At 62.5% G+C, this 48,923-nt stretch carries 37 protein-coding genes and 2 pseudogenes; 15 read left to right on the forward strand and 24 right to left on the reverse strand.

Annotated features, from left to right (window positions below):
* Nucleotides 1-286: 286 nt before the first annotated feature.
* The gene (locus U873_RS0115320) at nucleotides 287-2,068 is read right to left on the reverse strand and encodes a hypothetical protein (RefSeq protein WP_025129098.1); all 1,782 of its coding nucleotides are present in this window, start codon (nucleotides 2,066-2,068) and stop codon (nucleotides 287-289) included.
* A gap of 345 nt (nucleotides 2,069-2,413) precedes the next feature.
* Between U873_RS0115320 and U873_RS34385 the strand changes: the two are divergent.
* From U873_RS34385 to U873_RS0115350, 5 genes and pseudogenes are all read left to right on the forward strand, one after another.
* Nucleotides 2,414-2,730, forward strand: a pseudogene (locus tag U873_RS34385) (type II toxin-antitoxin system PrlF family antitoxin).
* Nucleotides 2,730-2,933: pseudogene (locus U873_RS35250) on the forward strand (type II toxin-antitoxin system YhaV family toxin); the annotation flags it as partial. The pseudogenes U873_RS34385 and U873_RS35250, both read left to right, overlap by 1 nt.
* Before the next feature lie 795 nt (nucleotides 2,934-3,728).
* Nucleotides 3,729-5,282: a hypothetical protein gene (locus U873_RS0115340; RefSeq protein ID WP_025129101.1), complete on the forward strand. Its 1,554-nt coding sequence runs from the start codon at nucleotides 3,729-3,731 to the stop codon at nucleotides 5,280-5,282.
* 2 nt (nucleotides 5,283-5,284) lie between these two features.
* A complete protein-coding gene (locus tag U873_RS0115345; RefSeq protein ID WP_029978421.1) occupies nucleotides 5,285-5,893 on the forward strand; it encodes a hypothetical protein in 609 nt (202 codons plus the stop codon).
* A 20-nt stretch (nucleotides 5,894-5,913) separates the two neighbouring features.
* On the forward strand, nucleotides 5,914-6,291 hold the full coding sequence (locus tag U873_RS0115350; RefSeq protein ID WP_157838088.1) for a hypothetical protein: 378 nt from the start codon (nucleotides 5,914-5,916) through the stop codon (nucleotides 6,289-6,291).
* 245 nt (nucleotides 6,292-6,536) lie between these two features.
* Here the strand turns inward: U873_RS0115350 and U873_RS0115355 are convergent, their stop codons facing one another.
* Nucleotides 6,537-6,914 carry a hypothetical protein gene (locus U873_RS0115355; protein ID WP_025129104.1) on the reverse strand — a complete coding sequence of 126 codons (378 nt, stop codon included), beginning with the start codon at nucleotides 6,912-6,914 and terminating at the stop codon, nucleotides 6,537-6,539.
* Nucleotides 6,915-6,983: 69 nt separating this feature from the next.
* Nucleotides 6,984-9,224, reverse strand: a complete 2,241-nt coding sequence (locus U873_RS0115360) for a TonB-dependent siderophore receptor (RefSeq protein WP_025129105.1) — start codon at nucleotides 9,222-9,224, stop codon at nucleotides 6,984-6,986.
* 553 nt (nucleotides 9,225-9,777) lie between these two features.
* Between U873_RS0115360 and U873_RS0115370 the strand changes: the two genes are divergently transcribed.
* The 7 genes from U873_RS0115370 to U873_RS0115400 all read left to right on the forward strand — a co-directional run bounded on the left by U873_RS0115370 (nucleotide 9,778) and on the right by U873_RS0115400 (nucleotide 18,400).
* Nucleotides 9,778-11,022, forward strand: coding sequence for an MFS transporter (locus U873_RS0115370; protein ID WP_025129107.1), 1,245 nt, complete (start codon nucleotides 9,778-9,780; stop codon nucleotides 11,020-11,022).
* A gap of 321 nt (nucleotides 11,023-11,343) precedes the next feature.
* Nucleotides 11,344-11,859: a sigma-70 family RNA polymerase sigma factor gene (locus U873_RS0115375; RefSeq protein ID WP_025129108.1), complete on the forward strand. Its 516-nt coding sequence runs from the start codon at nucleotides 11,344-11,346 to the stop codon at nucleotides 11,857-11,859.
* On the forward strand, nucleotides 11,860-12,837 hold the full coding sequence (locus U873_RS0115380) for a FecR domain-containing protein (RefSeq protein ID WP_025129109.1): 978 nt from the start codon (nucleotides 11,860-11,862) through the stop codon (nucleotides 12,835-12,837).
* 98 nt (nucleotides 12,838-12,935) lie between these two features.
* Nucleotides 12,936-15,350, forward strand: a complete 2,415-nt coding sequence (locus tag U873_RS0115385) for a TonB-dependent receptor (RefSeq protein ID WP_025129110.1) — start codon at nucleotides 12,936-12,938, stop codon at nucleotides 15,348-15,350.
* A gap of 61 nt (nucleotides 15,351-15,411) precedes the next feature.
* Entirely contained in the window at nucleotides 15,412-16,593 is a 1,182-nt protein-coding gene (locus tag U873_RS0115390) for an ABC transporter substrate-binding protein (RefSeq protein ID WP_025129111.1), read from the forward strand.
* The gene (locus tag U873_RS0115395) at nucleotides 16,590-17,651 is read left to right on the forward strand and encodes an iron ABC transporter permease (RefSeq protein WP_025129112.1); all 1,062 of its coding nucleotides are present in this window, start codon (nucleotides 16,590-16,592) and stop codon (nucleotides 17,649-17,651) included. The genes U873_RS0115390 and U873_RS0115395 overlap by 4 nt, the downstream gene beginning before the upstream one ends.
* On the forward strand, nucleotides 17,645-18,400 hold the full coding sequence (locus U873_RS0115400) for an ABC transporter ATP-binding protein (RefSeq protein WP_025129113.1): 756 nt from the start codon (nucleotides 17,645-17,647) through the stop codon (nucleotides 18,398-18,400). Before U873_RS0115395 ends, U873_RS0115400 begins: the two co-directional genes overlap by 7 nt.
* Before the next feature lie 334 nt (nucleotides 18,401-18,734).
* Here the strand turns inward: U873_RS0115400 and U873_RS0115405 are convergent, their stop codons facing one another.
* The 7 genes from U873_RS0115405 to U873_RS0115435 form a co-directional block, all read right to left on the reverse strand.
* On the reverse strand, nucleotides 18,735-20,954 hold the full coding sequence (locus U873_RS0115405) for a TonB-dependent siderophore receptor (RefSeq protein ID WP_025129114.1): 2,220 nt from the start codon (nucleotides 20,952-20,954) through the stop codon (nucleotides 18,735-18,737).
* Between the two features lie 121 nt (nucleotides 20,955-21,075).
* Complete coding sequence (locus U873_RS0115410; RefSeq protein WP_025129115.1) at nucleotides 21,076-22,071, reverse strand: siderophore ABC transporter substrate-binding protein; 996 nt, start codon at nucleotides 22,069-22,071, stop codon at nucleotides 21,076-21,078.
* Between the two features lie 10 nt (nucleotides 22,072-22,081).
* A complete protein-coding gene (locus U873_RS0115415) occupies nucleotides 22,082-22,843 on the reverse strand; it encodes an ABC transporter ATP-binding protein (RefSeq protein WP_025129116.1) in 762 nt (253 codons plus the stop codon).
* Nucleotides 22,840-23,790: an iron chelate uptake ABC transporter family permease subunit gene (locus U873_RS0115420; RefSeq protein ID WP_029978424.1), complete on the reverse strand. Its 951-nt coding sequence runs from the start codon at nucleotides 23,788-23,790 to the stop codon at nucleotides 22,840-22,842. Before U873_RS0115420 ends, U873_RS0115415 begins: the two co-directional genes overlap by 4 nt.
* Nucleotides 23,787-24,728 carry an ABC transporter permease gene (locus U873_RS0115425; protein WP_025129118.1) on the reverse strand — a complete coding sequence of 314 codons (942 nt, stop codon included), beginning with the start codon at nucleotides 24,726-24,728 and terminating at the stop codon, nucleotides 23,787-23,789. Before U873_RS0115425 ends, U873_RS0115420 begins: the two co-directional genes overlap by 4 nt.
* Nucleotides 24,728-26,494, reverse strand: a complete 1,767-nt coding sequence (locus U873_RS0115430) for an ABC transporter ATP-binding protein (RefSeq protein WP_025129119.1) — start codon at nucleotides 26,492-26,494, stop codon at nucleotides 24,728-24,730. Before U873_RS0115430 ends, U873_RS0115425 begins: the two co-directional genes overlap by 1 nt.
* Complete coding sequence (locus U873_RS0115435; RefSeq protein ID WP_025129120.1) at nucleotides 26,488-28,275, reverse strand: ABC transporter ATP-binding protein; 1,788 nt, start codon at nucleotides 28,273-28,275, stop codon at nucleotides 26,488-26,490. Before U873_RS0115435 ends, U873_RS0115430 begins: the two co-directional genes overlap by 7 nt.
* A gap of 279 nt (nucleotides 28,276-28,554) precedes the next feature.
* Here U873_RS0115435 and U873_RS0115440 point away from each other — a divergent pair, with 279 nt between their 5' ends.
* On the forward strand, nucleotides 28,555-29,187 hold the full coding sequence (locus tag U873_RS0115440) for a TetR/AcrR family transcriptional regulator (protein ID WP_025129121.1): 633 nt from the start codon (nucleotides 28,555-28,557) through the stop codon (nucleotides 29,185-29,187).
* A 292-nt stretch (nucleotides 29,188-29,479) separates the two neighbouring features.
* Here U873_RS0115440 and U873_RS0115445 read toward each other — a convergent pair whose 3' ends face one another.
* From U873_RS0115445 to U873_RS0115500, 12 genes are all read right to left on the reverse strand, one after another.
* Nucleotides 29,480-30,109: a LysE family translocator gene (locus tag U873_RS0115445; protein WP_025129122.1), complete on the reverse strand. Its 630-nt coding sequence runs from the start codon at nucleotides 30,107-30,109 to the stop codon at nucleotides 29,480-29,482.
* Nucleotides 30,110-30,383: 274 nt separating this feature from the next.
* Nucleotides 30,384-31,079 carry an anaerobic ribonucleoside-triphosphate reductase activating protein gene (locus U873_RS0115450; RefSeq protein WP_029978425.1) on the reverse strand — a complete coding sequence of 232 codons (696 nt, stop codon included), beginning with the start codon at nucleotides 31,077-31,079 and terminating at the stop codon, nucleotides 30,384-30,386.
* On the reverse strand, nucleotides 31,076-31,243 hold the full coding sequence (nrdD, locus tag U873_RS0115455; RefSeq protein ID WP_025129124.1) for an anaerobic ribonucleoside-triphosphate reductase: 168 nt from the start codon (nucleotides 31,241-31,243) through the stop codon (nucleotides 31,076-31,078). The genes U873_RS0115450 and nrdD overlap by 4 nt, the downstream gene beginning before the upstream one ends.
* Before the next feature lie 32 nt (nucleotides 31,244-31,275).
* Nucleotides 31,276-33,288 carry a ribonucleoside triphosphate reductase gene (locus U873_RS0115460; protein ID WP_025129125.1) on the reverse strand — a complete coding sequence of 671 codons (2,013 nt, stop codon included), beginning with the start codon at nucleotides 33,286-33,288 and terminating at the stop codon, nucleotides 31,276-31,278.
* 143 nt (nucleotides 33,289-33,431) lie between these two features.
* Complete coding sequence (gene moaA / locus U873_RS0115465; protein WP_043274573.1) at nucleotides 33,432-34,424, reverse strand: GTP 3',8-cyclase MoaA; 993 nt, start codon at nucleotides 34,422-34,424, stop codon at nucleotides 33,432-33,434.
* Between the two features lie 10 nt (nucleotides 34,425-34,434).
* Nucleotides 34,435-35,352 (reverse strand): peptidylprolyl isomerase, encoded by a 918-nt coding sequence (locus U873_RS0115470; protein WP_025129127.1) that lies wholly within the window; start codon nucleotides 35,350-35,352, stop codon nucleotides 34,435-34,437.
* Nucleotides 35,353-35,362: 10 nt separating this feature from the next.
* Nucleotides 35,363-36,043 carry a respiratory nitrate reductase subunit gamma gene (narI, locus tag U873_RS0115475; RefSeq protein WP_025129128.1) on the reverse strand — a complete coding sequence of 227 codons (681 nt, stop codon included), beginning with the start codon at nucleotides 36,041-36,043 and terminating at the stop codon, nucleotides 35,363-35,365.
* Between the two features lie 34 nt (nucleotides 36,044-36,077).
* A complete protein-coding gene (gene narJ / locus U873_RS0115480) occupies nucleotides 36,078-36,791 on the reverse strand; it encodes a nitrate reductase molybdenum cofactor assembly chaperone (protein WP_029978426.1) in 714 nt (237 codons plus the stop codon).
* 2 nt (nucleotides 36,792-36,793) lie between these two features.
* A complete protein-coding gene (narH, locus tag U873_RS0115485) occupies nucleotides 36,794-38,332 on the reverse strand; it encodes a nitrate reductase subunit beta (RefSeq protein ID WP_025129129.1) in 1,539 nt (512 codons plus the stop codon).
* Between the two features lie 11 nt (nucleotides 38,333-38,343).
* Nucleotides 38,344-42,111, reverse strand: coding sequence for a nitrate reductase subunit alpha (locus U873_RS0115490; RefSeq protein WP_025129130.1), 3,768 nt, complete (start codon nucleotides 42,109-42,111; stop codon nucleotides 38,344-38,346).
* Nucleotides 42,112-42,180: 69 nt separating this feature from the next.
* The gene (locus tag U873_RS0115495) at nucleotides 42,181-43,578 is read right to left on the reverse strand and encodes a NarK family nitrate/nitrite MFS transporter (RefSeq protein WP_025129131.1); all 1,398 of its coding nucleotides are present in this window, start codon (nucleotides 43,576-43,578) and stop codon (nucleotides 42,181-42,183) included.
* Nucleotides 43,565-44,860 (reverse strand): nitrate/nitrite transporter, encoded by a 1,296-nt coding sequence (locus tag U873_RS0115500; RefSeq protein WP_025129132.1) that lies wholly within the window; start codon nucleotides 44,858-44,860, stop codon nucleotides 43,565-43,567. Before U873_RS0115500 ends, U873_RS0115495 begins: the two co-directional genes overlap by 14 nt.
* A gap of 314 nt (nucleotides 44,861-45,174) precedes the next feature.
* Here U873_RS0115500 and U873_RS0115505 point away from each other — a divergent pair, with 314 nt between their 5' ends.
* Together U873_RS0115505 and narL are read left to right on the forward strand one after the other, a co-directional pair.
* A complete protein-coding gene (locus U873_RS0115505; RefSeq protein ID WP_025129133.1) occupies nucleotides 45,175-46,977 on the forward strand; it encodes a HAMP domain-containing protein in 1,803 nt (600 codons plus the stop codon).
* A complete protein-coding gene (gene narL, locus U873_RS0115510; protein ID WP_025129134.1) occupies nucleotides 46,974-47,621 on the forward strand; it encodes a two-component system response regulator NarL in 648 nt (215 codons plus the stop codon). Before U873_RS0115505 ends, narL begins: the two co-directional genes overlap by 4 nt.
* A gap of 41 nt (nucleotides 47,622-47,662) precedes the next feature.
* On the opposite strand, the gene U873_RS0115515 is transcribed toward narL, so the two are convergent.
* The gene (locus tag U873_RS0115515) at nucleotides 47,663-48,151 is read right to left on the reverse strand and encodes an SCP2 domain-containing protein (protein ID WP_025129135.1); all 489 of its coding nucleotides are present in this window, start codon (nucleotides 48,149-48,151) and stop codon (nucleotides 47,663-47,665) included.
* The coding region (locus U873_RS0115520) for a U32 family peptidase (RefSeq protein ID WP_025129136.1) at nucleotides 48,145-48,923 on the reverse strand (779 nt) is incomplete at its 5' end. The genes U873_RS0115520 and U873_RS0115515, both read right to left, overlap by 7 nt.

The raw sequence follows: 48,923 nt of genomic DNA on the forward strand, positions 1-48,923 counted from the left end.
GCAGGTCGAGCCGACCCTACGCCTGACCGACCTGCAATCCTCACCTCGGTGCCCCTTTCGGAACCGTGCTTGCCACTACGATGCGACCGCCCAGCAGGCGCGGAATGACGGCTTCCATGTAGTAGCTAGTCTATAGCGCCAGCTGGTGCGTCTGAAGTTGCCGTGGTAACGCTCCACGATCATCCGCGGCGCTGACTGAGCTTGCCTCCTTCGCACCGACTGAAGAAGTGATGATCCTGTCGCCGCCTGCGGGCCATCATGTGCAGCGGCCCTTGAGGGGGTCCGCCTAAACCCGTTGGTGCGGACGTCTACCGCCTCGGTCCCGAGCCAGGATCCGGCAGAGCGGAGTATTGATCGCTGCGAATGAGGTGATGACGCCGTCCAGCACAAAATCAAGTGCACGACCGTATCCCTGGTGCAAGGACGCACTATCGAACCCTTGATCCTGGAGTTTTTGCAAGGACTCGCCCACAGAGTCGTGGGCATCGGCAATACGCAGGTCGTTAGCCACGAACAGCATCGCCAGATCAGCATTGCGATCATCCCAGCCTTCGGGCGGCTCAGCGCGCTTGAAGGCGTCAAGCGCCTCTTCGTCCCCCTCCAGACGCTGCAGGACATTGAGTAGCGTTTGCAGCAATTTCAAGCTGGCCCTGTTGGCGATTTGGGCGCGGGGTATACCTGCAGCGTGTAGGAGCTGTTTGAGGAAACCGTTGGGGAGTCGCTGCCAGAGCTCATGGATAGACTTGCATCGCGCTAAAAACGCCTGCTGTGTCATCGCTAACGGGGCAACTTGGGCGAGCTTTTCCAACTGAGGGTAATGTAACCATCCATTGTCTTTGATTTCGTTGCGCTGAAAACCGATCACGTCTTCAGCGGCCTTCGCGATGCCTAGGTGGCTCGCAAGTGCTGACAGGTTGTCGGCTAAGGTCAGCAACTGAGCCAATAGCCGGTCGACCTTGGCGACGATATGTTCTACGCCTAGGTCAAGGGCGTTAATCTGGTTGGGCGTTAGCGCATGGACATGCGCATGCAGAATTTCTCGGTCAGGCACCCCCTTGTACAGGTCGCGCAGTTGTACCCTGATCAAATTACGACCGACGCGTTCGCAGCCGGTGAACGCCCACTGCCCCAAATAGGACGGACTACAGTGCCAGAAACCGTGGAGGTTGACCGGTGTTGTGTCGTAGAAGTGGTTCTGTTCATAGCGCTCCAAGAATTGGTCATCCAGATAGACCGTGGCGGCATTGAAGATGTCGTTGGCTCGGGCGTGCGTGACAGCGCCTTGGATGCCCGGCCAATGCAGACCTTCGGCGGTCTGTTCCAGCGACAGCTGACAGGACACCGCCTCGACTGTGGCCCACACCTGCAAGAGCAGACCGCCACCGTTCGCACGGACATCCCCGTCCAGCCAGCTTCCAGGCCCACCTAGGTCAACGAATGAGCGTCCGTTCATCCAGGCTCGCAATTCTGCCCCGTCCTCAAGCTGCGCTTTGAAATAAAATTGACGAACTCCTAGTCCCCCACACAGCCACAGGTAGCGGCGCAAGTAGTCATTGGACATACGCCATTGCACATGCCGGGAAGCCTTGAAGTAGTACTGTGCGGAGATCTCGCCTTCGGCGACGTTAAACTCGGGCAGTCCCAGGTCGTCATAGGCTAGACGCTGTTGTTCATTGCCGAAACAGCGCGGGGTCAGTCCTAACGCCATCCAGACCTTTTCCGCCAGGTGATAAGTGTAGAACGATCCATTGCTCCAGGACGCGACGATGTAGTCGTGGCCGCTCACGCTGGGCGAAAACCCTTTCTCGCTACCCTTGTCGCGCAGGATCGGGGTCGAAAAAGCCACCTGACCTTGATCCATGTGCAGGATCGGCACGGGTTGCCCGTCGTCAGGAACGACAGCCATAAGCATGTACACCTCCTCCTGCGGTCCGTGGAGGTCATTTTCCGTGAAACAACTGACCTCGCCCCGCAGTTCGGGATCGGTGCCGATGGGCAGCAGCAGATCGCGTAATCGCGCCGGCAGCAGGTGTTCTGGAAGCGGAAAGGCGGCAAGATAATCCATCATGGGCGGGTCCTTTGTCGCGCTAAGCACGGTGCTCGGCCAGCATCTCGGTTAAAGTTGGTCGCTTGGCTTTTGGCCATCACGGGGGGTTGCCATTCACTCAGCGCTACTAAGGCGTCTTGCTCGGTCGGAACGAACCACCGTAGCAGGGGGAGCGATCAGTTGTTCGCCCTAGTTGTGGGCTCGGACGTGGACCGATGCCGCTGATCGTGTCCCGGGAGGTGGTGTAACTCATCTTGCGGCGCTACTGAGCGTCCGCCCCGCATATGCTTGATCAGCAAAAAAACCAAAATTGACCACCCAAGGATTATTCTTTACCACTCAATCAATACATCCGGGAGAACGCTCATGCCTGCCATCCACGAAATCGCCACATTGACCTCGGAGGGCAGGTCACTCTGCCCAAATCCGTTCGCCAGCTTTTGGGCATTGACACTGGTGGCAAGATCGCATTCGACGTACGCGCCGGGGAAGTCGTGGTCGCCCGGGTAGACGCTATCCGTGAAGACCCTGCCATCGGTGCGTTCCTTGGTTTGCTGGAGGCTGATATCCGAAGCGGACGCAACATCACCTCACTGCCAGAGGACCTGGCGCAAACCATGCTCGCCAATGCGAACCACAGGGTAGATCTGGAAGAAGATATCGACGGAGAGGTCGCGATCTGATGCTGCGACATGGCTGGACATTAGGTGTAACTTTACAGCTACGCAAATGACAAGAAGCCGCCGCCCCGGCCGAGCAGAACGACCCGCAAGGTTTTGAAAACAACGCCAACGTGAAGCTATTTCGGGCATTGGGCCATCTGATCATGGAGGCTGTACCGACCAACCCGAGCCGTGATGAGTTCTGCCAAGGCAACACGCTGGGCACCCACAGCCCCACCCTCGGTGTTTCCACTGTAATCCACTCGTAGCTGCTGTAAAAAGGGGTACATCTGGGGATACAAAACCAATTTTCCATCCGTAACCATCTGATTTATATGAATTTCCTAATGTTCCTTGGTGATCCGGATAGTCTTTAGGCATCGTCGAGTAAGCTGCGAATCTGACTTCTTCAGGATCTTGCCCAAGTGCGATATCGCAAACGCACTGGGGTATTTCGCCAAGTACGAGCGCCCCGACCTAGCTACCCAGCGCAGGCTGACGCTGGCCAAGCAGCTCAAGACCGTGCCTGCCAAAGGGCATGATTCTCCCTGTTGGGCCGACAATTTCGTCTGGCCGTTTTACGGTGATGGTTCGTCGCTGAAGGCAACGAGGCTTCGCGTCCTTGCTGAGGTTATCGATCTGTAGGGAAGATCTCTTCTCATCGCCAACAGAACGAGCTCTACGATGCTTTCCTGGCTTGGGCCGACGACGCTGCTGATGGCAAAGCCGTACCTGAATTCCGCCTGCGTGCGAGCGAAATCGCCAATGTCCAGGAACACCACAGGCCAACGGCATTGGCGCGCGCCATCAGCACTCTGAGCCCGACCGTGGTACCTGGCTTTCCTGCTACTTCCCTCCTTGCAAACCCAAAGCCCCCGACTATAGTTCGCAATAATGGCTATTAGCCTCCCCTCCCCCTAACCACACGGCTCCAAACAAACCCCGAACAACACTGCGATTCAAACTGAACCCGGTGCGTACCCGCGCCCTCGTGAACTGGCCCCTGGCAGGAGCATGACTTGAAGATCGACCCCGCGAGCGCTCGTCTTGTTGCCATGGTGAGCCTGTTGCTTAGCACGACAGGTTGCGGCTCCCTCTATCTGCATAACGAACTCAGGGAGAAACAGGCTACTGAGGCCAAGACAGCCTGGGCCCAGGTAGACACCGCAGCGGTAATTGCCAGCGAACGCACCAATCTGGCCCAGTTGCTGAATGCTGAACTTGATACCCAGGACAAACTCGCAATGGCCATTCGCGACCAGCAGCTGCGATCCCTGGTCGACAGCGCGTCGATCACCCAGACGCTTTATGACGGCCTGGACAGGCAGATGGGGCGGCTGGGCGCAACCGACTCGGCTGCGACCACACGGGCCATGCAAGATGCGCAATACCAAAAGCAGACGTGGACCAAACGGTTGGCCAGTGCCAACGAGACGTGGTCCCAGGTCAGCCTGCTCAAGCCTGCGCCCCAATGCGCGGATCTGACGGCCGATGGCGCCGCTCAATCTACACCGCGCAGCGTCGCAATCACCGCAGAAGTGACGGTCCTGCCGACAGACACCCCAGAAACCAAAGGCCGTAAAGCCCTTGCCAAAGAAACGTTGAAGCAAATCCAGGCACTGTGTTCAGCTCAGCCAACCTCCATTCCCTATAGCAAGGTCGGTGGTGCAGTAAGTACGGCTTACCAGCGGCTTGAGCAAGACAAAGCCCAAGCAGCATCAGCCCAAGCCACGTTGGCCATTCAGGCGAGCAACTACGAAGCGGCGAGCAAAGCCTATACCGAAGCGCTTGCCAGCAAAGCGCCCAATGCTCAGGAAAAGGTCAAGGCGGCCTTTGCAGATCTTGAAACAGCGATTCAACTCCTTGAGAGCTCTCCCGACGCGTTGTCGCGACAGTTCATTTCCAAGAAACGGCTCGAGTCACTCGACAGCTTCGTCGATGCGGTCACCCAGGCCAACAAGGACGGCAAGCTTCCCGAGGGGGCGAACAAGGCGACCGTGGCGTTCGTCATGTTCCCCAAGTTGGCAGACGATGCGCAGAAATCACTGAACGACGCGAAAGCCCCGCTGGCCTTGCCCCTGCTGATTCGACGCAATCAGGAGCAACTGCAGCTCGAAGCGGTGAACCGTGAAGTAGCGGCTCGGAAGGCCATGCTCAGGATTGGAGAAGCGTCGCTGCAGGCGACGGTAGAGCAGTTGCACCAGTTGGACCAGGCAAGAAAAGCCCTGGATCAGGTGGCTGACAACGCTCATGTCAAAGGAGCCACAACCGCCAATGCCTTCAAGAACACCACGCCACAGGAGCGGGAATATCTCTACAGGGCTGTCGTCCTGTACCTGGATGCCCTCAACCGTCTGGAGGGCCGGCGCATGAAACTGGAGTACCAGTACATCGCTGCCCACCACGAGCTGCAGCTAGCCTATGCGGAGGTCAACGCCAAGCAATGGTCATCGTTGATCGGCTCGACGGTGGAACAGGTATCCGCCGCCAGCGCCGGCGGAATCAAGTCGGACAACGTGGTGGCGTTACTTGGGCTGCTGGGGATCTTCTACATCGGCAACGGGGTGAACTAGCCATGCCAGGTCGAACCGCCACTCACTTGCCGTGCGCCCTTGGGTTCCTGCTGCTTATCGCGGGCATCACCACGCTGCAAGGCTGTAACACCCCGCAAGCGCTGCTGGACCAGGCAAACCAGGGCGCCTCGCTGTCCCTCTCGCTGCAAACGGAAATGGCCAACTTTCGCGCAGTGCAGGCGGCCATCGCGCAGCAAAGGCTGGACTCGATACGCACACAATTGAGCAGCATCGCCACCTTGCAGAGCGAGACCGACTTCGAGGAACGCCTGCGCAAAGCTGCCGGCACCGCAACAACGGCCGCCCTCTACAGCGAACTGCACACCCTCACCGACAGCCGTATGGCTGACGAGAAACAGCTCCAGCAGCAACTGCTACAGATCGATACCGACCTGGCCAAACTGACCTCGCCTTTGCCCGACACCGCACAAGCGCTGGGCAATACGCAAAAGGCACTGGCGGTGATGGGCGATGAGCTACCCGTCAAGAGCCGCCTCGACGCCGTTGCGCAGTTTGCCGGGGATATAAAAAAGAGCATCGAAGACAACAAGGAAAAGATTGAAGCGGCCAAGGGAAACTCACCCAAACCGCCCAGCGTGGCCACTGAGTAAGCCTGTTTATTGGAGCGCACATGAATACGATGAGTCACTGCACGCCAGAGCAACAGTTGAGCTTTCTCCAACTGTATTTCGCCACCGTCGACTTGCTCACGGAGGCCCAGGAGAAATACCGCCGCCTGATCGATCAAGTCGCGGACATCAGCCAGCGCAGCCATTACCGAGCACTGCTGCTCGAATCCGAACGTGACCTGGAGCTGATGAAAAACCAACGCCGCGCGTTTCTGACAGACCAACTGGCCATCAGGCCGCCAAGCCTCAGTACCGTACAGAACACCATCATCAATGCGGAAAAACTCGCGCAGACGATTGCCGATGTGGCGAATGCCAACGCCATCATCAACCTGGCGAGCATGGGGCTAATGGCTTTCAACGCGGTCCTCACCGCCTAGGGCGTCCCCGCGTCCACTGCATGGGAGAAAACCCATGAAAAACATAGGCTCTCGATGAGTTGTCATGGAGCATTGGCCATGGCTTCTCCCCCCCTAAGGCCAAGTCAAAATGGCCTTCGGCGATTTGCGAGAGTCTTTTAGGGAATGGAGCCTGAGTCTTTCAGGCCGCATCAGCTCGGCTCAGCGCCATCCAGAATCCACAGCCAGATCTACATCTGCTCTGCTCCATCGTCTTCCAGGAGATTTCAGCCACCCCGGTGCTGCTTCAGGATGCTCCAGGCTTCCTCGTTAATCCGGTAGTTCTTATCAGCCTGAAGCAGGATGACGCCCTCGGCGCACAGGCGTTTCAGCACTTCGCGCACACGGGCAGATGTCATCCCGGCCGATACCGTCCCTAGATAGGCATGCACTCCCCGGACGCTTACCGCACGCCCCTCCAACGCGGCGGCGATCAGCGCGTTGAGAACCTTGAAGCGGATAAGGCTGGTACGCAGGCCATAGACTCGAAGCAACTCGCGGATGTGCCCATTCGGGCTGCGATCACATTCGATTGCCAACCGCTGGGTCAATGTCCGCAAGGGTGAAGGCATGCCTGCTGCCGCAGAGCCCGAGCTGTTCAACACGCGAAACTCCCTTTTCGATTGGACCAGATGAGGTTGCAACTCTTGCTGTGGCAACCCCTCCCGCAGCGGTCAGAAGTCAACGGTGGCCGACAGTTGCAACGTGCGCGGATAACCTTGGGAGAATGCGCCATACGAGGCAACGCCGGACCAGTACTCACGATCAAAGACGTTTTGCACCGTGGCGCGGAACGTCGTCGGCCGGCCTTCGATCTTGGTGGCATAACGCGCGCCGGCATCGAAGCGTGTCCAGGCATCCAGCTCCTGGGTATTGGCCTGGTTAACGTATTGGCTGTCGGTGTAAATCGCGCCGCCGGTCAGGGTGAAACCTTCAAGCCAGGGTGTATCCCATTCAGCCCAGAGGTTGGCTTGTACGTCAGGCACACCGACCGGCTTGTTGCCACGGTTGGCCACGGTCGCCGAATCGGTCAATTCGCCATCAAGCAGCGTCACGCCCCCCATCAGGCGCGTGCCGGGTGCAACTTCGCCGAACATGCTCAACTCGATGCCGCGGTTGCGTTGTTCAGCCTGCACAGAGAACAGGTTACCGGCGCCGACTTCGCCACTGGGTTTCTCGATCTGGAACAGCGCCACGGTGGTCATGAGGGTGCCGTGTTCATACTTGACCCCCAGTTCGTGCTGCTTCGATTTGTACGGGGCGAATGTCTCACCGGCATTACTAGCCGTGCCGGGGGCAATGTCTCCTTTGCTCAACCCTTCGACATAGTTGTAGTAGAGCGAGACCTCCTCCCAAGGCTTGATCACCACGCCAACCAGCGGGGTTGTGGCGCTGTCGTTGTATTTCGAACTGACCGAACCCGCTGGGTTGTAGTTACGAGACTCGATGTCCTGCCGACGCACACCCAGGGTCAACTGGAAGCGCTCATCGAACATCAATAGTGTGTCGGTCAATGCGACGCCCGACAGCTGCGATTCGGAAATGCGCAGCACTTTAGGCGAATTGATGTATTGCTGCGGCACCTCGACCGGATGGTAAATGTTCGAGCGAATTTCAGTGCCGTTGTTGATTCCGCGGGACAACTCGTCCTGGTACCGGGTTGCCATCAAGGTGGTCATGTGGCTGACCGCACCAGTAACGAACTCACCGCGCAGACCCACATCGACGGTCGATCGATCAACGTTGAATTTGTAGTAGCCGGGAATATTGCTGGTATCACCGGCCTCGTTGAGGATTCTCGGTACCTGGTCAGACATCCGCTTGACATCCGATTTGCCGCCACCGGCATGGGCAAACAGGCTGAGCGTATCGCTCAGGTCATATTCACCACCGAGCAATGCCGACTGCTCCTTGGTGTCCGACCAGCCCCACTTCTGCGGCAGACTGGTACGGCCATTCGGCGCGGAAGGAACCTCAACGCCTGGCGCTATGGTGAACGGCCGCGAGGCGCCCTCATAGCTCTCTTTCTGGCTGATGAAGTCCAGATTCAAGCGCAAGCGCTCGCCACGATAATCGAGGGCAATGGCACCGATGCCCAAATCTCGGTGCTGGTCATTGACGGCCGTATCTCCACCTTGCAGGTTGCCGTTGAAGCGCACCCCGAACTGATTCTCCGAACCGAAGCGGCGGCTGATGTCCAGATGACCTCCCACCTGGGAATCGGAGGCGTAACTGCTGGTCACCCGGGTCAAGTCCTCGTCCAGCGGGCGCTTGGGAACGATGTTGATCACTCCACCGACACCGCTGTTCGGCGAGATGCCGTACATCAGTGCACCCGGCCCCTTCAGCACTTCGACACGCTCGGCGTATTCGGTAAATACCCGGTAGTTGGGCGCTACCCCGTACACACCGTCGTAGGCCAGCTCTCCGAGGTTGCCTTCGCCGACGGGAAAACCACGGATGAAAAACGAGTCGACGATGCCTCCCGTCTGACCGGTCGAACGCACCGACGGATCACGCTCCAGCGCATCGGCAACGGTGACTGTTTGCAGATCGGCCAGGGTCTGGGCGGTGTAGCTGGTGACACTGAAGGGGGTGTCCATCACATCCTTGTTGCCCATCATGCCCAGCCTGGCACCGCGGGCGACCTGGCCGCCGGCGAGCACCTCCGGCAGCGACGTCGGGCCGCTGTAATAGCCATTGATCGTGGTGGAGTCGAGCATCAACCCAGGGTTGCTGGAGTCGGTCGGCGTCGCCGCTGGAGTGTTTGCAGTCTTGTCGGCGGCAACCTCTTGTTGCTCGGGGCCCGCGGCCCAGGCACTGGCGCTTCCGGCGACCAACACAAAATTCAGCATGGCGGTACGAATGGCGAGTGCTAGCACCCGCTCACCACAAGGACGACTGACAACAGGCATGACGTGAGGATCCTATTCAGCATGGGTAATGGTTATTACTCCTATTGCCAGTCGACCCGCGAAAAAGTATCACCCGCGGTAAAGTTTTTTGACTTGAGCGGGTCGAGTCACGCCATGCGGCTGTTCCAGCAAGATCAGGGTCACCGGCAATGGGGGCCAAACCCATAACGAGGGGGATATGGAAATATCTTTGCGCACCGGGTGCTGTTTTCACCCAAGGTCAAGACGGGTAGTCTGCTGTCCCGCGGTCTCATCGAAACGCTGTACATCTTCGTATTCGGCACGGTGTTCCTCACTCGTCAACACCAAACAAACCTGTGACTGACCAAGGAACAGGGTGTGATCAACTCTTGGTTGTGGGAGGTCCTGTGGGACGAGAGCGACCTTGTCTTCAAGGCCATGCGCGAGCGTGTCGCGCTGGCATCGCGGGAACCGCAACCTCAGACAGCTCCATGGCCGTGCCCCTTGCTGCCCAGGCGGTTGGTGCAGTGCAGCCACTGTCGCCAACCCTCTCCGGCCTGCCCGCTCGCTAGCCTTTGATCGAGGTCGATTCATGTCCCATGCAGGTGTCATTCAGGGTTCGCGAGTCTGGGTCCTGATTTATCTTCTCTTTGCCATCCAGCTGGTTTCCATGGGCGCGATGGAAATGAGCGGGCCATTCTGGCCTCTCCACCTGCGAGGACTCACCACCTCGGAATCGCTTTTCAGCTTCGCCAGCATCGCCGTGTACGTCGGGCCGATGCTCGGCATCATGCTGAGCAGCGCATTCTGGGGCCGCATAGGGGACCGCTATGGCCACAAGCTGATGATGATCCGCGCGCTCGCCGGTTTGTCGCTGACCCAACTGGGGCTGGCTCTCTTCAGTGATATCTGGGCCATTCTGATCCTGCGGTTCCTGCAAGGCGCCTTCGCCGGCTACATCGCTCCGGCACAGGCGTATGGCGTCAGCATCGAGGCCCCGTCGCGGCGGGCGCGGCTGTTCGCCATCCTGCAGATTTCAACCAACGTCGGCTCGTTGCTCGGTGCAGTCGTCGGTGGCTTGATCCTCGATTACGCAACGTTCTTCTGGATCAACATCACGGCCTCGGCGCTGTGTGCGGTGTGCACGCTAATCGCGGCAGTCACCTTGCCGAATGTGCCACCGGTGAAGCGAGCGCCGGTCATCGACAAGGCCTCGCCGGCCGCTCGCTGCGCCAGTCTCTGGCAAGGTTCAGCGCTGCTGCCGCTGCTCAGTGTGATGGGCATTCTGCTGCTGGCGCGGATGCTACCCCAGAGCGTTTTCTCACTGTATGTCAGCTCGATATTCGAGGTGAGCCACTCAGTGGTCGGCTTGTGCTACGGCTTGCTGGCGTTGGGCTTTATCCTTTCTGCCACGGCATGGTCGCGGTATTTCGAACACCGCAGCCAGCAGGACACACTGCATCGGATCAGCTACATCGTCATGGGCTGTATCGCCCTGACCGCCGTGGCGGGCATCACCCGTAATCCCCTGGTGTTTGTCATCGCCTACTTCATCTGGGGTGTATTACTGGGTGCCACGACCCCCGTGCTGATGGCGCTGATCTCGAAAACTGCCGACAACTCGCGACAGGGCCAGGTACTGGGGATCGCCCAGGGCACTGCCCAATTCGCCTCGATCGCCGGCATTTCTGCGGGCGGCTTGCTCAGCCAGGCCTATGGCTTGCAGTACACCTATCTGTTCGTGTGCCTGGCCTACCTGGTGGCACTGATTCCGTTGATGACGCTGCGCTACCGCCCTGCAGCAGGGCAGCCGAACCCTGCCTCGCCAGAGGATTGATCTGCTGGCTTCTGCTTTGAAAACCAGCGTACTGAAGTGGTCCCGCGCTGCCGATCCCTTTCAACGCTCCGGCGCCTGATGCCGCCCTTCTCGACCTGCATGCGCTGCTCCAGCGGGCAGTCGCCGCCCTCAACAGTCGCGCCGATGCACCAGGTATCGAGCCCCGGAAATGCGCCAACAGCGTGTCGCACATCCACCCGATGAACACTCCACGGCGTTGCCTGCCAAGCGCCTTGCAGGGATGCCGTTCGGCGCTTGCGTCCTGGTCGGGTTGTAAATTACTCTTGGGAATACTTCTCAATTGCATGAAAACCTGCAGCCATGAGCGAAACCCTTCCCGCCAATAACGACAATCATCTGCGCGTGATCGAAGCCCTGTACAGCGGCCATCATGGCTGGCTATACGCGACGCTGAGAAAAAAACTGGGTAATGCCATGGATGCTGCGGATCTGGCGCAGGATACCTTCGCCCGCATCCTCGCCTCCCAGGTCACTGTCATCGAACAACCCCGGGCGTACCTGAGCTGCGTGGCCAAGGGCATTCTGGTCAACTGGTATCAGCGCAAAGCACTGGAACGCGCCTACCTGGACGCCCTCGCCCACATTCCCCCACAGGAAGTGCCTTCACCGGAACTGCGGTTCATGGTGCTGGAAACCCTGCACGAAGTTGACGCGATGCTCGACGCCTTGCCGCCGCTGGTCAAACGTGCGTTTCTGCTTTCGCAGATCAGCGGCTTGAAATACGACGACATTGCCCAGCAATTGGGCGTATCGCTGATCACGGTCAAGCGCTACATGAAGCAGGCCTTCGTGCAATGCCTGTTGCTGGCGGAGTGAATGCTCGCACGTCCCGGTGAACCGTCCCTCAAACACCAGGCCCTCGAGGAGGCAGCCGACTGGCTGATCCGCATGGGTGAAGGTGAACTCAGCGACCCGGAGCAGGCCGAGTGGGAGCGCTGGAAAGCCAGCACGCCCGAGCGCGGCCACGCCTGGGCACGAGCGAAATTGTTACAGAGCAAACTCGGCGGCCTGCCGCCATCACTGGCGATGTCGACGCTGGATCGCCCCAGCAGCCCTGAGCGCCGAGCAGCGCTGGGCAAGCTGGCGATGATTCTGGCGGTCCTGCCGGTCGGTTGGGGTGGCTGGAAACTGGCAGATTCCCAGCAATGGACCGCCGACTACCGCAGCCCTGTCGGCCAACAACGGGAGCTGACATTGGCTGACGGCTCGAAAATCACGCTGAACACCGACACCGCCATTGACGTGCGGTTCGATGCCAGCCAACGGCTCATTCACCTGCGCGAAGGTGAAATCCTGGTGCAGACCGCGCCAGATGATGCACCGCTGCCCCGGCCCTTTCTGGTCAGCACCCGCCAAGGCCGGATGCAGGCGCTGGGCACGCGCTTCACGGTACGCGAACGGCAGCCGCGCACTCACCTTGCGGTGCTGGAAGGCGCGGTTAAAGTTGAACTGGCAGACAATCGAGGCGCAACACCGCTGATCATCAATGCAGGACAAGGTACCGACTTTTCTGCCCACACCTTCGGCCCGATCACCGCCACCGACCGTTACACAGGCGCCTGGACACGTGGCATGTTGATGGCCGACAAGATGCGCCTGGCCGACTTCATCGACGAACTGACGCGCTATCACCGGGGCATTGTTCGCCTCGACCCTGCGCTGGCCGACCTGCCGATTTCCGGTGCCTATCCCATCAGCGACACCCCACGCACGTTGAATATGCTGGCGCAGACCTACCCGATCCTGGTCCGCGGCCATTTGAATGGTCTCTGGATCATGCTCTCGCCCGCCTGAGCCGATAAAAAAATCGCCCCACCGGTGATACTTTTTTTGCGCTCGGCTGGCTATTGAGAAGAAGAACTCTACTGCCCTGTTCATAGGTCCATCCATTCATGCCTGCGGCACGCCATCTGCATCCGGATCGTCAGTTCCAACCCATTATTCGCAGTACGTTGCTCAGCCTGGCCCTGATGGGCAGCATTTGCCCATTGGCCTTGGCCGTCGTGCCTGCACAACTGGACGCTGTCGAGATCCGTGCCTACAACACGCCTTCGGGACCGCTCGGCGCGACCCTGTCGAGCTTCGCCGTGGACGCCGGTATCGCCCTGTCGTTCCAGCCCTCGTTGACCGAAGGCCTGACCAGCCCGGCACTGATCGGCCATTTCTCCACCCAGGAGGCGGTCAAGCGCTTGCTGCAAGGCAGTGGCCTGGAAATGGTGTTGCGCAGCGACGGTACCTACACCCTGATCCAAACCCGGGTGACGCTGGACGAGACGACGGTGATCGGTGCTGACAAGCGCGGCGATACCCTGCCACCGAGCTATGCCGGTGGACAGGTCGCCAATGGCGGGCGCCTGGGCATCCTCGGCAATACCGATGTGATGGATGCCCCCTTCAGCATCAGCACCTACACCTCGGCGCTGATCAAGGATCAACAGGCCGTCACCGTCGGTGATGTGCTGGAACGCGATTCGTCGGTGCGCTCCACGGGCCAGGCCGGAGGGATTGTCGACTCGTTCTTCATCCGGGGTTTTCCCGTTGGTGAAGGCAACCTCGGTGAACTGGCGTTCGACGGCGTATACGGCGTGGCACCCAACTACCGGGTATTTACCGACTATGCCGAGCGCATCGAACTGGTCAAAGGTCCCGGCGCCCTGCTCTACGGCATGGCACCCAACAACGCGGTCGGCGGCGTCATCAACGTAGTACCCAAGCGTTCTCTCGACCAAGACCTGACCCGTTTTACCACCCGTTACGCGCTGGATTCTCAGCTGGGCGGCCACCTCGACGTCAGCCGACGCTTTGGTGAAGATCGCCGGTTTGGGGTGCGCCTCAACGGCAGCAGCCAATTGGGCGACACGGTGATCGACGCTCAGTCCCGTCACGTTGATATCGGTGCAATATCCCTCGACTACCAGGGTGAACGCCTGCGCACCAGCCTGGACTGGCTCAATCAGCAAGAACGCTTCGACGCCGCTTCCCGGCCGTTTCTGATCGCCCCGGGGGTAGATATTCCCTCGGCAGCCAACGGTCGTATCAATGTCAGCCAGGATTGGGGCTGGTCGCGAACCCGTGACAAATCCGCCCTGTTCACTGGTGAATACGATCTCAGCGACGCCCTGGCTGTTTTCGCCCATGCCGGCGGTGGCAAGTCGGATGTTGCACGGATGTCGGACCAGACCCCGACCATTATCAATGCGGCTGGCGACACCTCTTCCATCCCCGGTTACTACAAATTTGAAGTCAAGCGCTACACCCTCGACGCCGGTGCGCGCCTGCGCTTCGATACCGGGCCCATCAGTCACCGCACGACCGTGCAGGTCAGTCGCTATCGCGATGTGCTGTCCCGCGGGATCATCTCCGGCGCACCGATCCTGTCGAACATCTATCACCCCGTGGATCGCCCCGAACCCGTGATCCCCAAGCCGGATACGCCGAAAGTGTCCGCCAGCGAACTGACCGGCGTGGCGCTGGCCAACACCCTGGCGTTACTTGACGAGCGCGTCCAGGTGACCCTTGGCGTGCGCAAACAGAACATCAAATCCGACAACTACAACGCAGCCGGAGCCGTTTCCACGGCCTACGACGACGGCCGGACCACGCCGCTGTTCGGTGCAGTGCTCAAGCCCTGGGACCATGTTTCACTCTATTACAACTACCTCGAAGGCCTGAGCAAGGGCGACGTTGCCCCCTCCACCGCGTCGAATGCCGGGGAGATCTTTGCTCCTTACGTTTCCCGCCAGCACGAACTCGGGGTCAAGGTCGACTACGACGTATTCACCTCCACCCTGGCCCTGTTTCAAATCACCAAACCCAGTGGAGAGCTGGCGTCCGGGGTGTTTGCGGTGCAAGGCGAACAACGCAACCGCGGGCTGGAACTGAACGTGTTCGGCGAAGTGGCGCCAGGCACCCGGCTACTGGGTGGCGTGACCTTGCTTGACGCGCAACTGAGCAAAACGGCCGTCGCTGGCAATCGTGGCAATAAACCGGTGGGCGTGCCGCAAGTCCAAGCCAATTTGTGGGCCGAATGGGACACCTCATGGATCGAGGGCCTGACGTTGACCGGGGGAGCGATCCATACCGGTAGCCAGTACGCCGACCTGGCCAACACCCAGAAGCTGGATGACTGGACCCGCTTTGATGTCGGTGCACGCTACTCCACTCGCATCGATCAGCGGCCGACCACTTTTCGCGCCACCGTGCAGAACGTGCTCGACCACAAGTACTGGTCGGGCGTCGCCTCCTACGGCGCATTTTCCCAGGGTTCACCGCGCACCTTATTACTCTCGGCAACTGTCGATTTCTGAAACGTTCAGCCGGCTGACGGTGTGAACCGTTGGCCGACCTGACTTTGCAAAGGCTTTGACCATGGTGATTTTCGATCGACGCAGCCAGGTTGTTGCAGCGCTGCTGCTGGCTGGACTGCTGAGCCTGTTTTCCCTGGTGCCCCTCAGTACCCACGCATCCGAGGCGAACGCAGTACGTACCGAGGTCAGCGACCTGCTGGGACGCAAGGTCAAGGTGCACCTGCCGGTCAGGCGGGTCATTCTCGGCGAGGGCCGACAGCTGTATCTGGTCGCCGCACTGGACACACACAACCCCTTCGAACGCATCGTCGGCTGGCGCAAGGATCTGATCCAGTCCGACCCTGACACCTACAACGCCTACCTGCGCCTGTTTCCCGAGATTGCCAAGGTTCCAACCTTCGGCGGGTTTGAAGACGGGACCTTCGATATCGAACAGGCAATAGCCCAGCAACCCGATGTGATCATCCTCAATATCGAAGCACAGCATGCAACCGAAGATGCACGCTATATCGAAAAGCTTGACGCCCTGGGCATCCCAGTGGTGTATGTCGACTTTCGCAACAACCCGATGCAGAACACCGAACCGACCATGCGCCTGTTCGGCCAACTGTTTGGCAAAGAGCAACGGGCCCAGGCCTTCATCGATTTTCGCAACCAGCAGATTCATCGCGTCACAGACGTCATCGAACGCAGCCACCCGCCCCGCCCCGACGTGTTCATCGAACGCATCGGCGGCTACACCGATGATTGCTGCCTGAGTTTCGGCAACGAGAACTTTGGTCGTTTCGTCGACATGGCCGGGGGCAACAACATAGCCCGGAGCATCATTCCCAGCACGTTCGGCCAGTTGAACCCCGAGCAGGTCATAGTCGCCAACCCGGCGCACGTGGTGGTCACCAGCGCCAACTGGGAAGCCTTTGCCCCGGGAGGCCACTGGGTCGGTGTCGGCCCCGGCGCGGACATGACCCAAGCCCGGAAAAAGCTTGCCTGGTACACCCAACGCCCGGCCTACGCGGGTATCAAGGCCCAGGAGCATCAAGCCTTCCATGCCATCTGGCATCAGTTCTATAACAGCCCTTACCAGTTCGCCGCTATCCAGCAGTTGGCGAAATGGTTCCATCCAGAGTTGTTTGCCGACCTCGATCCGGACGCATCATTGCGCGAGCTGCATGAGCGTTTCCTGCCGGTGCCGTATGAGTCGGGCTACTTCGTCAGCTTGCGCAAGCCCGAGGTCAAACCATGAGCACGCTAACCCAGGCCGTGGCCCGGCAGCGCGAAACCTACCGCCGTTTGGTGCTGCGCAAGTGCCTGATCCTTGCCGGGCTGGCAATCGTGTTGATGTGCAGCGTGCTGCTCGACCTGGCGTTGGGCCCGGCCAACTACAGCGTCAAGGACGTGCTTGGCGCGCTGCTTTCGCCGAGCAGCGCGGCCCCGCAGGTGCGCGTGGTCATGTGGGACATTCGCCTGCCGGTGGCGTTGATGGCGGTGGCCGTCGGGGCGGCGTTGTCGCTGGCGGGCGCGCAGATGCAGACCATCCTCAACAACCCGCTCGCCAGTCCGTTCACCCTGGGCATTTCCGCAGCCGCCAGTTTCGGTGCCGCCCTGGGGCTGGCATTCGGCGTCGCCCTGTTCCCGCTGGCGGCACAATTCATGGTGCCGCTGAACGCCTTCATCATGGCCATGCTGTCGGCGTTGCTGATCCACTTCCTGAGCCTGCGACGTGGCGTGACCGCCGAAACCATTGTGCTGCTTGGCATTGCCCTGGTGTTCACCTTCAACGCCTTGTTGGCGCTGGTGCAGTTCTTTGCCACCGAGCAAGCGGTAGCCGCCGTGGTGTTCTGGACAATGGGCAGCCTGACCAAAGCCACCTGGCCGAAACTCGGGGTGATCTGCCTGGTCATCCTCATCACGCTGCCGATCTTCGCCAAACGCGCCTGGGCCTTGACCGCCCTTCGCCTGGGCGACGACAAGGCCGCCAGCTTCGGTATCAACGTCCGCAGCCTGCGCTTTCAGACGCTGATCATGGTCAGCCTGCTGGCCTCGTTTCCAGTGGCCTTTGTCGGCACCATCGGTTTCATCGGCCTGGTCGGGCCGCACATCGCCCGCATGCTGATCGGTGAAGACCAGCGGTTCTTCCTGCCGGCCGCGCTGCTAACCGGCGCATTGATTCTGTCGGCCAGTTCCGTAATTAGCAAAGTACTGATCCCCGGCGCGATTTTCCCCATTGGCGTGGTCACGTCACTGATTGGCGTGCCGTTCTTCATCTCTCTGATCCTCGGCGGGAAGAAAAACTCATGGTGAAGTTGCAACTGGAAAACCTCGGCGCCCAATACGCGCAGCGCGAGATTATTCGCGGTGTTTCGACGGCGGCTTTTTTCGGTGGCCAGGTGGTCGCCGTGGTTGGCCCCAATGCGGCCGGCAAGTCGACGTTGTTCAAGCGCATGGCGGGGCTGATCGACGGCCCCGGGCAGGTGATATTGCAGGACTCGAAAAAAGGTCCTGCAGGCATCAGTTACATGCCTCAGGGTCTGAATGCCAGCGCGCGGTTAACGGTCTATGAATCGGTGTTGCTGGCACGCAAGCAACTGGCACCGGGATGGACCGTGCACGATGACGAATTGGCACTGGTCGACGAGACCCTGACGGCGCTGGGCATCAGCGAGTTGTCCTTTCGTAACCTCGGAGAGCTCAGCGGCGGTCAGCAGCAGTTGGTGTCCATCGCCCAAACCCTGGTCAGGGAGCCGGAGATACTGCTGATGGACGAACCCACCAGCGCCCTCGATATGCATCGACAGGTTCAGGTGCTGAACTTCATGCGCAGTCTGGCCCGCAAGAACCAAGTGATTGTGTTCATTGCCATCCACGACCTCAACCAGGCGCTGCGTTTTGCCGATCAGGTCCTGGTGATTGCCGACGGCACCACTCAAGGCAGCGGCCCGAGCCAGGAAGTGATTACCGAACTGATGCTGCGCAGCGTTTACAAAGTCGAGGCCCGGATTGAGCAATGCAGTCGTGGGCACCGGCATATCGTGATTGACGGGATTGTTTGATCAACTGGTGTGATCGCCCCGCAACAGCGGCTGTTGGCACCGGCGCTGCATGCCTGGCGAGAGAGCACCGCAAGGCACAGATGTTTTCGCGATCGAATGCCTGAAAGACCGGGAGGCGGTACAGGAAACGCTGGGGCTCTGGCCAGCCTGCTTCCAACCCCCGGGGCTACCCCCTCATCCAGGCCGAGCACAGGTACGACAGACTGGACTGAGACCGTACGCCAGAATCTGATTCGCTGACGTACGGTTTCAGTCCAGGGGTTCAGTGCCGGTTCACTCTGGGATCAAAAGCCGAGCACCCAAGGTGTCGGCAGGCGTTGACCCGCTCAGCGCCTCAGAAATCCACCGTAGCCGACAGCTCAAAGGTGCGCGGTGCCCCCAGGCCCAGGCTGGACAGTAACGGCGTCCCCCAGTAGGCCTTGTTGGTCAGGTTGCTGACGTTACCGCGCAAGGTCACTGGGCGGCTGGCAACCTGCAGGGCGTAGCGCGTGCCCACATCGAAAATGGTGTAGCCCGGAATCGACTGCGAGTTGTCGGCGCTGATGTACTGCTGGGACACGGAGGTGGCGTTGGCCGTCAGTGTCAGGCCCTCGATGACCGGAGTATCCCATTCCACCCCCAGCTTGCCTTGCAGCGTGGGCTGGCCGATGGCTGTCTTGCCTTCGTTGACACCCCCCGCGGTCTTGGTGAGTTTGGGGTCGACACGGGCCACGCCGCCCATCAGGCGCACATCGCTCAGCGGCGAACCGAAGAAGCCCCACTCGATGCCACGGTTACGCTGCTCGCCACCAAAGGAAAAGATCTCGGTGTCCGGGTCGAGATACCCGCTGGGGCGGGTGATTTCATACAGGCTGAGGGTGTGGGTGAAGTCACCGAGATCAAGCTTCACACCAAGCTCTTTCTGCTTGGACTTGTAGGGCGCGAACACCTCTCCCACGTTTTTCGCCCCCATCGGCGCACTGGCGCCTTTGCTCAGGCCTTCGATGTAGTTGGCGTACACGGAAACCTGGTCGGTGACCTTGATCAGCAAGGCCGCCGCTGGCGTCGTGGCGCTTTCGTCATAACGATCGCTGCGCTGTCCGGTCTGGGTGCTGAAGCTGTCGGTGAGCACCTGCTGGCGGCGTACGCCCAGGGTCAGTTGGACCTGGTCCTCGAGAATCGACAGGGTGTCCGCCAGGCCATAGCTGGTCAGCCGGTTTTCAGTGTGGGCAATCAGCGGCCAGCTGGCAGCCGCGGCCGGGCCCCAGACCGGGTTGTAGATATTGGTGACCCAGTCCGCCCCGGGTACCGATCTGCGCCCATAGTCCTTTTGCTTGTCACCGTAGTGGGTGGCATTCACCGACCAGTTATGGCTCACGGGCCCGGTCTTGAAATCACCTTTCAAGCCCAGCTCCCCCGAGGTCTTTTCCAGGTCCTGCTTGAGCTGGCCCATGCTGGTGCGAAAGTCGCCCGCGTCATTGAACACCGTGGCCATCATGGTGCCGTTGTAGGCGTAGTGGGTCTTGCTGGCGCCATAGGCGGCATAGGCCATCAGGTGGTCGCTGAGGTCGAACTCGCCGCGCAAGATCGCGCCCTTGTCCCGGGTTTCGACATAGCCCCAATCGGGATTCAACAGGGTGTCCGACTTCGGCGGCTTGGGCACCGAGACGCCGGAAGCCAGGCTGATCCCGCGGTTTTGTCCGCGGACGCGGTCCTCGCTGTCATAGAGATCGGCGGAAAGCCTGACTCGTTCGCCACGCCAGTCCAGGCCCAGGGCGTTCAGCTGGGTCTTGGGTTTTTGATGGTCGATCGCCCCGTCGCCATCCCGGTAGACACTGTTGAAGCGCACGCCAAACTGCTGGTTCTCACCAAAGCGCCGGCCCACGTCCAGGTGCCCGCCGTACTGTGCATCGGACATGTAGGTGGTGGTCAGGCGCGTCAGCGGCTCCTCCCCGGCACGCTTGGGCACCAGGTTGACAGTGCCGCCCACCGAGCCCCCCGGCGGCATGCCGTTGAGCAGGGCCGACGGGCCCTTGAGCACCTCGATGCGCTCGTACATTTCCGGCGAGATCCGGTAATAGGGAGCCATGCCGAACAGCCCGCCAACCGTCACGTCGCTGATGCTGCTGGCGAAACCGCGGATGGAGTAGTTCTCGCTGAAGGTGCCGGTCAGGCCGTTGCTGAATACCGCAGGATCGGTGGCGGCAATGACCTGGGTGATGTTCTTGGCCTGGCGGTCGGCAATGTATTTTTCTGTGTAGCTGATGGTACTGAACGGCGTCTCCATGAAGTCCTTGTTGCCCAGCAGGCCGACCCGGCCGCCGGTCGCCACTTGCCCGCCCGCATAGGTGGGCGGCAGCTCGGCGGGCAAGGCCATCTCGCCCTGCACTGTGGCGACTGGCAAGGTTAATCCGCGCTCCTCTTCCTCGGCACTCGAGCTTTCGGCCTGTGCGGGAAGCCCGATCACCGCCAGACTCAAGCCCAACAGCACCGTCTGCACGGCGGCAGCGGTACGGTTCAGGGCAAAGACTGCACAGGGTGGCGCAATACGGGGGTGGGAATGGCGTTTGCTCACGCTAGAACTCCGTTGTGAGATGAAGGCAGGGTTGTTGTATTTTTTAAAGCTGAATCGAAGTGCTGTTTTTAATGAGAATCGCTAATAAGCAAATATTCACTTGGCAACGGCCAAGGCCGAGTCAGTCCCGATAGCCCTTGAGGACGTCGGCGATCATCAGTTTCAGGGAGGTCGGGCTCGCCCCGGTGACATACCAGGCTTGGGCGTCGACAAAGATCACCCGGCCGTTTTTCCAGGCATTGGTCTGGCGCAGCAACGGGTTGCCCATGCTCTGGGCGTCCATCACCGGGCGCCGCTCCATCACTGCCGTGCGGTCCACCACATAGAGGATGTCGGGGTTGGCCTGCTGAATGAACTCGCTGGAAATCGGCTGACCGTGCAGGCCGGCCTCGGCCGTCGGGCTGGCGGGCTTGACCCCCAGGGCGTTGAAGATGAAGCCATAGCGCGACTGCACGCCGAACGAGCTGAAGGCGCCGTTGTTGTGCAGCACCACCAGTGCTTTCTCGGGGCGACCCTGGGTGATACGCCGGGCCTCCTCGACCTGGGCCTCAAGCGCCGCGGCTTGTTCCCGGGCCAGTGCCGACTTGCCGAAGATCTGCCCCAGGCTCAGCAGGTGGTCCCTGATGACTTCGATGTGCCGGGTCTCGCTGTCGCGGTAGTCGACATCGAAATGCAGCGTCGGCGCCATCTCGCTCAGCTCCCGGTAGTGATTGGCCTGCAGCGAGGTGATCAGTATCAGGTCGGGCTTGAGGCCATGGATCCGCTCCAGATTGGGCTGGACAATCGCCCCCAGGTCCTCGATGTTCGCCGCGTCCTTGTAGCGGGCAAGAAAATGCGGGACGAAGTCCTTCGGCATGCCCGCCACGGCAATCCCCAACTGGTCGAGGAAGTCGACCTCATTCATGTCCAGGGCCACTACCCGCTGCGGAACATGCTCGATCAGCGTCGAGCCCAACTGGTGCTGCACGGTGACCGGTGCATAGTCCGCCGGCGCCAAGGGTGGCGCAGCGGCGGCCGAGGGAGGTGCGCCGGGTTTGTCGTTGCAGCCCTGCACCGCGACAGCCGCGGCGATCAGCAGGGCCAACGGCCACCGCCGGTATCTGTGATTGAACATCATTGCCGTTCTCTTATGGGTTGAAGTAGTTGCACAGGCGCCCGCGCTGGCCCTGGGTGATCTCGAAGTCCAGGCCGTACAGCTCGCCCAGCCGGGCTTCGGTCACCACCTCGGCGACGCTGCCGGCGCACTGCACCGCCCCGCCCTTCATCGCCACGATGTGGTCGGAATAGCTGGCGGCAAAATTGATGTCGTGGACCACCAGGATCACCGTGCGCCCCTGTTCGTCGCACAGGCGCCGCAGCGCGCGCATGATCTGCACGGCGTGCTTGATATCGAGGTTGTTCAGCGGCTCATCCAGCAATAGGTAATCCGTCTGCTGGGCGATGGTCATGGCCAGGAAAGCCATCTGCCGCTGGCCGCCGCTGAGTTCGTCGAGGTAGGCCTGGCGCAGCGGCTCCAGCGACAAGAAGGCAATGGCCTCGTCGATGACCCGCCGGTCTTCCCGGGTCAGCGCACCACGGCTGTAGGGGAAGCGCCCGAAGGCAACCAGTTCCTCCACCGTCAGCCGCAGGTTGAAGTCCGGTGCCTGACGCAAGGTGGCGACGCGCCTGGCGTACTCAGCCGCAGGGATGCCGGCCACCGGGCGGCCCTCGATGCGCACCTCGCCGCGGGTGGGCGCCATCAACCGCGCGATCATCATCAGCAATGTGCTCTTGCCGGCGCCATTGGGGCCGATCAGCGAGGTCAGCCGCTGTGCGGGAAAACAGGCATCGACGCCGCCCACAACAGTCTTGGCGCCGTAGGCCTTGTGCAGGTCGTGGACAGTGATCATGGAGTTCCTCGGGTACGCACCATCAGCACCAGGAAATACCCGCCGCACACCAGGTTGACGAGAATGCCGACGGTGGTCTTGTAGTTGAAGACATGCTCGACCAGCAGTTGGGCGCTGATGAACATGCCGATTGCAATCGCGCTGCCCAGCGCCAGCGTGACCCGGTGGCGCAAGGTCCGGCACAGGGCATAGGTGATGTTGGCGACGAAGATGCCCATGAACGCCGTGGGCCCCAGCAGGCTGGTGGAAACCGCGACCAGGGTGGCGATCAAAGCCAGATGCAGGCGCACGCTGCGCCGATAGTCGACGCCCAGGGACATCGCCTGGTCCCGCCCCAGGGACAGCACATCCAGGGTTGGCAGGGTCTTCAGGCCCACCAGGCACACCGCCGTGACGAGCAGCCCCGAGTACAACAGTTGCTGCGGTTGCACCCGGTTGAAAGAGGCCTGGCTGTAGCCCAGCAGCACGGAAAACTCGCCGGGGCTGACCTTGAGCTGGACAAACTGGGTGAAGGTGGTGATCACCATGCTCAGCACCAGCCCAAGCAGCAGCAGGACATACAGGTTGTTCCTGCCGCTGCGGAACAGCCAGTGATGGATCAGCCACGAATAGGCGAACATCACCAGCACCGACAGCAGAAAGTTGCCGGTGATCCCGAGCAACACCAGGCTGTAGGTGCCCAAGAACAGAATCAGCAGGGCCTGCAACAGCAGGTAGACCGCCTCGTAGCCCATGATCGCCGGGGTCAGTATCCGGTTGCCGGTGAGGGTCTGGAACGTAATCGATGACCAAGCGATACAGACCCCGCCAATCAGCATCGCCGCCAGCCGGGCGAGCCGCTTGGGAATCACGTAGGTAAAATCCAGCCCCGAGCCGGCGATCACGAACACCAGGGCCAGCACCAGCACCCCTGCCCAGGCCAGGTACTGCGAATGTCGGCGCATCATCGCTGCCTCCAGAAGATCAGCGCCAGGAACAGCACGCCTCCCACGCTGCCGGCGGTCAGGCCGATGGGCACCTCGAATGGGTAGATCAGCAGGCGCCCGAGGATGTCGCAGACCAGCAGCAACGATGCCCCCGACAAGGCCACGATGGGCAGCGTACGGCCCAGGTTGTCGCCATAGCGCAGCGCCACCAGATTGGGAATGACCAGCCCGACAAAAGGGATCGAGCCGACGGTGATCACCGTGGCAGCCACGGTCACCGCCACCAGCAACAGGCCCAGCGCCACCGTCGCCCCATAGTTCAAGCCCAGGCTGCTGGCCAGGTCCTCACCCATGCCGAGCACGGTGAAACGGTGGGCATAGAGGTAGGTCAGCCCGACGATCGGCAGGATCAGGTAGATGATTTCGTAGTTGCCCTGGACCACCCTGGAAAAGTCCCCCAGCAGCCAGCCCTGCATGCTTTGCATGATGTTGTTGCGATAGGCGTAGAACTCGGCGATGGCGCTCAACACCCCGCCGTACATCAAGCCGATGACCGGCACCAGCACCGCGCTCTTGAAGCGGATGCGCCGGATGATCAGCACGAAGAGCAAACCCGCGACGAAGCAGAACAGCAGCGCGAACAGCATCCGCCCCAGGGTGCCGGCCGTGGGTGCCAGTACCAGCGACGCCAGGATGCCGAGCTTGGCCGCGTCCAGTCCGCCCGTAGTGCCGGGCTCGACAAACTTGTTGCGCACGATGTGCTGCAGGATCACTCCGCACACCGCCAGGCCGATCCCGGTCAGCACCAACGCGGCCAGGCGTGGCAGGCGGCTGGCCGTCAAGGTCAGCCAGGCATCGCTGGACAGCGAAAACAGCTGCGACCACTCCAGCTGTCGCACCCCCACCAGCAGGGATGCAACGCACAGCGCCAGCAACAACACAAACCAGGGGGCCCGCATCAGTGGGCTTCACTGTGGGACGCTGCAGCGATCCGCCAACCCTTGGCGGCCTGACGCTGTTCGAGGTAATGCGCATAGCGCCCGCCGCTGGCACGCAATACCGCCGGCGGGCCCTGCTCGACCAGTTGGCCCTCTTCGAGCACCAGGATCTGATCAGCCATCGACACCGTGGACAGTTGGTGGGCAATCACCAGCAGGGTGCGCCGGCCACGTAACCTGGCCAGCGTCTGGGCAATGATCAACTGGTTTTCCGCATCGAGGGCGGCGGTGGCTTCGTCCACCAACAGGATCGGGGCGTCCTTGATCAGCGCGCGAGCAATCGCGATGCGCTGGCGCTCGCCACCCGACAACTGCGCACCGCCCTCGCCCACTGCTGTCTGCAGGCCCTGGGGCAGACGCAGGATGAGTTCGCCGACGCCGGCCTGCTGCGCCGCGTCGAGGACTTCGGCATCGCTGGCCTCGGGCTTACCGATGCGGATGTTGTCGGCAATGCTGCCCTGGAACAGATAGCTGCCCTGGAAAATCTGGCTGATCTGCCCGGCCAACTGAGCGCTGGACATCTGCCGCACATCGACGCCACCCACCCGTACGCTGCCCTGGCTCGCCTCGAAAAACCGCGCGACCAAGCGCAGCAGCGTGGTCTTGCCCGAACCGGAGGCGCCGATCAGCGCCGTCAGGCTGCCAGGGGCGATCTGCAGGCTGATGTCACGCAGCACCTCGGGCTGATCCGGCCCATGGCGCAAGCTCACCTGGCGCAACTCGATCGAGCCGTCACGCGGGGCCTGCGGCTGATCCGGCTCGACCAGGGGCTGGACCGCAAACAGTCGCTGCACGGCTTCGAGCTGGCCGTAGGCGTTGCGCAGAATCTCCGCGTAGCTGGCCACGTCCAGCAACGAATCGATGTAGCGGCTGGCCAATATCAGCGCGACGATCACCGCCACCACCGAGCCCGCTTCCAATGTGCTGTCCAGATGGACGTTGAGCCACAGGGCGGCGGCAATCAGCAAGGCGGCGAAGATCGCCTGCACCAGCCAGGCATTGAGCACCACCGACAGCGAGGTCTGGTAGATCAGCCGCGTGCCCGCTTGGCGCTGCCGGTCGATGGCCTGTTTCAGCAGCGCAGTACCACCGCCTTCCCCGTTGAACGCACGCAGCACCGACTGGGCCTGGGCGAACTCGACCATGCGCTGGCTGGCGTCGGCAAAATGCCCCTGGAAGGCCTGGTCCGCGTGGCGCCCCAGGCGCGCTGTGAGCAGCAGGCCGGCCGCCAGGATCGGCAGCGCCAACAACGCGATCAGGCCCATGGTCCCGTGCAGGAAAAACAGCGCGACAATGATCACCAGCGGTGTCACCGCACCACTGATCACCGGGGTGAACACGTGGGCCGGGAGTTGCGCCACTGCCATCATGCCCTGGCTGATGAGATGGCCGAGGCGGCTGGTATTGTCCGCGTTGAACCAGCCCAGGGGCAGGCGCGTGACGTGATCGCCGATGCGCTGCCGCGCGCCCTGCAAAAGGCTCACGCCCACTGCCACCCCCGCTCTCTCCACCCGACGCCGGCAGGCCCAACAGGCGAGCATGCCGGCCTGGGTCAGGAGCAGCCAGGGCGCCGCAGCACGTACATCACCCACCAGCAGTCGGCTGAGGACCGGCACCAGCGTCACTAGGGTCAGCCCGCTGAGCAGGCCATACACCACCGCCAGCCAGACGTAGCGACGCAGCACCGGCATATCGCTGCCCAACAGTTGCACAAAGGGCTTCAGCATGACGGCACCACCCGTGGTTCAGAGTGTGAGTAGCCGCCCTGCGCCCACAGCTGCGCATAGAGTCCGCGGCGGGCGAGCAATTCGCCGTGGCGGCCCTGCTCAAGCAGCGCGCCGTTGTCGAGCACGATGATCTGGTCGGCGTGCATCACCGTGTCCAGTCGATGGGCGATGACCAGCAGCGTGCAGCCTTCGGCAAAGTGCGCCAGCGCATCCTGGATCGCGGCCTCGCTTTCGGCGTCGGCCGCCGCCGTGGCTTCGTCGAGCACCAGCACCGGCGGGTCGAGCAGCACCGCGCGGGCAATGCTCAACCGCTGCTGCTCGCCGCCGGACAAGGCTGCGTCTTCACCGACCACCGAGTCATAGCCGCGTGGCAGGCCGAGAATCCGCTCGTGGAGGTTGGCGATGCGCGCCGCCGCCTCGATCTCCTGCTGGCTGGCGCTGGGCCTGCCCAAGGCAATGTTGTCGCGCACACTGGCGTGGATCAGGCGCACGTCCTGCAGCACGAAGCCGATGTGCCGGTACAGGCTGGAGCACTCAAGATGGCGCAGGTCCACACCGCCCAGGGTGATGCGGCCCGTGCTCGGGTCGAAGAAGCGCAGCAGCAACCGGGCCAGGGTCGACTTGCCGGCACCGGAGCGACCGACAATCGCCGTGGTGCTGCCCGGTGCGAGACAGAAACTGACGTCTGTCAGCACCTGGTGCTCGGCGTCATAGGCATGGCCAACCCCCTCGAAACGCACCTCGCAGCCTTTGGGCGACTGCTGCATGTCGGGCGCCGGCGCCTCCAGCACCGGCGTCTGCAGCAAGGCCTGCACCCGGCGGGCAGCGCCAGTGGCGTGGCTCAGCTCATGGGTGATGTAGTGCAGCAACAGCAAAGGGCCGCACAGGCCGGGAGTGACCAGCACGAACGGCAGGACATCCGCCGCCGCGATCCAGCCCTGGGCCACGAACAGCGTACCGAACAGCAGCACCACGCTCAGCACCGCGACCGGCGCGATCATCGCGTTGGCATTGGCCATCGAGGCCACCAATGGACGAGTGAAACCGATGAACGCCTGGGCGAACTCATCGATCGCCTGGCGATAACGGCTGTGCGCCTTGCCGCTGTCACCAAAGGCCTTGACCACCGCAATACCGTTGACGAACTCGACCACCGCGTTGTCGATGCGTCCCATCCCGGCGGAGAACGCCTGCATGTTCGCCTCGCTGGCCTTCATTGCCCGGGAGAAAAACAGGAAGAACCCGGGAAACGGCAGCAGCGAGACGATAGCCATGCGCCAATCCATGGCGAACAGGTAGATCAGCGAGATCAGGATCGCCCCGCCCGCGCGCCCCACCGTGGTGTAGAAATGCGCGGTCAGGCTGTGCAGCGTGTTGATGTCGTCCTGAATCGCCTGCTTCACCTCGGCCGATGCCCGGCTGCTGAACCAGCCGAGCGGCACCCGGCTCAAGCGCTGGACGATCGCCCGGCGCAGGTGGTGGGTCATGCGGTTGTCTGCCAGGTGGGCCAGCAACTCGCCAAGGGAAATCAGCAACATGCCGGCAAACAGGCAGGCCACCCCGAGAGCCACCGCCCACCCCATTTCAGCCGCGGCGATGCCGCTGTCAGCCAGGGCGACCCTGGCGATGTGGGCAATGACGGCCAGCGGCACCAGCGTCAGCATGGCGCCAGCGGCGGCCAGCAACGCGGCGACAATCAGCCGGCCACGAATAGGATTGAGCACCTGGCTGATCGAGCCGGGCACCACGGGGTTGGCCGGGGCCGTGTGTTGAGGATCCATGGAAATCGAACATCCGCAAATTCAAAAGGATGGAATGGCTCGCGCCTGGCCGTCACACCGCACGGCCTGCCGGCTGGCGGCAGCGCCCGATGCAATGACGGGCCGGTCGGTCTTGGTTGAGTGCGATCGAGGCTGGCTGCAGGGGGGATACAGAGGGCGTGGGATCAGCATGGAACAGCCTTGGAAATCAGAATCTCAATTAGTTGCATGACTATAAACTAATTTGCGAAATGCTGACAAGACAGCTAAAAGACTGTCACCACCGATCAAGGACCCACCATGAAAGCGCCACCACAGCCCGCGACCCGCGGCCGCCCTCGGACCATCACCCGCGAGCGCATCGTCAATGCCGGTATCGAGATGGGCTTGCCGAGCATCACCTTCGTCGGCGTCGCCGCGGCACTCGGGGTCAGCCATATGGCGCTGTACAAGCACGTCGCCAACCTGGAAGCGCTCAAAGGCATGGTTGCCGAGGAGATCTTCACCCGCTGGCAGATCCCCCGGGCCGAGGCTGGCCAACGCGGCGGACTGCGCGAATACATGACCGTGTTTGCCACCTCGGTGCGGGTCTTCGTCAAGGCCCACCCGGGACTCACGCCCTACGTCATTCGCCGCCTGGCGGCGACCCAGCCCATGCTCAGCAAGATCGACGAACACCAGAGCCACATCGCCCAGGCCTATGGCCTTTCCAAGGATCACGCGCGCTGGTTGCTGGCGACCGTGGCCTTCCACGGCATTGCCGTGGCCGACACGGTGTATTCGGTCACCGGCCGCGAACCGCTGATCGAGGCCGATCGGGCAGCGGAGGAAACGGAGATGGAGGCGGAACTCGACCAGGGCATGCAGGCACTTATCGTCGGCGCCCTGGTCATGCTGGAGGAACAGGCGCAGACAGCACCCGCCCAGCCATAGAGTGCCGGCCACGCCCTGGGTCTTCGCTACTTTGCCGAGGCACCCGGGCCAGGGCCCACCATCGAGAGGGTCGACGGTGGGCCAAGCGCCTCCAGCAAGCGGGGCCCGCTTCGGCCGGGGTGGCCTCAGTGCGCTGCGTGCAGGGCTGGCCACGCCCGGCGGGAACACCTCGCAGGACTGAAGACAGGTGCGCCGCGATCGAGGCGAGGCCGTTCAGTGCTCAGGCAAGGGACCAGGAATCTGCAGCCCGGTAAAACCGCACTTCAGCCCATGCTCCCCTGCCCCGGCAAACTCAACGCGACTCGTTGCGGCGGTACAGGGTCAGGCCCAGGGCAAGCAATGCCAGCATGCCGGCACTGCAGCGGTTGATCCACTGCATCACCCTTGACGAAAACGTTCGCATCGCCTGTCGCCCGCCCAAGGCGTAGAGGCTCATCATCAGGCAATCGATGAGTGCGCTGGTGACGGCCAGGATCACGTATTGCTCAGCGACGGGTTCCGCGGGCTGGATGAACTGCGGCAGGAAGGCTGAAAAGAACAGCACGCCCTTGGGGTTTGAAAGACCGACGAACAATGCCCGCATAAAGGCCGAGCGCCCCGTTGCCGAACGAGCCACGGTCGTCTCCGACAACGGCCGAATCGGTGCATGCCAAAGGACCCAGGCCAGGTACAGCAGGTAGGCGGCGCCGGCCCACTTCACCACTGAGAACAGTTGCTCGGAGGCCTGCAACAACGCCCCCAGGCCACAACCGACGGCAGCGATCAGCAGCAGGTCCGACAACGCCGCCCCGGCGATGCCGAACGACGCCACCCGCATCCCGTGGCCCGCACCATTGCTCAGTGCCAGGAGCATCGACGGACCAGGCGTCATCATCACCGCGCTTACCGCAACGACATAAAGGAACAACGTGGAAGTGGCCATTACAGGGAGGCTCCGGCGATCGTGGAGAACAGGCAGTGGCGCCAATGTAGCTTTCCCACCACCTGGCCGGCAATGGCGCCGCCGATGCACCGCGAGCACCAGCCCAGCCATGCTTGCCGGAACCGCCCTTGGGCAAACCGAGCGATGACGCTCAAGGTGTTTCCCTGGCGAGCAGCACTGCCGGCTCTACCTGCTCAATCCGGATCGCGGCCGGGCCCTGTGCCCCGCCTGTGTAGAAACAACCACCCGTAGCCTTGACAGGCCGTCATGGGGATCAGCCCCGCACCTCGAACGCGGGAAACAGTTGCCCCAGGGCCTCCCACAACGCGGGCAACGGGGGCGGCGCCGGCGCCTTCGACAGACTCGGGTCCAACATGTCGGCCGTGCGCACCCGCTGTACCACGAACCGCGTGACCCCGCGCTCATTCAAACGCCGGGCCAGGCTCAACAAACCTGATGGCTCAAGCAAATGCCAATGCACCGTGGTGCGGCACTCATAGGCGATGCCGCTGGCCAGCAGCAGGTCCAGGCTGTGCCAGTTGGCCATGCCGCTGCCGCGCACGCCGGTGATGTTCGCGCAGTCCTCGGCCAGGGCCTTGACGTCGAAACCGATCCAGTCGGCACCCGGCAGGGCCCGGGCAAAAGCCGCCGGGTTGATCCCGGCGCTGTGCAGGCCAACCTTGAAGCCCAGCGCTCGGACCTGCGCCATGGCATCCGGCAGGCAGGCCTGCAGGGTCGCTTCACCACCACTGAAAACCACTGCTTCGAGGAGGCCCTGGCGCCGCTGGAGGAATGCCAGGACCTGCTCCCATTCCAGTTCCTGGCGACCGCGTGGGGGAATCAATAGAGGGTTGTGACAGTAACGGCAGCGCCAAGCGCACCCCTGACAAAACACCACGCACGCCAGCCTGCCTGGGTAATCAAGGGTGGTCAGGGGCACCAGGCCCCCGACCCGCAGTGTTCGACTCACGAGTGGCCGGCCGTGGCGGCTCCCTCCTGGAAGTGCCGCCGCTCGTGGTGCTCGGACTGTTTACCAGGGTTGAACGCCGACACCGGGCGGTGATAGCCCATCACCCGGGTCCAGACTTCGCAGCGCTGGCGTTGCGCCACAGGCAGGGTTTGCAGTGCAGTCATGGTGGAGCTCCTTGCGGTTGAGTGGATCGAAATCAATCGACGTGGCCCGACGCGTGCGCCAGCAACAGGGCCTCGTCGCATTTGGGGCAGAACTCATGCTCGCCCTCCAGGTAGCCGTGCACCGGGCAGATGGAAAAAGTCGGGGTGACGGTCAGGTAAGGCAGCCGAAACCGCCCCAGGGCCTTGCGCACCAGTTGCTTGCAGGCCCGGGCCGAGGAGATCCGCTCGGCCATGTACAGGTGCAGCACCGTGCCGCCGGTGTACTTGCATTGCAGTTCGTCCTGCAACTCCAGTGCCTCGAAAGGATCATCGGTATAGCCCACTGGCAGTTGCGAGGAGTTGGTGTAGTACGGAGCCTGCTGGCAACCGGCCTGGATAATCCCGGGAAAGCGCTTGAGGTCTTCCCTGGCAAAGCGATAGGTGGTGCCTTCGGCGGGGGTTGCCTCCAGGTTATAGAGGTGTCCGGTTTCCTCCTGGAAACGCACCAGAGCGCCCCGCACATGGTCCAGCACATCAAGGGCGAAGCGCCGCCCCTCCGTGGTGTGCAGGCCCATCTGGTCGTTGCTGAAGTTGCGCAGCATCTCATGCAGGCCGTTGACGCCGATGGTCGAGAAATGATTGCGCAAGGTGCCCAGGTAACGCTTGGTGTAGGGATACAGACCGGCGTCCATATGATGCTGGATCACCTTGCGCTTGACCTCCAGGCTCTCCATGGCCAGTGCCATCAGGGTATCCAGGCGCTGCAGCAAACCACTGCGGTCGCCCTTGAACAGATAGCCCAGACGCGCGCAATTAAGGGTTACCACTCCCAGCGAGCCGGTCTGCTCGGCGGAACCGAACAGGCCGCCACCCCGCTTGAGCAGTTCACGCACATCCAGTTGCAGGCGACAGCACATGGAGCGCACCTGATTGGGCTGCATGTCCGAATTGAGGAAGTTCTGGAAATACGGCAGGCCATAGCGCGCAGTCATCTCGAACAGGCGCTCGGCGTTTTCGCTGTCCCAGGGAAAGTCATGGGTGATGTTGTAGGTCGGGATCGGAAAGGTGAACACCCGGCCCTTGGCATCGCCCTCTTGCATCACCTCGATGTAGGCCCGGTTGAGCACGTCCATCTCGGCCTGCAGCTCGCCATAGGCAAAGGGCATTTCTTCACCGCCGATCACCGGGATCTGCTCGCGCAGGTCCTGGGGGCAGACCCAGTCGAAAGTCAGGTTGGTGAAAGGGGTCTGGGTTCCCCAGCGCGACGGCACGTTGAGGTTGTAGATGAACTCCTGGATGGCTTGGCGCACTTGCTCATAACTGAGCCGGTCCTTGCGGACATAGGGCGCCAGGTAGGTATCGAACGAGCTGAAGGCTTGAGCTCCGGCCCATTCGTTTTGCAGCGTGCCTAGAAAGTTCACCATCTGCCCCAGGGCGCTGCTCAGGTGCTTGGGCGGACCGGCCTCGACCCGCCCCGGCACGCCGTTGAGGCCTTCATGCAGCAGCATGCGCAACGACCAGCCCGCACAATAGCCGGCGAGCATGTCCAGGTCGTGGACATGCAGATCGGCCTCGCGGTGGGCACGGCCTATGGCTTCGCTGTAGACCTCGTCCAGCCAGTAGTTGGCCGTGACCTTGCCCGCCACGTTGAGCACCAGCCCGCCCAGGGAGTACCCCTGGTTGGCGTTGGCCTGGACTCGCCAGTCTTCACGGTTGAGGTATTCGTTCATCGAGGCCGCCACCTCGATCAGGGTCTTGCGGTCGCGTCGCAAGCGCCCGTGCTGCTCCCGGTAAACGATATAAGCGCGCAGAGCTTGAAAGTGCCCGGCGTCCATCAGCACCCGTTCGACTCGATCCTGGACCTGCTCGACCTGCAACCTCGTGCAGGCTTGCAGACGAGCCAGTACCGCGTCGAGCAATCCCTCGGCCTGCGCCTCGGCGTAATCACCGCTGGCCTTGCCGGCGGCGATCAGCGCCTGACGGATCTTGTCCGCAGCAAAGGCCACCAGACTGCCATCGCGCTTGTACAACCCGTTGTGGCCTACCCTGCTCAGCGTGCTGTCCATCCGACCTCCAAAAAACTACATATGGATATTTAACAAGCAACAAAACACAACATGTAGTGCAGGCTACGGATAAAGACCGGGGAAACAATTGATCGACATCAAGATCGGCAGCAACTGTCGCGACGCCGGGCACGAGCCCGGATTCAACCACCGCTCATGTTCATGAAGCGCAGGATCTGGACCTCACCCTCAAGGCTGAAGTCATGGCGCAAGGGCTTGCGTTGCAACGCCTGTCGCAAGGCACTGACCAGCGGCTGGTCATCCAGCGGGTAGCGTCGCAGCAAGCCGCGCAGGTCCACGGAGTCCTCCTGGCCCAGGCACAGCAGCAAGCGTCCCTCCACGGTCATGCGCACGCGGTTGCAACTGCCGCAGAAGTTGTGACTGTTGGGCGAGATGAAACCGATGCGGGTATCCGGGTGGTGCGCCAGGCGCACATACCGCGCCGGGCCGCCGCTGTTCTCGGCGCTGTCGAGCAAAGGATGCCGGGTTGCAATCAGCGCCCGCACCTCATCGCTGGAACACAACGACTCCGCGCGCGAGCGCCCCACATCACCCAGGGGCATCTCTTCGATAAAGGTGATGTCGATGCCCAGGTCGATGGCGTACTGCAGCAAAGGCAGCACCTCATCGAAATTGCGCCCCTGCATCACCACGCAGTTGAGCTTGACCCGCTCGAACCCCGCCGTGCTCGCCGCGTCGATGCCTCGCAATACCTGGTCGAGGTCGCCGTTGCGGGTAATCGCGCGAAAGCGCTGGCGGTCCAGGCTGTCGAGGCTGATGTTCATGCGCTTGACCCCGGCGTCGACCAGCGGCCGGGCCAGGCGCGGCAATTGCGAGCCATTGCTGGTCATCACCAGTTCGCGCAAGCCCGGCAAGGCGGCAATGTGACGGCACAGGTCGACGATGCCCGGGCGAATCAGCGGCTCGCCGCCGGTCAGGCGGATCTTGCGCACGCCCTGGCCAACGAACAGGCTGGCCAGGCGCTGCAATTCCTCCAGGGTCAGCACCTGCTGACGCGGCAAAAAGGTCATGTTGGCAGCCATGCAGTACAGGCAGCGAAAATCACAACGATCCGTTACCGACATGCGCAGGTAGTCGATCTGTCTCCCGAAGCCGTCCTGCATCACATTGCCCATCGCCTGCCTCCTACTGCACCAAGGGGGAATCGGTACCCTGCAACTGGATCCCGCAAATGTCTGCCGCACCGATCAGGGTCTGCAGGTACTGCACCACCGCCTTCTGCCACACGCCCTGTTGCAACTGGGTGCGGATCGCCGTGGCGACGGCCTCATAGGGCAGTGGCTGGCCTTCGATGCGCTGATCGATGCTCAGCACATGCCAGCCATAGCGGCTTTCCAGCGGTTGCTCGGCCAGCCCCGGCGCCAGGGTGAACAACTGGCGCTCCAGCTCCGGCACGGTCTGGCCCTTGCTGATCTGGCCCAGCTCCCCCCCCTGCGCCTTCGACGGGCAGGCCGAGTACTGCAGTGCCAGCTCGGCAAACTGTTCCGGGAAACGCCTCAGGCGCTCCTGGAGCATCTCGGCCTGCACCAGCGCCAGGCTGCGCGCTTCGGCATCATCCGGGGCGCACTCGAGCAGAATGTGCCGCACTGCCAGCAACGGTGCGCTGTGAAAGCGCCCTCGGTTGCGGTCGTAATAGCGCTGGCAAGTGGCTTCGTCACACCCAGGCACTTGCACCTCACGCTCCAGCAGCAAACGGGTCGCAGCCTCCTCCTGGTTCTCCCCGGCGCCGACCTGCAACTGCAGCCCCAGTGCGGCGATCCGCTGCTGCAGAAGCTCGCGTATCACCAGGGCGCGAGCCGCCATGAACATCGCCTCCTGGCGATCGGCGGCCGGGTGGTATTGCAGTTCCTGGGCCAGTGCCTCAGGGCTGATCGGCACCTGATTGACACTGATGATCGGCCATTGCTGTTCACTGCTGGCGATCAGTTGCGCTGGGTTTTCCAGCACGGGTACAGCGGCCTCGACGACCACCGGCTCCTGGCGCGAAGACGCGCAGCCAACGCCGCCGCCACTACCGCCGCCACATCCACATCCGCTTGACATGATTGCCTCCTCAAACTTTCTGCCGAACGATCTGATAGCGTCGTCCCAGGTACCAGATCGGTGCGCTGACGATGTGCACCAGACGGGTGAACGGGAACAGCACGAACAGCGTCAGGCCAAGGAATACGTGCAGCTTGTACACCAGGCTGACCGGGGCGATGGCCGCTGCCGCCGCCACGGGACGCAGCAGCACGGTGTTCTGTGCCCAGTCGGCCAACCTCACCATGACCGATCCGTCCATGTGGCTGGTGGACGCGACGATCGTCAGCAGGCCCAGTATCAGCTGTGCCAGCAGTACCATCAGGATCAGGATGTCCGAGGTGCTGGACGTGGCGCGTACCCGCGCATCGGTCAGCCGTCGATGGATCAGCATCACCAGCCCGAACAGGCACACCAGGCCGAAGAAGCCACCTGAGACCATCGCCAGCAGTTGCTTGTGTTCGGTACTGATCACCGAGTGATAGACCGAGGCGGGTGTCAGCAGGCCGACGAAGTGCCCGGCCAGCACGAACAGCACGCCAATATGGAAGCAGTTGCTCGCCACGCGCATGCCACGCCCGGACAGCATCTGGCTCGAGCCGGCCTTCCAGGTGTACTGGGACAGGTCGAAACGCGCCCAGCTGCCCAGCAGGCAGATCGCCAGGGCTACATAGGGATAGACCCCGAACACCAACAGATTCCACTTAGACATTGTCCACCTCCCCGGCCGGCACGCTGGCCGGCCCTTAATGCTGAAAATCGACCCAGTGCAGCGGCACCGCGCTTTCTTCGCGAGCCTTGCCGGGGGCACTGGGCAGCGAGCCACAACGTTCCTGCTGCTCGGCCTGGAGAAAGTCCACGGCCTCCTCTTCCCAGACCTTGTCCAGGGCTTCAAGTGAGTCGTCCCGCTGCTCGGCCGCCACCTGCTCGCGCAGGTCGGCCACCGCCTGGTGCGGTTCAGCGCCGGAGATCTGCAGCAGGGCCCGGAAACAGCTGGCATAGGCGCTCTCGCGCTCCTCCAGGCGTGCGGCCAGCAAGGCCAGCAGGTGCGCGACGTCGGCCAGGCCCTCGCGGGCCTCGAGGCTTTCCCGGGTCGAGAGGTATTCCAGGTACAGCGGGATGTAGTCCGGCAACTCCTTGACGCCGATGGCAAAGCCCGCCGCCTCATACTGGGCGAGCATGTCGACCATGGCCTGGCCACGGTCCCGCGACTCGCCATGCACATGTTCGAACAACAGCAGCGACAGTGCCCGGCCCCGGCCGAACAGCGCCCCGTAGTGTTCCTGGCCATCCATCAGGTCGTTGCTGCAGATCAGTTCCAGCAGCTCGAACAGCGCCCCGCGCTGATGCGGGCTGATTTCCCGGGACTGGATGATCGCCTGTTCCAGTTCATCGCGACCGGCGACCAGGGCCTCGGTCGGGTAATCGAGCAACAGCGAAATCACTTTGAGAATGCGCATGCTCAGTCCTCCCACAGCTGTACGGTTTTGAGGATGTCGCGGCGGTTGGCCTTCTTCGCGCCGAACAGGTTGGTGTCGGAGCTGCCACTGCAGCCGCTGCCAAAACTGAAGCCGCAACCGGAACGCTCGGCGAAGGCGTCGCTCATGGCCTCTTCACGGTGCGCGCTGGGCACCACGTAGCGGTCTTCGTAGTTGGCGATGGCCAGGTAGCGGTACATTTCCTCGACCTGGCCGACGCTGAGGCCGACGTCCTCGAGCACTTTCAGGTCCTGCACGCCCTCGACCTGTTCCGCCCGCTTGTAGGCACGCATCGCCAGCAGGCGCTTGAGTGCGCGCTTCACCGGTTTCTCGTCGCCGGCGGTCAGCAGGTTGGCCAGGTAGCGCAGCGGGATACGCAGGCTGTCGACATCCGGGATCACCCCGCTCATGCCCACGGTACCCGCGGCGGCGGCGTTCTGGATCGGTGACAGCGGTGGCACGTACCAGACCATCGGCAGGGTGCGGTATTCCGGGTGCAGTGGCAGCGCCAGCTTCCAGTCGACGGCCATCTTGTACACCGGCGAACGTTGCGCGGCGTCGATCACCGACTGCGGCACGCCATCCTCCAGGGCCTGACGGATCACCGCCGGGTCGTTGGGGTCGAGGAAGATCTCCAGTTGCTTCTCGTACAGGTCATGCTCGTTGGCCGTGCTGGCCACGTCACTGATGCGGTCAGCGTCGTACAGCAGCACGCCGAGGTAGCGAATGCGCCCAACGCAGGTTTCGGCGCAGACAGTCGGCATCCCGGCCTCGATCCGCGGGTAGCAGAAAATGCACTTCTCGGACTTGCCGCTTTTCCAGTTGAAGTAGATCTTCTTGTACGGGCAGCCACTGATGCACATGCGCCAGCCGCGGCACTTCTCCTGGTCGATCAGGACAATGCCGTCCTCTTCACGCTTGTAGATCGCCCCGCTCGGGCACGCGGCCGCGCAAGCCGGGTTCAGGCAGTGCTCGCACAGGCGCGGCAGGTACATCATGAAGGTGTTTTCGTACTCGCCGTAGATGTCCGCCTGAATCTGATCGAAGTTCCTGTCCTTGCGGCGCTTGGCAAACTCGCTGCCCAGGATCTCTTCCCAGTTCGGCCCCCACACGATCTTCTCCATGCGCTTGCCGGACACCAGCGAACGCGGGCGTGCGGTGGGCTGGTGCTGCCCCAGGGGCGCGGTGTGCAGGTGCTGGTAGTCGAAGTCGAACGGCTCGTAGTAGTCGTCTAGGCCCGGCAGGTCGGGGTTGGCGAAGATGTTCGCCAGCACCCGGAACTTGCCGCCGATACGCGGGCTGATGCTGCCGTTACTGTTGCGCGCCCAGCCGCCCTTCCATTTGTCCTGGTTTTCCCACTCTTTCGGATAACCTACCCCAGGCTTGCTTTCGACGTTGTTGAACCAGGCGTACTCCATGCCCTCGCGGCTGGTCCAGACGTTCTTGCAGGTGATCGAACAGGTGTGGCAGCCGATGCATTTGTCCAGGTTCAGGACCATGCCAATTTGTGAGCGAATCTTCATCACAGCACTCCTTATTCCATCGCGCCCGACAGCGGACGGGGCAACTCATCGCCACGCGAGCCGTCGAGCCAGTCGACCTTGGCCATCTTGCGCACCACGACGAACTCATCGCGGTTGCAGCCGACCGTGCCGTAATAGTTGAAGCCGTAGGCCTGTTGGGCATAACCGCCAATCATGTGGGTCGGCTTGAGCACCACTCGGGTCACCGAGTTGTGGTGGCCGCCTCGGGTCTTGGTGGTTTCCGAGCCCGGCACGTTCACGATCCGTTCCTGGGCGTGGTACATCATCACCATGCCTTCCTTGACCCGCTGGCTGACCACCGCGCGGGCCGTCAGGGCACCGTTGACGTTGAAGCACTCGACCCAGTCGTTGTCCTCGATACCGGCCTGCTGCGCGTCGATCTCCGACAGCCAGACGATCGGTCCGCCGCGGCTCAGGGTGAGCATCAGCAGGTTGTCGCTGTAGGTGCTGTGGATGCCCCATTTCTGGTGCGGAGTGATCCAGTTCAGGACGATCTCGGGGTGGCCATTGCTGCGCTTGTCCTTCACCCCGGCAATGGTCTGGGTGTTGACCGGTGGCCGGTAGCTCATCAACTGCTCGCCGAAGGCCTGCATCCATGGGTGGTCCTGGTAGAACTGCTGGCGGCCGGTGATGGTGCGCCACGGGATGTTCTCGTGGACGTTGGTGTAGCCGGCGTTGTAGCTGACGTGATCGTCTTCGAGGCCTGACCAGGTCGGGCTGGAGATGATCTTGCGCGGCTGGGCCTGGATGTCGCGGAAACGAATGGCCTCGTGCGCCTTGGGCAGCGCCAGGTGACTGTGGTCGATGCCGGTGAAGGCCGACAATGCCGCCCACGCCTTGACCGCCACATGCCCGTTGGTTTCCGGCGCCAGGGACAGGATCACTTCAGCGGCGTCGATCGCGGTATCGATCTTCGGCCGGCCCTGGCTGATCCCGGCAGCGGTCTCGCGGTAGTTCAGTTCGCCAAGGAACTGCACTTCCTCATCGGTGTTCCAGTTGATGCCCTTGCCGCCGTTTCCAAGCTTCTCCAGCAGCGGGCCGAGGGAGGAAAACTGCTTGTAGATATTCGGGTAGTCACGTTCGACCACCTGCAGGTTGGGCGCATTCTTGCCAGGCTGCGGGGCAACGCCGGCGGTTTTCCAGTCGCTGCCGCCGAACGGCTGGGCCAGCTCACCAACGCTGTCATGCATCAGCGGCACGGTGACCAGATCCTGCTCGACGCCCAGGTGCCCTTCGGTCATGCGCGAAAAGGCCTTGGCGATGCCCTTGTAGATTTCCCAGTCCGAACGCGATTCCCAGGCCGGGTCGATGGCGGCCGACAACGGATGGATGAAGGGATGCATGTCCGAGGTGTTCATGTCGTCCTTCTCGTACCAGGTCGCGGTCGGCAGGACGATGTCGGAATACACGCAGGTCGAGGACATGCGAAAGTCCAGGGTGGTCACCAGGTCAAGCTTGCCAATGGCGCCCTCGTCGACCCACTCGGCCTCGCTCGGCTTGCATTCGGCACTGTGGCCGATGTCTTCGTTCATCACCCCGTTCCGGGTGCCCAACAGGTACTTGAGCATGTACTCGTGGCCCTTGCCGGAGGAACCCAGCAGGTTGGACCGCCAGATGAACAGGTTGCGCGGGAAGTTCGCCGGGTTGTCCGGCTGTTCGCAGGCAAAGCGCAGGCTGCCGTCCTGCCAGCCCTTGAGCACGTAGTCCTTGGGCTCCATGCCAGCGGCAGCGGCGTCACGGCAGACATGCAGCGGGTTGCGGTTGAGCTGCGGTGCGCTGGGCAGCCAGCCGGCACGTTCGGCGCGGATGTTGTAGTCCAGGGCGTGCTCGGGAAACTGGCTCTTGTCAGCCAGCGGCGAGAGCACGTCGTGCATGCTCATCTTCTCGTGGCGCCATTGCGAACTGTGGGCGTAGAAAAAGCTGGTGCCGTTCATCTGCCGTGGCGGACGGTTCCAGTCCAGGCCAAAGGCCAGTGGCAGCCAGCCGCACTGCGGACGGAGCTTTTCCTGGCCGACGTAGTGAGCCCAGCCACCGCCGGTCTGGCCAACGCAACCACAGAGCATGAGCATGTTGATCAGCCCACGGTAGTTCATGTCCATGTGGTACCAGTGATTCATCGCCGCGCCGACGATGATCATCGAGCGGCCGCGGGTCTTGTCGGCGTTGTCGGCGAACTCGCGAGCGATCTGGATGGCCTTTTCACGGCTGACGCCGGTGATCGCTTCCTGCCAGGCCGGCGTGCCCGGCACGCTGGCGTCGTCATAGTTCCTGGCCACATTGCTGCCACCCAGGCCACGGTCGATGGCCAGGTTGGCGGCCGACAAGTCGAACACGCTGGCCACCTTGGCTACGCTGCCGTCGGCCAGGGTCACACTGTGCACCGGCACCCGGCGAAACTGCACGGCGTCGCCGGCAACGTGCTGGAAGTGCTCGTGGCTTTCACCGGCAAAGTACGGGAAGGCCACTTCGGCGACCTCATTGCCGATCAGGCTCAGCTTCAGGTCGATCGCCCGACCTTCACCGCCCTCCTTGGCGAGGATGTTCCACTTGCCCTGCTCACCCCAGCGATAGCCGATGGAGCCTTGCGGCGAGACCAGCTCGCCGCTCTCGTCGAGTGCAATGGTCTTCCACTGCGGATTGCTGTCCTGGCCGAGGTTGCCGGTGAGGTCCGAGGCCCGCAGGAAACGATCCGGCTGGAATCCGGCTCCCGGTGCGAAGCCGGTCACCGGCTTGAGCATCACCAGCACCGGCAAGTCGGTGTAGCGCTTGACGTAGTCGGTGAAGTAGGCGCTCGGTCGATCCAGGTGAAATTCCTTGAAGATCACATGGTTGAAGGCCTGGGCCAGGGCTGCGTCAGTGCCCTGCTTGGGGTTCAACCACAGGTCGGTGAGCTTGGCCACTTCCGAATAGTCGGGGGTGATGGCCACGGTCTTGGTGCCCTTGTAGCGGACCTCGGTGAAGAAGTGCGCATCCGGGGTTCGGGTCTGCGGAACGTTCGAACCCCAGGCGATGATGTAGTTGGAGTTGTACCAGTCGGCCGACTCCGGCACGTCGGTCTGCTCGCCCCAGACCATCGGCGAGGCCGGTGGCAGGTCGCAGTACCAGTCGTAGAAACTCAGGCATACGCCGCCGATCAGCGACAGATAGCGCGAGCCTGCGGCGTAGCTGACCATGGACATGGCCGGGATTGGCGAGAACCCCACCACCCGGTCCGGCCCGTATTGCTTGACGGTATAGACGTTGGCGGCAGCGATGATCTCGTTGACCTCATCCCAGTGGGAGCGAATGAAGCCCCCCATGCCGCGCTTGCTCTTGTACGACTCGGCCTTGGCCGGGTCCTCGACAATGCTCGCCCAGGCCTCGACCGGTGCCAGGGTCTGGCGCGCCTCACGCCATAGCTTGAGCAGCGGTTTGCGAATCTTCGGGTACTTGAGCCGATTGGCACTGTAGATGTACCAGCTGTAGCTGGCGCCACGGGGGCAGCCCCGCGGCTCATGGTTGGGCAGGTCGTTGCGCGTGCGCGGATAGTCGGTCTGCTGGGTTTCCCAGGTGATCAGACCGTTCTTCACGTAGATCTTCCACGAACAGGAGCCGGTGCAGTTCACTCCATGGGTGGAACGCACGATCTTGTCGTACTGCCAGCGCGAACGGTAGACGTTCTCCCAATCGCGGGACTCCTTGCGAGTTTCCCCGTGGCCCTGGGAAAACTCGCCTTGCTTGCGGTTGAAGAACCGCAGTTGATCGAGCAGATGACTCATGATGCTTTCCTCTCAGGCTTGCTGTGGGGTTCTGTGCCCCATCCAGGCAACAGTTGGATTCGGGTCATGTCAGCAGGGGGTTTCGGCACCCTTGCGGGCGTACCACCACCAGGTCACGACAATGCAGCTCAGGTAGAAACCCACGAACATGTAGAACGCCATCGCCGGGCTGCCGGTCAGGGTCATGGAGCTGCCGAAGGTCTTGGGAATGAAGAAGGCGCCGAAGGCCCCCATGGCCGAGCTGAAACCGAGCACTGCGGCCGACTCCTTGCCGGCATCGCGGATCGCCTGTTCGCGAGCCGCAGCGCCTTTGCCGCTGGCGGCCCGTTCATGCAGGGTGCGGAAGATCACCGGGATCATGCGGAAGGTCGAACCGTTGCCGATGCCGGTGGTGATGAACAGCAACATGAACATGCCGAGAAAGCCGTAGAAGTTGCCGCTTGTACCCGGCTGCGGGATGAACCCCAGCACGCCGAAGACCATCGCGATCATCAGGACGAAGTTCCACAGGGTTACCCGGGCGCCCCCCAGCTTGTCTGCCAGCCAGCCACCCAGGGGGCGCACCAGCGCCCCGACCAGCGGGCCGAGAAAGGCGAAGGTCAAGGCGTTGACCTGGGGAAAGGCAGTCTTGATCAGCAGCGGGAGGGCCGCCGAAAAACCGATGAACGAACCGAAGGTGGCCAAGTACAGCCAGCACATCAGCCAGTTGTGCTTGCGTTTGAAGATCACCGCCTGTTCGCTGAACGAGGCCTTGGCGCTGGACAGATCGTTCATGCCGAACCAGGCCAGCAAGGTCACGATGATGATGAAGGGTACCCAGATGAAGCCGGCATTCTGCAGCCACAGCTGGCCACCGTCCGCCAGCACCTGGGGCTGCCCGCCCAGCATTCCGAACAGGCCGAAGGTGATGGCCAGCGGCACACAGAACTGCATCACCGAGACACCGAGGTTGCCCAGGCCGGCATTCAGGCCCAGGGCCGTGCCCTGCTGCGACTTGGGATAGAAGAAGCTGATGTTGGACATGCTCGAGGCAAAGTTGCCACCCCCCAATCCGCAGAGCAGCGCGATCATCACGAACACGCTGTAGGGGGTGTTCGGATCCTGCACGGCAAAGCCCATCCACAGCGACGGGATCAGCAGCGACGCTGTGCTCAGGGCCGTCCAGCGCCGGCCGCCGAAGATCGGCACCATGAACGAGTAGAACACCCGCAAGGCAGCCCCGGAGAGCCCCGGCAGCGCTGCCAGCCAGAACAGCTGGTCGGTGGTGAAGCTGAAGCCGATGGCATTGAGGCGCACGATCACCGTGCTCCACACCATCCACACGGCAAAGGCCAGGAGCAATGCAGGAATCGAGATCCACAGGTTGCGGGCCGCGGTCTTCTTGCCGCTGCGCCCCCAGAACGCGGGATCTTCCGGGCGCCAGTCGTGAATCACCGGGCCTTTGTCAGGGGTGTTAAGAACCGACATGTTCTTCTCCTTGGGTCAGGCTGGAAAACGGATACGAGGTCGCCGGCCGCTGCTTGCCCAGCAGCGGTCGCTTGCGGATTTCACTGAGGTACATCCAGGTGAGCGACACCCAGACCACGCCGTACATCAGCATGAAACAGGAGGAGCGCACGCCGGTGAGGTCGACCAGGGCGCCGAACAGGATCGGCAGGATGAAGCCGCCCAGGCCTCCGGCCAGGCCGACGATGCCGGAGACCGCGCCCATGTTCTGCGGGTAGTCGCTGGCGATGTACTTGAATACCGAGGCCTTGCCGAAAGCGAAGGCGATCCCCATGACGAACAGCAGCACGGTGAACAGCGCCGGACTCAGGCCGATGTGGAAATCCACCGGGCCATTGACGGTCTGCACCTGCAACTGGGTTTGTGGATACGACAGCAGGAACAGGCAGATCCAACTGACCCACAGCACCCACCAGGTGACGCTCTGGGCGCCCCAACGATCCGACATCCAGCCGCCGACGGCACGCAGCACGCCACCCGGCAGAGAGAAGCAGGCGGCTAGCAGCGCAGCGCTTTGCAGGTTGAAGCCGTATTCCTCGACGTAGTACTGGGTCATCCACAGGGCCAGGGCTACATAGCCGCCGAACACGATCGAGTAGTACTGGCAATAGCGCCACACCGCCGGCTCGGACAAGGCCTTGAGCTGCTCGCCGAGACTCGCCCCGGCGACGCTGCGATGGGCCTTGTTCTCGGCGCTGAGGAACCAGAACAGCAAGGCGGTAATGAACAGGATGGCGCTGAAGACTTTCGGCACCAGCTGCCAGCTGCCCGCGGCAATCAGTGCTGGAGCGAGAAACTTGGTGACCGCGGCGCCTGCGTTGCCAGCGCCGAAGATGCCCATGGCCAGGCCCTGGTTGTCCTGCTCGAACCACTTGGCAACATAGGCGATGCCCACCGAGAACGAACCACCGGCCAACCCCACGAACAGCCCCAGTACCAGGAACTGCCAATAGGCGGTGGCGTGGCTGATCAGGTACAGCGGCAGCACGCAGGACAGCATCAAGAGGAAGAACACGCTGCGCCCGCCGAAGCGATCGGTGAGCATTCCCAGCGGCAGGCGCACCAGCGAACCGGTGAGCACCGGCGTCGCGGCCAACAGGCCGAACTGGGTTTCGTTCAGGTGCAGCAGTTCCTTGATCGGCACGCCGAGCACGGCAAACATCATCCAGACCATGAAACAGACAGTGAAAGCCAGCGTACTCATGCCCAGTACCAGGCCTTGGCGTATTCGCGGTTGAGTCATCAGGGGCCTCCAGTCGTTAGCTATGGCCGCAGACTAGAGAGGCAAACCCCGAAAAAACTTGACCCTGATCAATGAACGCCAGGCGCCTCCATGCCTATGCTTGCGCCGCCTACCTCCAACGAGGTAGAGCCAAAAAACCTCTAAACCCTTTGTCTATCAGGGTCTTGCCGGGTTTCCTCGGGGCATCGCCAGGAAAATGACCGTTGCAAACTCTTTAGAGGTAGAGCGCCAGGGAACGGCTGCGGAACAATCAGCTGGCACACCCTGGAGCACCCCATGCGCCGTTTCCCCCTTCCCGCCCCTGGCCGTCGTCCATGATCGACTGGCTGCGCAGTTCCCTGCCCGCGCGCGCGGGGCTGGCGGTGATCCTGATCACCGTGCTGGCCCTCGCCAGCTCCCTCAGCGCCGGGCTGATCGCCTGGTTCAGCCAGGGCGACGCGGCGGCGATCAACACCGCAGGCTCGGTGCGCATGGAAACCTACCACCTGAGTTGGAAACTCGCCGCCGGTGCCGGTGAAGCGGAAATCCGCCTGATCAGCGATAGCCTGCAGCAGCGCCTCAATAGCCCGGCCCTGAAGGCGGTACTCGAAGACGGCAACAACGCCGCGCTGCAGACCAGCTACCAACAGTTGCAGACCTACTGGCGCCAGACCCTGCTCGCGGCCTTGCACAACGGCGACGCCGCAGGCTTTCAAGCCAGCGCCCAAGCCTTCGTCGACCAGCTCAACCAGTTCGTCAGCCTGCTGCAGCAGCAGAACGAACATAAGCAGAGCTGGCAGCAGGTAATCCAGGGAGCCGCGCTGTTCACCACCATGATCATCCTGCTGTTTGGCCTGTACGAGCTGCAGTACGGCGTGATCACCCCACTCAAGGAGTTGGTGGACGCGACTCAGCGTTTTCGCTGCGGCGAGTTCCAGACCCGGGTCAATCACCAGTCCGCAGACGAGCTCGGCCAGTTGGCCACCAGCTTCAACGCCATGGCCGAAACGATCGAAGAGTCCCATCGCACCCTGGAAACCCAGGTGCGGCAAAAAACCCTCAACTTGCAACAGGCCAACGCTGCCCTCGAACTGCTGTACCAAAGCAGTCGCAGCCAGGCCACCCGCCTGGCCAATGCCGAAGGCCTCGATGAGCTGATCCGCCGCTTCCAGCAGCGCCTGCCAGGCTTGCGCCTGTCGCTGTGCCTGCACGGCCAGGTACAGGCACCGGCCTCGCAGTTGCTCATGTTGCATGGCACCGACAGCCGCAAGATCTGCGCCAGCAGCGACTGCGCCAGTTGCCAGCGCCACCCGCGCAGCCATAGCCAGACCTTCAGCATCAGCAACCAGGGCAGCACCCTGGGCGAGCTCAAGGCGCACTTCATCGATGGCCAGGAGCCGCAAGCCTGGGAGACCGAGCTGATCCAGGCCCTGGCCAACCTGATCGGCACCTCGCTGTCCCTCAAGCGCCAACGCGAACAGGATCATCGGCTGGTGCTGCTGGAGGAACGCGCGATCATCGCCCGCGAACTGCACGATTCCCTGGCGCAGGCGTTGTCCTACATGAAGCTGCAAGTCAGCCGCATGCAAACCCTGCTGCGCCGTGGCGAGCCGGTGGCGACTCTGGAGGTCGTCACTGGCGAGCTGCGCGAGGGGCTGAACACCGCCTACCGGCAACTGCGTGAATTGCTCACCACCTTTCGCCTGCAGATCCACGATGCCGGGCTGGTACAGGAACTCAAGGACACGGCCGAGGAGTTCTCCCGCCGCGGCGAATTCCAGGTGCACCTGCATGTGGATAGCCTGGCCTTCGAACTCTCGGCCAGCGAGCAGATCCACCTCTTGCAGATCACCCGCGAGGCCCTGTCCAACTGCCTGCGCCATGCCCACGCAGAGAACGCCTGGCTGGAACTGCGCCAGAACGGTGAACGTGTCTACCTGTCGATCGAGGATGACGGACGCGGCTTCAGCGGCACCCACGACCTGCGCGAACACCACGGCCTGAATATCATGGATGAGCGGGCGCGCAGCCTGCGCGGGCAATTGCAGATCTTTTCCCGCACGCCGCAAGGCACCCTGGTACGGATGGAATTTCGCCCGGAGTTCTTCGGGCACCTGACAGAAGGCAATCCCTCATGACCCCCTCCCCGCGCTACCGGATCCTGCTGGTGGACGACCACCCAATGATGCGTCGCGGCATTCGCCAGATGCTCGAACTGGAAGACGACTTCGAGATTGTCGGCGAAGCCAGCCATGGCGAAGAGGCCCTGGCCCTGATCGAACCGTCGCGCCCCGACCTGGTGCTGCTGGACAACAACATGCCGCAGATGAACGGCATTGAAACCCTGCGCCATCTGCGCAGCCTGAACTTTGCCGGCAAGGTCCTGCTGTTCACCGTGTCCGATGCCGAAGACGATATCCGCGACGCGCTTCGGCTAGACGCCGACGGCTACCTGCTCAAGGACATGGAACCGGAGCTGCTGATCCCCTACATCCGCGATGCCATGAACGGTGCCCTGGTAATCAGCCCGGGGCTGACCCGGGTCATGGCCCAGGCCTTGCGTTCACCACCGCGTCAGTCCGAGGTCGAGCTCACCGAGCGCGAGCGCCAGGTGCTGCGGACCATCGCCGGCGGCTACAGCAACAAGGTCATCGGCCACAAGCTGGGCATCACCGAAGGCACGGTCAAGGTGCATGTGAAGAACCTGCTGCACAAGCTCGGCCTGCGCTCGCGGGTCGAGGCCGCCGTCTGGGCCATGGAGCACTTGCGCCACAACGCCTGACGACGCCTGTGCAGGCCGGCCTGAGCAGCGCGCCTGGCCGGCTAGCCGGGCTGGGCGCCGGGCTCGCTGGCCAGGCCCTTGCCGGCACGCTGCAGAGCGCGCCACAACCCTGGCGGCAGCACCTCTGGATCGAGGCTGTCGATCAGGTTCTTCAGGGCCAGCCCCAGTTCTGTATCGCCCTCGATCACCAGGCGTCGGCGGAAAAACAGGGTGTCCGGATCTTCCTCGCGGCTGGCCAGCAGCAGGAACTCGCGCCAGTTGCCGCGGACCGTGACATCGGCCCTGGCCCGCCGGGCTATCTGCAGGCCGTCGCGATGCCGGGTCAGGTACCAGGTCAGGTCCAGGTCGACAATGCGCAGGCACAACCAGCGTCCGCGCAGCAGTTCGAACTCGCCGTCCGCCAGGGGCTCGGCCAGGCAGCGCTTGAGCGTCTGCTCCAGGGCCAGCCGCTGCAGGCTGAACGGCACCCGGCGCAGCAGCGGCAACACCCGCTCGGCGCCCTTGAGCAGCCACGGTCCATGGTTCAGCACAGCCCCACCTCCTCTACCCGCAGCATGCCCGCCTGGCCATGCCAATAGCCGTTGCAGCCGTCGACGAACAACGGTGGCGCGGCGCCCTGGCACACCCGGGCGAAGGCCTCGATCACCCCGACCATGCCCTCGGCACGGGGGCTCAGACGCAACAGATCGGCGCCGCAAGCCACCAGCCCCGGATAGTCGGCCAGCAGGTTGGTGACCTCGGCCGACAGGGTCTGGATACCATTGAGGGTGAACAGCGCCTGGCCCTCCTGACTGCTCAGGGCCAGGCCGTCGGGGTGCTTGATGCAGCAGAACTGGCAATCGTCCTTGGGCCGGTTTTCCGCCCGGGCGGTAAAGCAGCGCGCCGAATAGGCCAGCGGCAGGTGGCCATAGGCGAACACCTCGACCTCGGGCAGCGCCCGGCCCAGGCCGGCGAGCTGGTCGAGCACCGCGCGGATCAGCGTCGCCGAACACTCCACGGGCGGCACCCAGCGGATCATCCCGCAGTCCTGCAGCTTGGCCAGGGCATGGCCGTTGTACAGGTTCAGCGCCGGGCCTGCCACGAACGGCAGCTTGCGCTCGGCGAGGAACTGCACCGCGCCCATGTCGTTGGCCTCCACCAGCCACTGGCCGTTATCACACAGGCGGCGCAGGCTCGACAGCTCGGAGGCGGCCTCGATCAGGGTCAGGCTCGACAGCACGATCTGCGCCGAACCGGCTTCCTGCAGCTCGCGGCCCAGGCCCAGCCACTGGTCCAGGCTCAGCTGATGCCGCGCGCGAAAAA

Origin of the sequence: Pseudomonas sp. PH1b (assembly GCF_000633395.1) — a bacterium.
Classification (GTDB): domain Bacteria; phylum Pseudomonadota; class Gammaproteobacteria; order Pseudomonadales; family Pseudomonadaceae; genus Aquipseudomonas.

Excerpts from the sequence above, each read along its gene's own strand:
- U873_RS0115350 (WP_157838088.1), top strand. The coding sequence starts at position 5,914 with ATGAATACGATGAGTCACTGCACGCCAGAGCAACAGTTGAGCTTTCTC.
- U873_RS0115415 (WP_025129116.1), bottom strand. The coding sequence starts at position 22,843 with ATGATCACTGTCCACGACCTGCACAAGGCCTACGGCGCCAAGACTGTT.
- U873_RS0115410 (WP_025129115.1), bottom strand. The coding sequence starts at position 22,071 with ATGATGTTCAATCACAGATACCGGCGGTGGCCGTTGGCCCTGCTGATC.
- U873_RS0115395 (WP_025129112.1), top strand. The coding sequence starts at position 16,590 with ATGAGCACGCTAACCCAGGCCGTGGCCCGGCAGCGCGAAACCTACCGC.
- narI (WP_025129128.1), bottom strand. The coding sequence starts at position 36,043 with ATGTCTAAGTGGAATCTGTTGGTGTTCGGGGTCTATCCCTATGTAGCC.
- narL (WP_025129134.1), top strand. The coding sequence starts at position 46,974 with ATGACCCCCTCCCCGCGCTACCGGATCCTGCTGGTGGACGACCACCCA.
- U873_RS0115425 (WP_025129118.1), bottom strand. The coding sequence starts at position 24,728 with ATGCGGGCCCCCTGGTTTGTGTTGTTGCTGGCGCTGTGCGTTGCATCC.
- U873_RS0115420 (WP_029978424.1), bottom strand. The coding sequence starts at position 23,790 with ATGATGCGCCGACATTCGCAGTACCTGGCCTGGGCAGGGGTGCTGGTG.
- U873_RS0115435 (WP_025129120.1), bottom strand. The coding sequence starts at position 28,275 with ATGGATCCTCAACACACGGCCCCGGCCAACCCCGTGGTGCCCGGCTCG.
- U873_RS0115345 (WP_029978421.1), top strand. The coding sequence starts at position 5,285 with ATGCCAGGTCGAACCGCCACTCACTTGCCGTGCGCCCTTGGGTTCCTG.
- U873_RS0115320 (WP_025129098.1), bottom strand. The coding sequence starts at position 2,068 with ATGATGGATTATCTTGCCGCCTTTCCGCTTCCAGAACACCTGCTGCCG.
- U873_RS0115445 (WP_025129122.1), bottom strand. The coding sequence starts at position 30,109 with ATGGCCACTTCCACGTTGTTCCTTTATGTCGTTGCGGTAAGCGCGGTG.
- U873_RS0115500 (WP_025129132.1), bottom strand. The coding sequence starts at position 44,860 with ATGACTCAACCGCGAATACGCCAAGGCCTGGTACTGGGCATGAGTACG.
- U873_RS0115490 (WP_025129130.1), bottom strand. The coding sequence starts at position 42,111 with ATGAGTCATCTGCTCGATCAACTGCGGTTCTTCAACCGCAAGCAAGGC.
- narJ (WP_029978426.1), bottom strand. The coding sequence starts at position 36,791 with ATGCGCATTCTCAAAGTGATTTCGCTGTTGCTCGATTACCCGACCGAG.
- U873_RS0115470 (WP_025129127.1), bottom strand. The coding sequence starts at position 35,352 with ATGTCAAGCGGATGTGGATGTGGCGGCGGTAGTGGCGGCGGCGTTGGC.
- nrdD (WP_025129124.1), bottom strand. The coding sequence starts at position 31,243 with ATGACTGCACTGCAAACCCTGCCTGTGGCGCAACGCCAGCGCTGCGAA.
- U873_RS0115370 (WP_025129107.1), top strand. The coding sequence starts at position 9,778 with ATGTCCCATGCAGGTGTCATTCAGGGTTCGCGAGTCTGGGTCCTGATT.
- U873_RS0115440 (WP_025129121.1), top strand. The coding sequence starts at position 28,555 with ATGAAAGCGCCACCACAGCCCGCGACCCGCGGCCGCCCTCGGACCATC.
- U873_RS0115460 (WP_025129125.1), bottom strand. The coding sequence starts at position 33,288 with ATGGACAGCACGCTGAGCAGGGTAGGCCACAACGGGTTGTACAAGCGC.
- U873_RS0115400 (WP_025129113.1), top strand. The coding sequence starts at position 17,645 with ATGGTGAAGTTGCAACTGGAAAACCTCGGCGCCCAATACGCGCAGCGC.
- U873_RS0115495 (WP_025129131.1), bottom strand. The coding sequence starts at position 43,578 with ATGTCGGTTCTTAACACCCCTGACAAAGGCCCGGTGATTCACGACTGG.
- narH (WP_025129129.1), bottom strand. The coding sequence starts at position 38,332 with ATGAAGATTCGCTCACAAATTGGCATGGTCCTGAACCTGGACAAATGC.
- U873_RS0115360 (WP_025129105.1), bottom strand. The coding sequence starts at position 9,224 with ATGCCTGTTGTCAGTCGTCCTTGTGGTGAGCGGGTGCTAGCACTCGCC.
- U873_RS0115375 (WP_025129108.1), top strand. The coding sequence starts at position 11,344 with ATGAGCGAAACCCTTCCCGCCAATAACGACAATCATCTGCGCGTGATC.
- U873_RS0115390 (WP_025129111.1), top strand. The coding sequence starts at position 15,412 with ATGGTGATTTTCGATCGACGCAGCCAGGTTGTTGCAGCGCTGCTGCTG.
- U873_RS0115380 (WP_025129109.1), top strand. The coding sequence starts at position 11,860 with ATGCTCGCACGTCCCGGTGAACCGTCCCTCAAACACCAGGCCCTCGAG.
- U873_RS0115505 (WP_025129133.1), top strand. The coding sequence starts at position 45,175 with ATGATCGACTGGCTGCGCAGTTCCCTGCCCGCGCGCGCGGGGCTGGCG.
- U873_RS0115430 (WP_025129119.1), bottom strand. The coding sequence starts at position 26,494 with ATGCTGAAGCCCTTTGTGCAACTGTTGGGCAGCGATATGCCGGTGCTG.
- moaA (WP_043274573.1), bottom strand. The coding sequence starts at position 34,424 with ATGGGCAATGTGATGCAGGACGGCTTCGGGAGACAGATCGACTACCTG.
- U873_RS0115385 (WP_025129110.1), top strand. The coding sequence starts at position 12,936 with ATGCCTGCGGCACGCCATCTGCATCCGGATCGTCAGTTCCAACCCATT.